A 57,671-nucleotide genomic window follows, 5' to 3' on the forward strand; every position below is an offset into this window, starting at 1 on the left:
AAAATGGCAGGGGTAGCTGGATTCGAACCAACGGATGCCGATATCAAAAACCGGTGCCTTACCACTTGGCGATACCCCTATCAGGTAACGTGGAAATGTCTTATTGGTGATTTATTCAAGCTGTTGACCAAGTAAGCTTTACATGGTGCATTTGCAAGAACATCATCAATGTTCATATCACTCGTTACTTCAGTAAAAACACAAGCACCTGTACCTGTAAGTTTTGCAACACCGAACTGGTCGAGATATTGCATCGCTTCATCTACTTCTGGATATAAACTTCTTGCCAAAGGCTCAAAATTATTTCCAAAATCAGATGGCTTTAACTGATAGGCGCAAAATTTAGAGCTCTTCGTGTTTCTTGTCAATGTTTTTTGTGAAAAAAGCAATTGAGTGCTGATAAAACAATCAGGTTTTAACACAATGTATTGTTTTTGATCTAAGTCTATGAATGTTAAGTGCTCACCTATGCCTTCAGCCCATGCATTGCGACCATGGACAAAGATGGGAACGTCTGCGCCTAACTGAACACCCAAGTCGGCTAATTGCTCAGTATTTAGCCCGCACTGCCACAGTTGATTGACTACGATTAATGTCGTTGCAGCATCCGATGAACCGCCACCTAAGCCTGCACCCATCGGAATAATTTTTTCAAGACGAATGGATAAACCGGTAGCTGTTTGTGCATACGGCTTAAGTATCTGCGTTGCTCTATAAATCAAATTTTGACTCAAATCGACACTATTTAAGCCTTCAATATGAATCTCTTGATCCGTTCGAGGCTCAAATTCCAACCAATCACATAGATCGATCAACTGGAAAATACTTTGCAGTTCATGGTAGCCGTTTTCACGACGACCCGTAATGTGTAAAAACAAATTCAGTTTTGAAGGGGCAGGGACACGGATCATAACGAGACAAACTAGCGGTTTTGAATGACCATTGTAATACGGTTTTCGGCACCATTTTCAAGTGCTTGTTTTAAAATCAGCCGATTTGGCATATGGGCTTGCTCGTTATAGCTCAGCTCAACGCTCCAACCATCTTCAATGATCTGTACTGCGCGTTTGGCACTGTCACGTTGGATTTGTGCTTGAACTGTTGCGGGTTTGGCTTGAACCCAATTGACTAAATGGGTGATGGGCGCCTGCCAACCAGTTGCTGTTTTTAAAAGTTCTTCAGGAGTTTCAGCTTGGATGAGGCCAGTTTTAGCACTATTCAGGCTAACTTCACCTGGACGACCAGTAATTTGCGTCTTACCAACGCCTAAAATTCCACTGAGCTCAATATCAAACTCTTGTTGCTGTTGTACCCATGTGAAAAAAGCACTGCCTGTCTGTTCAGGCGTACGCACCCCAATTTTACCTTGTAAGCTAAAGTGTTGATCAGATTCGGTTTGTATGGTGTTTGGGTCAAGCTGTGGTTTGGTAAATTGTTGACAGCCTGTTAGTGCCAAGCTACTTGCAGCAAGTAAGCTTAAGCTCAGATTTGAGAAAATACGCATAAAAACTATGAGCTCTTTTTCAGTTGTTGGGGTAACAATAAAGTATTTAGTTGATCCAATTGAGGATCATTTGGGTGTTTTTGTTTGAGTTGTTGTAACACAGTGGAGAATTTTTGCAGATCACCGAGCATATAGACTGATCGTGCATAACGTACCCCAATATTGACACTACCACTGATGAGATAGGCTTTTTCTAAAACTTCGGCTGACGTGCTAAAGTCATTTTGTAAGTAACAAATAAAGCCTAAGGTATCTAAGATGGAGGCTTGTTCAGGGGCATATTCTAAAGCATGTTCAACAAATCTACGTGCATCATCTAAGCGTCTGTTTTGCAAGGCTAAAGTGTATGCATAAGCATTGAGGTAGGTTGGGCTATTGGGCTCAATACTTAACAGTTGGTTTAGCAACTTTTCAAGTTTGTCTTTATCCGTATGTGGATCCAACATTAGCACTTCAGAATAGATCAGTTCAGGATCATCCGGTAAGTTTTTAATCGCCTCATCTAACAGTCGCATGGCTGCGGCTTTGTTATTCATGCGCTTTAAAATATCGGCTTGTGCCTGATACAAGAAGCTTGCATGTTGTGGGTAGTTCACCCGTTCTTGGGTTAAGAAGCGTAAAGCATCATTGGGTTTGTTTTGCTGAGTATAGATACTGATGAGGCTACGACGCGATACGGTATACAGACTACCATCGACTAGACGGTAGTAGGCCTTGGCTGTTTCAAAATGCTGTTTTCGTTCAGCATTCACTGCTAGATAGTAATAGGCTTCATTTTGATATTCAGCCGAATTACGTAGTTCAACCAGATATTTTTCAGCTTTTTCGTACTTCTTTAAATCAATACTGGTTAACCCCGCAATAAACAAGGCTTCTTCTTGGTTAGGCCATTTTTTAATCAGGCTCTCAAGCTTGGTTAAGGCCTCATTCGACGCATTAATTTTAATCAGATATTTGGCTTCTGCTAAACGGATATCGACATTGTCGCGGTGTTTACGACTCGATTTCGCATACCAATTACGGGTTTCTTCCTCTTGACCGAGTGCGCTGAGTAAGTTGGCTTTCATCAGGATGTAGCCTGTGACTTTTCCGCGCTTTTTTAGGGCTTTATTAATGGTGGTCAGGGCTTGTTCAAGCTGGCCATTTTGAGCCTCTAAACCTGCAATCAATGCCAAAATAGAGGGATTGTTCCGCTCCTTACTCGAACGTAACGCTTGAATGAGAATTTCTTGATCTTCAGGTTCTTCAGGGGCAATTCCCGCAAGGATTTGCTCTAAATCAGCATTGGCATCAATATTGAGAATCTTATCGAGCGTTTCAGCCGCAAGCTCATATTCATGTGCTTTGAGTGCAATATGCGACAAATAAAATAAGGCTGGAACATCGGTGGGCTCTTGCACCACCCAATGCGTTGCAATGTCGAGTGCGGCATGCAAATCATTTTGCTCAAGGGCAATATTTAAAGCGCGTTGTTTAATGGTGGTGGAATTACTTTTAATCGCCAGCACAGTATAGTTGTGCAAGGCAGTCGCACTGTCTTGGTAAGCCAGTGCAAATTCGGCAATCATACTTTGTTGAATTGCATCATAATTAGATAGCGAAAAATCTCCAGCTGCTCTAAGATGAGCACTAGATGCCATGCTACCGACGAGTAAGAATGTGGTAGAATATTGCTTAATTCTCGCGCCGCTCAGTCGGCAATGTGTTTGACGCAATTTTTCTTGATCCAAGTAATGCTTTTTATGACACCGTTATTGCACAATAGCATAAATTTAGCGAAATGATGATCTGATATGTCTTTCTTTGCATTGGGTGTCAACCATCAAACCGCCTCCGTAGAATTGCGTGAGCAAATTGCATTTAACCCTGAAAAGTTAACGCAACTGCTTGAGCAACAAGGCCAAAACCAAGACTTAAATGAAATGGTGGTGGTCTCTACGTGTAACAGAACAGAAGTGTATGCCATGTCTGAAAACTCAGATATGGTATTAAACTGGCTCGCCCAAGCAAATGGCATAGATGTTAAACAATTGTTGAATCATGTATACCGTTATGAAAATGCGCAGGCTGTGACTCACTTAATGCGTGTTGCAAGCGGTTTAGATTCACTCATGCTTGGTGAACCGCAAATTTTGGGGCAGGTTAAATCTGCACTATCTCTAGCGAAGACGGCTCATACTGTTTCTCCTCATTTAAACCGAATTTTTGAATATGCTTTCTATGCGGCGAAACGCGTCCGCTCTGAAACGGCTGTGGGTAGTCATGCTGTATCGATGGGCTACGCGGTGGCTCAGTTGGCATTACAAGTGTTTAGTAAGCCTGAAAAGTTGACAGTCATGGTGGTCGCTGCGGGCGAAATGAATAGCTTAGTGGCGAAGCATTTGGCTGAAATGGGAGTCGCAAAAATCCTCATTTGTAACCGTACACGTGAACGGGCTGAAACTTTGGCTCAAGAAATAGCCCATCGTGTAGATGTTGAAATCATTGAGTTTGATCAGTTGGCCAATAACTTAGCACGTGCAGATGTCATTTCCAGTTGTACCGGTAGTTTACATCAGGTGATTCATTATCCAGATGTCAAAGCTGCTTTAAAAAAGCGTCGTTATCAACAAATGTTGATGGTGGATTTGGCTGTTCCGCGTGATATTGAACCGAAAGTGGAAAGTTTGGATGGCGTCTATTTATATGGCGTAGATGACTTGCAGTCGGTGATTGATGAAAACCTTGCTCAACGTCGTCAGGCGGCGGTTGAAGCTGAGGTCATGGTCAACCAATTAGCAACCGAGTTGGTGACTCAGCAGAAGGTTAATCTTGCGGGTGAAACCATCCATGCTTACCGTCAGCAAGGTGAACAGTTAAGGCAAGAAGAATTAGATCTAGCGTTGGCACGGATTGCGAAAGGGGAACAGGCGGAACGAGTGATGCAAGAGTTTGCACATCGTTTGACGCAGAAGTTGCTACATCCGACCTCGATTATGCTGCGTGAAGCAGCCAAATCTGAAGATCCGAGTCATTTTGAGCAAATGCAAACGTGTTTAAATGAGACTTTTGCTAAACGTCGTAAAACTAAAAAGTAAATCCGAATACAAAAAATGTAATAGGTTTAAGTAATTAGTCTTAAGCCTATTTTTTTGGTCAGTTCAAAGAGTTTATGTTTTAAATTTCGTGTCTCAATTAATGAATTTGGGGCTTTAAGTTTAAGTTTTAAATATTTTTCTTCAAGCGAAAGGGCATATTCACTGGCCAGTTTATCCGCCAGTTCTGGTGTTTTAGTTAGTTCTTCAATATTGGTGCGCTGCATAATATCGGCAATCGCGTTGGCATAACGGCTACACGCACCCAGTACATAATAGGTCGCCAGTTCTTGGTCATCGGGTAAATCATCAAAGATGCCATCTAAGACTTGTAGCACATGCGCTAAAAGTTCATCTTCAGGTAAATAGGCGCGTAGAGTTTCAAAGTGAATATACAAAAACGGATGATGGATCAGAACGGCGAGGGCGAAGTCTTCGTCTTTGGTGCGAATATTAAAAGACAACGAGGCATCGTTGCTGACTTGAGGTGTCCAGCGACGACCAAAACCGAGTTTTTCTTTGAAGGATTGATTTAGCAAATAACGGAAAGAGCCTGTTTTTGGCAATAAGTCCGTCAGTTGGCGTAACTCACTCATGACCTGACTTTTACCTTCAGGACTACTGATGTCATGGTTCTGCGTTAGATGTGCAAAAACAAAGTCTGATAGAAGAGGAGCCTGTTGGAGCAGTTTATTAAAGTTTTCAATACCTTCGCGACGAATCAGTGAGTCAGGGTCATGATCATTTGGTAAAACAAAAAACTTCAGCTCGCGACCATCATTGAGTAAAGGTAACGCAATTTCTAAAGTGCGGCGTGCCGCTTTTTGTCCGGCCACATCACCATCGAAGGCAATGGTAATACGGTTATTTTGTTTAAACAGAATATTTAAGTGTTCGGTGTTACTGGCAGTTCCTAAGGTCGCCACGGCACCTGCAATGCCATACTGCTGTAGCGCAATCACATCCATATAGCCTTCGACCATCAGCCAGTCTTGGGCTTTTTGTTTACGGCCTTCATATAAACCATAAAGCAATTGGTTTTTATGAAATACCTCAGAGTCTGGCGAATTGATGTATTTGGGTTTAATTTCGTCATTTAGAGCACGACCACCGAAGCCCACCACGCGACCTTTGGCATCACGAATCGGAAATATGACACGATCCCGCAGTAAGTCGAAGTCACGACCGTTATCACTAGTACGAATCAGTCCGAGTAGCTTTAAGCCTTCGATATCTTGCGGGAAGGCTTTTTCTAAGTGTTGCCAGTCCTCAGGTGCATAACCTAAACGCCAATATGCAATGGTATCTCGGCTGAGACCACGCTGTTTAAAGTACTGCTGAGCAGCACGACTATGCGGTAGTTGTTGCTCATAGTATTGCGCAATATTTTCTAACAGGTCGTATAAGTTGCCTTCTTGAACGGGGGCAGTGTTGAAGCCCTCGAAAGTATCAAAATCAGTGTAACCTTCTTGATAGTCCATGGACTGAAATTCAGCAAAAGGATCATGCTCAATCTGAAACTCAGGTTGTGCTGGAGCTGGCTCAGTTTTTTTGGCTTCGGCGACATCAACCTGTGGTTTTTGAGCAGGTTTAGCTTCGCGCTTATACACCAGTTTTTTCGAGTCACGGTTATCTTTTGGAAGTTCGATGCCTGTTTGACTCGACAAATCCTTCATCACATCAATAAAGCTACGACTGTCGATGTCCATTAAAAAACGAATGGCATTCCCATTGGCCTGACAACCAAAACAGTGGAAATACTGTTTGTCACGATACACGTGAAAAGATGGTGATTTTTCTTGATGGAACGGACAACAGCCTGAATAGGTACGACCTGACTTTTTAAGTTTCACACGTTGACCAATCAGGTCGACAATGTCGGTCCGATCTAAAATTTGGTCAATGGTGTGTTGAGGAATAGCCATGTCGAATCGTCAGTCGCTGATGTTTTGAACCGTGAAAAGAAGCAGAGATGGAGGTTTTAAAATGCAAAAAACCATCGAATCTAGATTGTTTTGTATACCTTTTAGGCGTTTTGATCAAGCGGAAATCGCACAAAACAAAAGGGCAAGTATGATAACTTGCCCTTTCTAAAATAGCGAATATTTCAGAGGAATTATTCGGTTTCAGTATTGATGTTTTGCTGTGTTTCAGGGCGATCGAGTAAACCGAAACTGATACGGTTGGTAAAGCTGCGCTCTGTTGTTTGTTTGGGTTGCTCGATTTTTTCTTCAGAACTGTTTTGTTCTTCGCGACCAAATACACCTAAAGTCGCACGGTTGACCCAACTTGCTTCTTTACGTGCAGCACGTAAGTTCACTTCACCATTCGATTTCACTAAATTTGGATAATTTAGTTTCAAGACATCGGTATATTGTTGTGCAGTTTGCTTGTCGCCCAATTGGTCATACGAATAAGCAACAGTTGCTAAAGCTTCAGGCACTTGAGGGCTTTGTGGATAATGTTCAATCACCCATTGCGCACGCTCTAGTGCTGCGACCCATGCTTTACGTTTGATATTAAAACGTGCGGCATTCATTTCGCTTTCAGCCAACTCATTGCTGATAAACTTCATGCGTTGTGCGGCATCTACAGCATAAGTGCTTGAAGGGTAACGACGAATAAAATCTACGAAGTTTTGATACGCCACTTTAAGATAGCTCACATCGCGATGTGCTTGCTTTAAAGATGTATAGCGAATCAAACCATCATAGTTTTGTTCCATGTTGGCTACACCACGTACATAGTAGGCATAGTCCACATTTGGATGCTGAGGGTTCAAACGAATGAAACGATCAGCCAGTGCAATCGCACCTTCATAATCTTTTTGCTGAAACTTCACATAGAGCAGCTCTAGTTGAGCTTGTTGTGCATATTCACCTGTAGGGTAATAGGTATCTAATGCTTCTAAGTGTTTTGCAGCGTCGGTATATTGACCACTTTGCAGTGCTTTTTCTGCTTTTTGAATATAAACCTGTTCACTCGATTGTGGACCGGTATCTACCACTTCTTTCTTGGGATTGCTGCTACAGCCTACCATTGCAGATGCAATGCCAATCGTTAGAGCAAGCATTGTCATTTTATAATGTGGTAGCGACATAAAAATTCCTCTGTTAATACGGGCAATGAGCTACAATTGCGCTATTAAATCACTTTTATTTGAATGATCAAATGGCTCAAGCACAATCTTCCGATCCAAATTTCCCTGAAACCGATTTCAATTTACTTGAAGATTCTGAGGATGCAGATAACCATACTTCAAGCTCTACTGCAACACGTTTATCGTTGCAATTTCAATTGGATGAAACTTATCTCGGACAGCGTATAGACCAAGTCGCAGCAACGATTTGGAGCGACTTTTCGCGTGAAAAACTCAAACAGTGGCTAAAAGAAGGCCATTTGTTGGTAAATGGTAACAGTGTCAAACCGAAATATAAATGTGAAGGATTTGAACTGTTAACCCTTGAAGTTGAGTTAGAAGCCCAAACTCGTAGTCTGCCTGAAGATATTCCGCTGGATATTGTGTATGAAGATGACGACATTATTGTCGTTAATAAGCCTGTTGGGATGGTAGTTCACCCAGGTGCGGGCAACTCATCAGGTACTTTAGTGAATGCATTATTGCATCATTATCCAAAATCGGCAGAACTGACTCGTGCGGGTTTGGTGCATCGTATTGATAAAGATACGTCAGGCTTATTGGTTATTGCGAAAAATTTAGAAGCACAATTTTCACTCAGCAAGCAATTGGCGAAAAAAACGGTTTACCGTGTTTATGACCTGATTGTGTATGGCAATGTGATTGCTGGCGGCACGGTGGATGAACCGATTAAACGTCACCCTGTCGATCGTGTCAAAATGGCGGTCTTGCCAGGCGGTAAAGATGCTGTAACACACTACAATGTGAAAGAACGCTTCCAACATTTCACCCGCATCCAAGCTCGTCTTGAAACTGGACGTACGCATCAGATTCGTGTGCATTTTAGTTATATTGGTTTTGGTTTAGTTGGCGATCCTGTGTATATGCCGCGTGTGCGCGTGCCCGCAGGTGCAACAGAACTTTTAGATGAGACTTTACGTGGTTTCAGACGCCAAGCCTTGCATGCAGCAGAGCTCGGTTTGAAACACCCTCGTACAGGTGATGAAATGTTGTTTAAAGCGCCGTGGCCAGCAGACTTGGCGACCTTGGTCGATGTACTCCGTACGGAAAACAAAGCCTACTAAGTTATAGCTGAATCATCATAAGGACAGTATATGCAATTTGTTCAAGGACTTCCGGCAGGTGTTTTTGTGGGGCAAACCCGTGTGCATCATGATCGTGCTTTAGAAACCACTCAAACTGAACTGCAAGGCTTTAATTTGGCTTTGCACGTACAGGATGATGCCGCACGTGTGCAACAGCATCGCATGATCTTGCTCGAAGAGTTTGCGGGCTATGGGGTCGATAAAATCACATGGATGACGCAAACTCACAGCACCATTTGCCGTGTAGTGAATGAGCAAATTGACTTTGATGCTCAAGAAGGGGATGGTTTGGTGACACAGCGCCCGAAGCATGCCCTGATGATGATGACAGCCGATTGTTTGCCAGTGGTTGTAGGCAATGTAGATGGAACTGAAGTGGCCAATTTGCATGCAGGTTGGCGTGGGTTGGCACATGGCATTGTTGAAAATACCATTGCCAGTATGAACACTCAGCCAACATGGGCTTGGTTGGGTGCGGCTATTAGCCAGCCTTGTTTTGAAATTGGGGCGGAAGTAAAAGAAGCTTTTTGTTCAAAGTATGCTGAGCTTGAGTCTGCATTTCAAACAGGTGAGCAAGCTGGAAAATATTATGCTGACTTATATGCGATCGCAAAATTTATTCTAAAACAGCATGGTGTTGAAGTGGTTTCTGGCGGTGATCAGTGTTCATTTAGCCAGTCTGATGAATATTTTTCGTATCGCCGTCATGCCAAAACTGGGCGTATGGCGACCTTTGTGTTTATGCATTAGTTTTGGCTTTTGATGAAGTGTTTGGCTGTTTTAATCCTTGCACTTACTCCCCACTCAGCGAGTGGAAGTGTTAAACTTAACTCAATTCTTTGGTCTTAAAAATTTCCATGTCTGTACCTGATCTTGTTTCTGCTACACCTGTTCATGTGTGTGTGGTTTATCATAGCGCTTATGGTCATACGGCGAAAGTCGCTCAGTATATTGCACAAGGTGCAGAGCAGGCGGGTGCTGATGTGCATTTAATTTCTGTTGCTGCTGTGCAGTGGGATTTGTTAGATCAGGCCGATATTATTGTGATGGGTTGTCCAACCTATATGGGCAGTCTCACAGCAGCACTTAAACAGTTTATGGAAGACTCCTCTAAGCGTTGGTTAGCACGGGCTTGGCAAGGGAAACTGGCTGCAGGTTTCACCAATGGCGGTGGCTTAAGTGGCGATAAACTGGCGGTATTACAACAGATTAATTTATTTGCTATGCAGCATGGTATGTTGTGGGCGGGTTTACCGTTTATGCCGACAGGACGTAGCCAACACGATATTAATCGGATGTCGAGCTTTTTAGGTTTGATGACTCAGTCAGACAACGCCAGTATTGAAATAACCCCACCCGAAGGTGACTTGGAAACTGCTCGAAAGTTCGGAAAATATTTGGTCGAGCTAAAAGCTGATTATTAATAAAAAACCTCCCATTGGGAGGTTTTTTATTATTTATGCATAATGCGGGCTTTATCACGTTGCCAGTCACGGTCTTTTTCCGTGGCACGTTTGTCATGTAGCTGTTTGCCTTTTACTAAAGCGATTTCTAATTTGGCACGTGGTCCTTTCCAATACGCAACAAGCGGAACGCATGAATAACCTTTTTGATTCACTGCGCCGAGTAGCTTATCAAGTTCACGACGGTTCAACAGTAACTTACGGGTACGGGTCGCTTCAGGAACAATGTGCGTTGATGCACTGAGTAAAGGCTGAATTTGAGCACCGAACAGGAAAGCTTCACCATTTTTAAAGGTGATATAACTCTCAGACAGCGTCATACGACCTGCACGTAATGATTTCACTTCCCAGCCTTGCAGTGACAGGCCAGCTTCAAATTTTTCTTCAATAAAATAGTCGTGACGTGCACGTTTATTCTGTGCAATCGTCCCGCTGGTATTTTTTTTAACTACAGTTGCTTTCGCCATAATCAATTACTTCCAACAATGTACCTATTGTGCCTTAAAGCAGGGTTAAGGTGAAGTTTTTTCAAATTTATGGAGTTTCTTCACCTATAAAACAAGTTTTTGCTAAAATATGGCTCTACAAAATCAACAGAGTAAAAATGGATGTCTAAAACTCGCGTCATTTACCCGGGGACTTTTGATCCAATTACCAATGGTCATATTGATTTGGTCACACGTGCATCACGTATGTTTGATGAAGTGGTGGTAGCCATTGCCATTGGTCATCATAAAAACCCTCTCTTTAGTTTAGAAGAGCGTGTGAGCTTGGCCAAAGCATCATTAAGCCATCTTGATAATGTTGAGTTTGTAGGTTTTGATGGTTTGTTGGTAAATTTCTTCCGTGAACAGAAGGCAACGGCTGTACTGCGAGGATTGCGTGCAGTGTCTGACTTTGAATACGAGTTCCAGTTAGCCAATATGAACCGTCAACTTGATTCACACTTTGAGGCAGTATTTTTAACGCCGTCAGAGCAGTATTCATTTATTTCATCGACGTTGATTCGTGAAATAGCACGTTTAAAAGGTGATGTGACCAAGTTTGTACCGCAAGCTGTAGTCGCTGCTTTTGAACGTAAACATCAACAAGGTTGGTAATGTGTCTTTATATATAACCGATGAATGCATCAATTGTGATGTTTGTGAACCTGTGTGCCCCAATGAAGCCATTTTCATGGGGGAATTGATTTATGAAATCAATCCAGACTTATGCACAGAGTGTATCGGACATTATGATAAACCCCAGTGTCAATTGTTCTGTCCAGTGGACTGTATTCCGTTGGATCCTAATCATGCGGAAACTGAGGATGAGCTCATGGATAAATATAAAAAGCTGATTGCTCAAAAAAGCGCAAGCAATTAAGTCTAAGATTTGATACTATGCGCCTCGAAGTGAGCCAGACGATCGCTGCTGTGGAGATCTCCGTGATTGAAGCAGGGGAGGAAAGTCCGGGCTTCATAGGGCAAGGTGCCAGGTAACGCCTGGGCGGCGTGAGCCGACGGAAAGTGCAGCAGAGAGTAGACCGCCTTCATTATGGTTTCGAGCAATCGAAATCGGAGGTAAGGGTGAAAGGGTGCGGTAAGAGCGCACCGCATGGCTGGTAACAGTTCATGGCATGGTAAACCCCACCGGAAGCAAGACCAAATAGGGATCCTTTAGGCATGGCCCATGCTGGATCCGGGTAGGTCGCTTGAGCGTATGAGTGATTGTACGCCTAGAGGAATGATCGTTCTCGACAGAACCCGGCTTATCGGCTCACTTCAACAAATTTTGATCAATTAAGCGCGCAAGGTACTTGACGTACTAGTGAGAAAACCACATAATGCGCGCACAGTTTAAGGCTATGTAGCTCAGTTGGTTAGAGCACCGCACTCATAATGCGGGGGTCACAAGTTCAAGTCTCGTCATAGCCACCATTTTTATAGACCACGTTCCAAAACGTGGTCTTTTTTTGTCCTTATTTTGGGGTTAATACCCACCTCCAATTTGCGTTTGTTGTTGTGAAGAAACTTCCTGAGCAGTAATTTCCTGTTGATCATCTGTTTCAATTAAATAGGTGGAAGAACGTTTTTTTGAAATTAACCCAAATTGATAGCGAGCGGTGAGTTGAACATAATTTTCTAGATATTTTGCACGGTGACGTGGTTCTAATTTGAAAATATATTCTGCAAATTCTTCAGCATAACTTGGATTATTGAGTAAATTAGGATCGGTAATCGTGGCTAAATAATAATGTTGAGTTGGATTTATACCTTCCTCATTTTTAGGAAGGATGAGATAACCATAATCAAATTGGCTTAATTCCTTAAATTTTAGATTTTGTAAAGAAATAGGAATATAGTCTTGGTCACTTGTAATACTGTTCCAAACTTGTAACCCTGAAAAAATGAAAACTAAAATAGTTGCGATGTAAAAATGTACATTCCATGTTGTAGAAATAGTCTTAGGTTCAACCCCATTTTTTATGACAATTGTGTGGGCTAGATAGTCGTGAATAGAGCGGCGATTTTTCCGATTAAAAATATATAAATAAAGTGTAGAAATCAGTAAGCTGCCTAAGAGTATCGTAAAGATGCTATTCAATACTGGGTGAAAAAGTAGCGTAAAAGACATTAAGCAGAAAGGGGCATATAAAATTGCTGAGCGTAAAAATGAGGCGGATAGGCTGAGATACTGCTGATCTAGTTTGACGACTTTAATGGATTGAAGAATTTTGCCGATTGTTTGTCCATTATTGTTAACGCTGTTGCAATAAGTAAAGTATAGAATAACGAAAAGATAACCAATTAATGTTATGAGTATAGGGTATTCATAAGGAAATTTACCTAATAGGCTAGAGATAATGTTACAGAAAGCACCGATCAGCAAAGCATCAATGATAAATGCGAAGCTCCTACGCCAAAAGCCTGCAATATAAGGTTGTGTATCAGGTGATACATCATTTTCAATTGTATTATCCAAAATAATGACTCATGCTGTTATAAAATTATTGGTTTTGATGTTAAAAGTAATCAGTGATTAAAAAGTTTTAATCACTTTATTAAATAGTGAGCTGTTTTACAGAATTGTAGAGATGAAATCAATAATTCGAAGAGATTCTTTTTGTTTACATTGAGTTGATACTTCTGCGATTTTAATCCTTGGAAGCTATTTTGGATCTGTATATAGGCAGTACATTGTTCTGCAAAAATTTATTTTTTAGCCTGTAATTTTATTCTTTGTTCAGTTTAGCTGTGTGTAATGCATAACTTTAGCATTACAATTTCAAATTGTTCAGATGGTAATTTTTTGAACATGATGTAAGTGTTGTTGGATCTTGTTGAGCTGTGCCATGCATCGTTTTTGTTGCATGTTCTATAAGTGTTGATAGGTGATTCATTTGGCAACATCTATGTGAGCGTTATTATAATTGACCAAGACTGGACTCACGAGGTGGCATGCACTTAGTATTGTTATGAGTGTAGCAATAAGCAAGGATTTGATCTGAGTAAGGATAATTTTCTTTATGTATTTAGCTATTGTGCCCTATGTTTTTTTACTAAATATGTATTAATTTTAAACATTTAATTATCAATTGTTTAAATGCTGATCATTGGGGTGAGGTGGGGCTTGACGGGTGTTTAATATGTATAGATAATGCCCCCACAGTTTACGGCTATGTAGCTCAGTTGGTTAGAGCACCGCACTCATAATGCGGGGGTCACAAGTTCAAGTCTCGTCATAGCCACCATTTTAAAAGACCAAGCTCTCAGCTTGGTCTCTTTTTTTGTGCGTAAAAAATAGATTTGAATATGTCGAGATAAAAAAGCCCAAACAGATGTTTGGGCTTTTTTATTGGAACTGCTGTCCCGTCCTGAAATAAGTTTACACCTTTAAGAGGCTTATTTTATGGAACATGAACGAGAACAAAGAGTTAAACGTACACAAGGTGATTATAGCTTTGCCTTTAAAATGATGGTTGTACATGAAGTAGAAAAAGGGCAAATTACTTATAAACAAGCTCAGGCAAAATATGGTATTCAAGGAAGATCAACTGTGCTGGTATGGTTACGCAAGCACGGACAACAGGACTGGACTTCGAATATGCCGCCTTCTTCTAAACGCCAATTAACACCCCAACAACGAATCCGCCAATTAGAAAAGCAGTTAGCCGCAGAAAAGCTTAAAACTGAATTTATTCAGGATGTGATTTATCACATTGATAAAGAATGTGGGACTGATCTTGGAAAAAAGTATACCGAGCACGTTTCAAAGATTGGCAAAGCCAAAGAGGACTAAGCGTTTCACGTTATTGTCAGTGGTTGGGAATCACCCGACAAGCTTATTATCAAGCAGAAAAACGTGCTCAAATGACTGCACAAGCAACTGAACAAATACTTGAGTTGGTTATGGAATATCGTTGTCTCATGCCAAGTATCGGAACACGTAAGTTGTATTGGCTTATTAAAGGCAAATTGTTGCAGCGTGGTTTAAAGTGTGGACGGGATCAGTTATTTAAAATATTGAAAGAGCATAATTTATTGATTCGCCCCAAGCGTCGCTATACAAAAACTACGGATAGCAAGCATTGGATGAAGAAGCATCCAAATTTATTAAAGGATTATTCAGCAGTGCAAGCCAACGAAGTCTTTGTTAGTGATATTACTTATGTTGAGAGTGCTGAAGGCGTACATTATTTATCATTGGTGACAGATGCTTATACCCGTCAGATTAAAGGTTATAAGTTATCGAATGATATGCGTGCGGAGAATGTTATGCAGGCTCTACATATGGCGATGCAGCATGTGACGGATCGAGCGACTAGGATGATTCATCATTCAGACAGAGGCTCTCAGTATTGCTCTGAGCTATATCAATCGGCATTGCACCATTATGGGATATGTCCTTCCATGACAGATGGATACCTTGCGAAACAGTGTTTCTCATATCAAAATGCATTAGCAGAGCGGATTAATGGAATATTAAAGCAGGAGTTTTTAACTACACGATGTCAAACCATGAAGGAGTTAGATCACTTAATTACGGAATCTATCATGATTTATAATTACTATAGACCACATTTAAGTTTAAATATGAACACCCCGAATCAGATGTATGAGCAAACTAAAACCGAGCTAATTGCTTAACTCGGTTTGAAGTGGAATACTGTCAATCTATTTCAGGACAAGACATGCTGCTTATATGCCAGCTTTCCAGCCATTCATGATTGGGTAGCGACGTTCACGGCTAAATGCACGTGAGCTGATACGCGGACCAATTGCACCTTGGCGACGTTTGTATTCATTGAAATCAACCAAACGAATTACTTTTGCAACCACTTCAGCATCAAAGCCTTTGCCAATGATGTCATCTTGGCTCATATCTTCTTCGATATAGGCATACAAAATGGCATCCAGTACATCATATGGCGGTAAAGAGTCTTGGTCTTTTTGATCTGGACGTAGCTCTGCTGAAGGTGGGCGAGTAATCACACGCTCAGGAATCACTGGCTTGTCTGAAATGCTGTTACGGTATTTCGCAAGTTCAAACACAATGGTTTTATACACATCTTTCAGTACTGCAAAACCACCCACCATGTCACCATAGAGCGTGCAGTAGCCCACCGCCAATTCTGATTTATTGCCTGTAGAGAGGACTAAATTACCAAATTTGTTGGATAAACCCATCAGCAGTGTACCGCGGGCACGTGCTTGTAAGTTTTCTTCAGTTGCATCCGCAGGGCTGTTGCCAAAGAACGGATAAAGCGTTTGCATAAAGCTGTTCACAATCGGGTTGATTTCAGCAATCCCAAAAGTCACCCCCATACTCTTCGCTTGTTCAGCAGCATCTTCTACACTGATTTGAGCGGTATAGGTATATGGCATCATTACGGCTTGGACTTTGTCGGCGCCAATGGCATCAGCTGCAATTGCAAGAGTTAGAGCTGAGTCGATCCCGCCTGATAAACCCAAAATTACTCCAGGGAAACCTGAGCGCTGTACATAGTCACGAGTCGCCATCACTAAGCTTTGATAAATCTCTGCCATAGTGTCTAAAGCAGGCGGCAGCGCATTGGCCTTAAAGGCTTGTTGTTCTGCTTCGTATTCAGCGAAATACAGAGACTCTTTAAAGCTTTCTGCTTGAAGTACAATCGAACCATTTTTGGCAATCACGAAGCTTGTACCATCAAAGATCAGGTCGTCTTGACCGCCGACTTGGTTGGCATAAACCAAGTTGAGGTTCATTTGTTTTGCCAATGCAGACATGGTTTCAACACGGTGCTGCGGCTTACCGACTTCATATGGTGAAGCATTTAAGACCAAAGCCGTTTCTACATTGAGCTGTGCCAGTTGTTGTACTGTTGAAAGTGACCAAACATCTTCACAAATCAACACACCAAACTTATGCCCCAGATATTCAAAAACAAGGTGTTGATGCCCTTCGGTGAAGTAGCGCTTTTCATCAAACACGCTATAGTTTGGCAAGTTTTGTTTGTTATACACACCCAAAACTTGTCCATCTTTCATGACCGCAGCGGCGTTGTAGCGTTGACTGTCTTCAGTTTGATTGACAAAACCAAAGACCATCACAATGTCTTTTACTGTTTTAAGTTGTTCAAAAACTTGTTGCGTGCGTTTGGTTAGGCTAGGACGTAGAAGTAAATCTTCTGCTGGGTAACCAATGCTCGAAAGTTCTGGAAAAATAATTAAATCAGCATTTTGTTTTTTTGCTTCATTGGCCTGCTCCAACATTTTTTGGGCATTTGCTTCAAGGTTGCCAATGTGCGGAGAGAACTGTGCAAGTGCAATTTTAAAACTTTTCATTTCCAACTAAATCCTATACCTATAGGGATATACACGACGATTGAGTTTGTTATAGCTATAAGTTCTACGTGGTGTAAGTGACGATAAACAAATAGAAGTATTAATCAATAATAAGTGCGAATACTATATACGAAATGCGATTTTTTTTAAGGGATATTCTAAAAAAAATCCGTAAATGTCCTTAAAAAGAACAAATTATTCTAATGTCTTTATGGAGTGTGATTGTGTGGTTTCAAGCGCTTTTACAAAAAATACAGCAAAAGTTTGAACTTAAAAATCGGCCCTTGACTGAAGCGGAGAAAAAGCTCGCCAGCAGTATTTTTGGGAACAGTCTGAACATGGATTCGGTTCGAATTATCGCGCATCGGGCAGTGCTGCCTCATTATGCGATTAGCCCGAATGGACATGTCTATTTTAATATCAAAGACTGGTGCGAAAATTTTGCCGATCAATCCATTCATCAACAAGCTTGGTTGATTCATGAATTAACGCATGTTTGGCAAATTCAGCAGGGACTCGCTGTAGTCCGTAAGGCATTTTTTAACCGTCAATATCGTTATGCATTAAAACAAGGCAAGCAGTTTTTAAGCTATGGCATTGAACAGCAGGCGCAAATGGTGCAAGACTATTTTCTCAAAAAACACTATGGCGAAGAGTGCTCAGCCTATGAACAGTGTATTCCCTTTGTGGCACACAAAGCCTCGTTCTGACCCCGATAGATAAATCTGTGGAGTGATTGTTAGACAATAGATTTTAAAGTCATAAATTGCAAATCATTTGAAGAAAAATGCCAGTGGCATAGGGGAAGCCGACTCTTATTTTGAATGAAAAGCACAGGTAAAAATCGTGAGATTGAGCCTGAAAAATGAGCTAAAAATAAGAAGGAATGTCCTATGCGTATCGCTCTTCCATTAAAAGGCAAAGCCAGCCAAATTTTTGCAGGACCCGTATTCGATGCTGAAAAACAGTCTGCGATTATTCCGATTCGGCATATGAAATTTGACTTTGAGGCTGAGAAAATTGATCCCAAATTTTACTTAAATGCGGAGCTAGCCAGTGCTTACTTTGCATCACTCTCGATCTTTCTGACCTATGGTGAAGACTTGGTGATTGATACCGCCCGTTATCACCGTGATTTCCTCACAGACCCTGTATTAAAACAACGTGTGACTTCTTTAATTGGACAGGAGGCATTGCATTCAAAGCTACATGAAGAATTGAACGATACCTTTAAACAGATTGATTTACCCGTTGGCATTTTTCGCTATTTAGCTGAAATCGTTTTTGATTACGGTTTTAACCGCTTACCGCAGCCGATGAAATTGTCTTTAATGGCAGGCATTGAACATTTTACTGCAGTGCTGTCTGAATACATGATGAACCATGAAGAGATTTTCTTTGATTCTCAAGATGAAAAGCAACGGGCGATTTGGATGTGGCACATGCTAGAGGAATCTGAGCATAAAGATATTGCATATGATGTGTTTCAATCACTTTCCAATAATTATGCCTTACGTATTGCGGGTTTTTTCCCAGCTCTTATCACCATTTTACTGCTGATTTCCGTGGCATCGGTTTTTGTCCCGTTTTATCGCAAACCGTCTAATTTGGTGAGCCTTAGTTACTGGAAGGATGTACCGCGGAGTTTCAGTCTCTTGTTTGGATTAAAACGAGGTGTTTATGGCAGTAGTTGGAAGCATATTTTTGACTATTTGCGTCCAAGCTTTCAACCGAATGATTATGACACCTCTGCATTTTTAGATTATTACAAAGAGCGTTTACTACATCCTGAAACAGGAGTATTAACCCCCTATTTCACCAAAGAATTTACTCCAGTACTTAAATCATAAAAAGGAGGTTATGACATGGGGCTGTTGAGTAAAAAAAATAAACCAAGTCAAAAGGCCTACGCAGTTGTAACGGGTGCAGGCAGTGGAATTGGCCGTAGCTTTGCACTGGAACTGGCAAAGCGCGGTGGTGATGTCATCTGTGCAGATATTGATTTAAGCTCGGCACAGGAGACGGTAGATTTGATTCAGTCGATGACATCTTCGTCAGCCTATGCGGTGCATTGTGATGTTGGATTAAAAGAATCTGTACACGCTTTGGCGGAGCAAGCGGAACAGCTTTTGGGACATCCTGTTACCTTGCTTATCAATAATGCGGGAGTTGGTCTAGGTGGTAAGTTTGATGAGGTATCGCTGGAGGATTGGCAGTGGTGTATGCATGTCAACCTGTGGGGGGTAATTCATGGTTGCCATTACTTTGTACCCCAATTTAAACAGCAAGGTTTTGGTGCCATTATCAATGTAGCATCGGCAGCGGGCTATACCGCCGCTCCTGAAATGACAGCGTACAACGTGACCAAGTCTAGTGTTTTGGCTCTATCAGAAACCTTAGCTTCAGAGCTTCATGCCTATAACATTGCAGTCAATGTGCTGTGTCCGACCTTGGTACCGACCAATATTATGAAGAATGGACGCTTGCCAAGTCGCTATTCTGGACTGGCTGACAAACTGCTGATGAACCATGCGTTTACCACCAGTGATGCTGTGGTTAAAAAAACATTAAATCGCTTAGACGCAGGTAAGCTTTATACCATTCCACAACTTGATGCCAAATTGTTCTGGTGGATGAAGCGCGCATCACCAAGCTTATACGTCAAGCTTTTAGGTTTGGGTTATCCACTGTTTAATCAAATCACAAAATAAGAATAGAGAAAAATGAATATGGAAACGCAATTAGAGATCGAGCAAGCAGATGTGCAAGCGCCGTCTGATCAAATGCGAGATCAAACTACCACGTCAAAAAGTACGGAAGCTCAACCTAAGCAGACCCGTAAAAAGGCTGTGCTTCGTGCTAAAGCTGTACATACTTACGATACCATTGTTGTAGGGGCTGGGATTTCGGGCATTGCTGCGGCTTATAAAATGAAACAAGTCGGCTATCAGGACTATCTGGTTTTAGAAAAGGCAGAGAGAGTTGGTGGTACGTGGCGTGATAATAATTACCCCGGCTGTGGCTGTGATGTACCTTCGGCATTGTATTCATTTTCCTTTGCACCTAGTCATCAATGGAGCCATTTATTTGCGAAACAACCTGAAATTTTAAGTTACTTGGAACAGGTGGTTGAGCAGTTTGAGCTGCAAGACAAAATCCGCTTTCAGCATGAGTTGCTCGGTGCCAAGTGGAATGATGAGGCGAATATTTGGCAACTCGAAACTTCTCAAGGGGCATATCAAGCACGAACCGTGATCTTTAGCACAGGGCCGATTACAGAACCGTCCTTACCTAAAATTAAAGGGATAGAGGGGTTTAAAGGAGAAATGTTCCATTCAGCCCGTTGGAAACATGATTATGACTTAACGGGAAAGCGGGTTGCAGTGATTGGAACAGGCGCATCTGCCATTCAGTTTATTCCACAAATTCAGCCGTTAGTGAAAGAGTTGATCGTATTTCAGCGGACTGCGCCGTGGGTTTTGCCCAAAGCGGATATGCAGCTCAATGCTACAGTAAAGTCGCTGGTGGCCAAATTCCCGATGATTCAGCAAGGCTGGAGGAACAGTATTTCCAGTATTTTAAATGGGATCAACTTTGGGCTTCGTCACCCGTCACTGCTTGAACCAGTCAATATTTTAAGCCGTCAATTATTAAAATTACAAATACAGGATGACTCCTTACGTAAAGCCGTAACACCTAATTTTTCGATCGGCTGTAAGCGGCTTTTGTTTGCCAATAACTATTATCCTGCACTGCAACAAGACAATGTCACGTTGTTGCCCCAAGGTTTGGTCGAGATTGATGGGCAGAGTATCATTGCGGCAAATGGGGAACGATTTGAGGTTGATGTCATTGTTTGGGGAACTGGTTTTGAAGTGGCACATCCTCCAATTGGCCAACGCGTATGGAATGCTCAAGGTGAGCGATTGGCCGACCTTTGGAAGGATAGTTCGCCAGAAGCGTACTTAGGTACAAGTTTGGAAAATGTGCCGAATGCGTTTTTGGTATTGGGGCCAAATATCTTGGTCTATGACTCTTTTATTGGGATTGCTGAAGCTCAGATTCAGTACATTGTAGATGGTCTACTAAAAATGAAGCAGCAAGGCTTTAAACGTATGATGGTGAAGCGAGATGTTCTACGGTATCACAATGCCAAGGTGCAAACGCATTTGAAAACCACCGTATTTAACCGAGGTGGCTGTTCAAGCTATTATTTAGATCGAAATGGGCGTAACTTCGCAGCTTGGCCGTGGTCCTTGGCCGAGTTAAAGCAACGTTTATCTGCGCTTGAGCTAAAACACTACGATGTTGTTGAAGCTTAAAGTAGCCACATTAAGTATTAAAAAGTCTGAGTTTGTTCAGGCCTATTAATACTTTAAGAGCATCATTCATGAATGGTTGGTTTAGAGTGCAACATATAAAAAAACCACCCATGCGGGTGGTTTTTTGTCTATCAACGCAGACCGAATTAACGGTTGATGTCGCGTTGAACTTCGCCAGTGTAAAGCTGACGAGGACGACCGATCTTGTACGGACCGCTGTGCATTTCTAACCAGTGGCTGATCCAACCAACAGTACGTGCAAGCGCGAAGATCACTGTAAACATTTCTGTCGGGATACCAATCGCTTTAAGGATGATACCTGAGTAGAAGTCTACGTTCGGGTATAAGTTACGTTTGATGAAGTATTCATCAGAAAGCGCGATACGTTCAAGTTCCATAGCAAGAGCAAGCTGTGGATCGTTGATGCCAAGCGCACCAAGAACTTCGTCGCAAGTTTCTTTCATTACTTTCGCACGTGGATCGAAGTTTTTGTACACACGGTGACCGAAGCCCATGAGTTTAACTTCTTTGGTTTTCACTTTTTCCATGAAGTCAGCAACGTTCTCTACAGTGCCGATTTCATCAAGCATCTTAAGAACAGCTTCATTCGCGCCGCCGTGAGCAGGGCCCCAAAGTGCAGAGATACCCGCAGCGATACATGCATATGGGTTCGCGCCAGTAGAACCAGCTAAACGTACTGTAGACGTAGAAGCATTTTGTTCATGGTCAGCGTGAAGCGTGAAGATACGGTCCATTGCTTTAGCAAGGATCGGATCTACTTTGTAATCACGGTCTGCTGGAGTAGCAAACATCATGTACAAGAAGTTTTCAGCGTAGCTTAAGTCGTTACGTGGGTAAACGAATGGTTGACCTACAGTGTACTTGTAGCTCCACGCAGCCAAAGTAGGTACTTTAGCAATTAAGCGGATCGCTGTAATTTCACGGTGATCAACATTTTCGATGTCTAAGTTGTTGTGATAGAACGCAGAAAGCGCACCAACTACACCAACCATGATCGCCATAGGGTGAGCATCGCGACGGAAACCATTGAAGAAGCGGCTAACTTGATCGTGAACCATAGTGTGGTTACGAACTTTAGCATCAAATACTTCTTTTTGTTCAGCTGTTGGAAGCTCGCCATTGAGAAGTAAGTAGCAAGTTTCTAAGTAGTCAGCTTTAGTTGCTAACTGGTCGATTGGGTAGCCACGGTGTAAAAGCACACCTTTGTTACCGTCGATGAAAGTGATTTTAGACTCGCATGCAGCAGTAGCCATAAAACCAGGATCAAAAGTGAAGTGACCTGCGGCCAATACATCCTTAACGTCGATTACATCTGGGCCCAATGTGCCGCTGTAAATTGGTAATTCAATTTCTTTGCCATCAAGCTGTAAAACGGCTTTTTTGCCAGTTGCTTCAGACATTCAATAGATCTCCTGTCCTGGTGAATGATTTATCTGACTCGAAATACTCATCTTTTAATGCACGAATCAGACGGATTAAAAATTTGCTCTAAGAGTAGAGAGTGCTGAAATTTTGTCAATTATACTTATGGATAAAATGATGACTTCCGAAGTTATAGTTAAGATTTAATCCATTAAAATTTGCATAAAATCACAGCACCGACACACTATAATAAGTTAATTCAAGGAGCAAGTGCATAAATAAAAAATGTTGCTGGCGCAATTGTAAGCAGTTTTATATTGAAAAAAGCGCTTGAAAAGAAACAGAATTCAAGTCGTCATATATTTACATTTATTATGATTCTCGTAACTTACGCATCATTTTAAAAAGAAAATGCTGCTTTCGTAGTCATTGTTAAAAACAATAAGTGACTCAAAAAAAATGATTTAATTGTATAAAAAATAGCTTATTTGGTATTTCGAAAACGATATATAAGTCACTTTTTTTATTTATACGGATGTGAAAAAATTGTTTTAATTAAAATTTATTACGAGATATTTCAATCTTGTAGGGGGATTAATCTATTGCACCAACATCATGCATATTTATGCCACTATATTAAAATAAAATAATGAACATTTTATATATAAATAAAAAATGATTAAAATAAAGCAGTGAAATTAGTCAGTTTTAAAAACAAGACTTTTTTGTGCATCTTTAGTCTAAAGTCGAATTTTCCTGTTTTTGTATAAATTTTAGCGCTTGAATTTGGTGTTTATTTTATAAAAACCAACCATATAGCTGAGATTTGAAGCTAAAGTGTTGTAGCGTAAGGTATTTATCTATGTGTTAATGATTCTTATTTAAAGAATTTTTATGCAAAAAGGCCAAGGGCATTGTTTGTATTTTGATAGTTCACGTCTTATAATTCAGTGTCGTTTTAAGTTCAAACGCTATTTAATTTAGAGTTTTAAAGTAGCTGCTGAACAATGCCAGCTTTCCTTCGAATTAATTCCAACAAACTCCGGATGGAGTTTTTACTTACAGGATGCCCGCTGTGAAAAGCAACAGACCTGTCAATTTGTCCATGGGTCAAGTTTTAGAAGTAAACTTAAAATCCCCTGTGGCTATTGCATCAATCTTACACCGTCTATCAGGTGTCATCGTATTTTTACTCGTACCGGTACTTCTATGGATCTTAGACAAGTCATTGTCTTCGCCTGAAGGATTTGCTCAAGTTCAGGCTATTTTTAATAGCTTCATTGTGCGTTTTGTCGTATGGGTATTTGTAGCCGGCTTAATTTTCCACTTTATTGCGGGAGTTAAGCACTTACTTGCAGATATCGGTATTGCTGAAGAACTGCAAAGTGGTCGTATCGCAGCTACTATTTCATTGATCTTGTCTGCAATCGGTATCGTTGCGGCATTTGTATGGATTGTTATCTAATGAAAAGTGCTACTGGTTTAACGGGTTCAGGTTCTCGCGATTGGTTTATCCAACGTGTAAGTGCTGTCGTATTAGCGGTTTATACAGTTGTTGTTTTAGGTTGGATCCTATGCAATGGCGGTTTTAGCTATGAACAGTGGTACGGCTTTATGATGACAGCTCCAATGAAGATTTTATCTTTATTGGCCGTCTTATCTCTTGTTGCACATGCTTGGATTGGTATGTGGCAGGTATTCACGGATTATGTGACTACTCGTCAAATGGGTCCTTCAGCTTCAGGTTTACGCCTTGTACTGACTTCAGCAGTAATTATTGCTGTATTTGCATATGCGATCTGGGCAATCCAGATTTTTTGGGCGAATTGATAGGAATAGATCATGGGCGCTATAACCCCTAAAGAAGATTACACAAATATTCCACACGAAACTTTCGATGCTGTCATCGTTGGTGGTGGTGGTTCAGGTATGCGCGCGTCTTACCAACTTGCTCAAGCTGGTTTGAAAGTTGCTGTTTTAACTAAAGTATTCCCAACTCGTTCGCACACAGTTGCAGCGCAGGGTGGTATTGGTGCATCTCTTGGTAACATGCAAGAAGATAACTGGCACTACCACTTCTACGACACTGTTAAAGGTTCTGACTGGTTAGGTGACCAAGACGCGATCGAATTTATGACGCGTGAAGCGCCACAAGTGGTTTATGAGTTAGAACACTTAGGTATGCCATTTGACCGTAACGCAGACGGTACGATTTACCAACGTCCATTCGGTGGTCACTCTGCAAACTACGGTGAAAAAGCGGTTCCTCGTGCATGTGCTGCTGCTGACCGTACAGGTCACGCACTTCTTCACACGCTTTATCAAAGCAACGTGAAAATGGGTACACAATTCTTTGTTGAGTGGATCGCGCTTGACCTGATTCGTAACGAAGCGGGTGATGTTCTTGGTGTAACAGCAATTGATCAAGAAACGGGTAAAATTGCAGTATTCCAAGCCAAAGCGACATTGTTTGCTACAGGCGGTGCGGGTCGTGTTTACCGTGCATCAACCAATGCTTATATCAACACTGGTGACGGCCTTGGTATGGCTGCGCGTGCAGGTATTCCATTGCAAGATATGGAATTCTGGCAGTTCCACCCAACGGGTGTTGCTGGCGCAGGTGTATTGTTAACTGAAGGTTGTCGTGGTGAAGGTGCAATCCTTCGTAACGATGCAGGTGAGCCGTTCATGGAACGCTATGCACCTACTTTAAAAGACTTGGCGCCACGTGACTTCGTATCACGTTCTATGGACCAAGAAATTAAAGAAGGTCGTGGTTGTGGTCCGAAGAAAGACTACATCTTGCTTGATATGACGCACTTGGGTGCTGAAACGATCATGAAGCGTCTTCCATCTGTATTTGAGATTGGTAAGAAATTCGCGAACGTTGACATCACCAAAGAGCCAATTCCAGTTGTACCAACAATTCACTACCAAATGGGTGGTATTCCAACGAATATCCACGGTCAAGTGGTTGTGCCTGAAGGTTCTGAAACTGAAGCATTTGCAGCACATTACGACAAAGATAGCGATATCTATTCGACTAATGCGGGCGACCGTAACTTTACGAAACCTGTTAAAGGCTTCTATGCAATTGGTGAATGTTCTTGCGTGTCTGTACATGGTGCAAACCGTTTAGGTACGAACTCATTACTTGACTTGGTTGTATTTGGTAAAGCTGCGGGTGAGCACATCATTGACTACGTGACTAAACATCACGGTGATGAATACCAACCGCTTCCTACGACTGTACTTGAGCAAACTGTTGCACGTATCCGTAAATTGGATGACTCATCTACAGGTGAAAATGCTCAAGAGGTTGCAGATGCAATCCGTGACATCGTTCAAGACCATGCTGGTGTATTCCGTACAACGGCACTTCTTGAAGAAGGTGTGAAGCAGATTCTTGCGATTGAACCACGTGTACGTAACATTCACTTGAAAGACAAATCTAAAGTATTTAACACTGCGCGTGTAGAAGCTTTAGAAGTTGAAAACTTGTATGAAGTGGCTAAAGCGACATTGATTTCAGCAGCAGCTCGTAAAGAGTGCCGTGGTGCGCATACGGTTGTAGACTTTGAAGAGTCGCCAGATCACCCAGCTTACCCATATGGTCGTCGTGATGATGAGTGGATGAAGCACACATTATGGTTCTCTAGCGATAACCGTCTTGAGTACAAGCCAGTGCGTTACAAGCCATTGTCAGTTGCTGCAATTCCACCTAAACCACGTACATTCTAATTGGGAGAAGTAAGATGAGTAGAGGTACTCGTACATTTAATATCTACCGCTACGATCCTGATAAGGATGCAGCGCCGTACATGCAAACTTTCAAGTTAGAATTGACTGATAAGCATCGTATGTTGCTTGATGCGCTTCTTGTATTGAAAGTACAGGATGAATCATTAACATTCCGTCGCTCATGCCGTGAAGGTATTTGTGGTTCGGATGGTGTAAACATCAATGGTAAAAATGGTTTAGCGTGTCTTTGGAACCTAAACGACTTACCAGAAGTGATTACAGTTCGTCCTTTACCTGGTTTGCCTGTGGTTAAAGATTTAGTTGTGGATATGAATCAGTTCTACGATCAGTACAACAAAATTCATCCATTCTTGATCAACAACCAACCTGCGCCACCAAAAGAGCGTTTACAGTCTCCTGAAGAGCGTGAACACTTAGATGGTTTATATGAATGTATTCTTTGTGCATGTTGTTCAACTTCATGCCCATCATTCTGGTGGAACCCAGACAAGTTCTTGGGTCCTTCAGCGTTGTTGAATGCATACCGTTTTATCATCGACTCTCGTGATACAGCAACTCAAGAGCGTTTGGCTCGTCTAGACGACCCATTCTCGCTATTCCGTTGTAAAGGCATCATGAACTGTGTATCAGTGTGTCCTAAAGGTTTGAACCCAACTAAAGCAATCGGTCACATCCGTAACATGCTTTTAGATGCTGCGGGTTAATCTGTAGGCTGATTTATCAGTTAGAAAAAGCACACCGTTGGGGTGTGCTTTTTTATTTTATAGCGAGATTTTTGCTGTAAAAAATAAAGTTGAGTGAAAGCGTGAGGTTGGCACTATTTTTGTTTGTGATAGGTGGCTTTTGTGGAAATTGCACCAGATTGGTGAAAAGCGCGGTGATTTAAAACAAATGTCATAAATAAGTGCAAGTATGAGTCTGCAAAAAAAGTTATGAAGATGTTAATATGGATGTTGTTGATGGGGAGGGCATATTGAAAGATGATGCTCTCTTTTCGTATGTGTTTTTTGGAGTAGACTTTGGTCTACGTTGAAACTCGGTTTTATTTAAAGCACCATATATTAGATGAAATTTTGATATGTGTATTTCGCCAATTTATGAAAGGTATGTGTCAAAAAAATCAATTGAAATATGGGGAGTATGTTAAAATTTTTGCATATTTATATTTAAAAAATGCGCGCTAAATATGTACATTAATTCAACATTTAAGCTGCATTAGAGCGAGTATAAATGAAGAGTTAGTCGCTTTAGAAAAAATAATGCAATGCCTTATTTTTTCTAAGTCGATTTGCAAAAAATTGCTCGGTTTTGGCCGAGTATGAATGAGTGATGATGCCGCTGAGGGCGTTATGATTCATTGTCACATTGGGTAATTCTAATGTAGTGATAACGCCTCATGGCATCCGCCTTATGGGGACTAATGTCATGTTACCAATTTGACATTACTAATCATGGGTTCGCTTAAAAAGCATCCTGAAATGTTTTTGCAATAGGAAATGGGTCCACAAATGCAAGAAGTTGCTGACGCATTGCGTCTTGACACTGAACTTTCCGCTGATAGTGCAGCGTATATTGAAGAACTTTATGAGCAGTACTTGGCTGCACCAGACTCAGTAGAAGCTGACTGGCGTGCATACTTCGATAAATACCCGAAAGGTGATCAACCACACAGCAATGTACGTGAGCAATTCTTATTACTAGGTCGTAATTCAAGTCGTGTTCAAGCAGTGGTACAAAGTTCTGTTAGTACAGAACATGAACGTCGTCAAATTGGCGTACTACAACTGATTGCAGCGTACCGTAACCGCGGTCACCAAAAAGCGAAGCTTGATCCTTTAGGTTTGGCAAAACGTGAAATCGTGCCAGATCTTGACCTTGCTGCACATGGCTTAACCCAATCTGATTTTGACACTGTATTCAATACAGGTAATCTTTTGATTGGTAAAGACGAAGCAACTCTAGGTGAAATGGTTCAAGCCATGGAAGCAACGTACTGTGCTTCAATTGGTGCAGAATACATGCACATTGTTGATACCAAAGAAAAACGTTGGATTCAACAACGCCTTGAAGGTGCACGTGGTCAATTCAACTTCACTGCAGAACAGAAAAAACACGTATTAGAGCGTTTAACTGCGGCTGAAGGCCTAGAAAAATTCCTAGGTAATAAATACGTTGGTGCAAAACGTTTCGGCGTGGAAGGTGGTGAATCTTTCATTCCAATGGTTGATGCTTTAATTCAGCGTGCAGGTTCTGTAGGTTGTAAAGAAGTGGTCATTGGTATGCCACACCGTGGTCGTTTGAACCTTCTTGTAAACATCATGGGTAAAAACCCAGCAGACCTATTTGGTGAGTTCGAAGGTAAGAGCTTACATAAAAAAGGTTCTGGTGACGTTAAGTACCACCAAGGTTTCTCTTCAAACGTAATGACTCAAGGTGGCGAAGTTCACTTGGCATTGGCGTTTAACCCGTCTCACTTAGAAATCGTCGGCCCTGTGGTTGAAGGTTCAGTACGTGCACGTCAAGTGCGTCGTAAAGACATTGGTGGTGATGACGTATTGCCAGTCATTGTTCACGGTGATGCTGCATTTGCAGGTCAAGGTGTTAACCAAGAAACCTTCCAAATGTCACAAACACGTGGCTATACAGTGGGTGGTACGGTTCACATTGTGGTGAATAACCAAGTTGGTTTCACAACATCTGATCCACGTGATGCGCGTTCTACAGAATACTGTACGGACATCGCGAAAATGATCCAAGCACCGATTTTCCATGTGAACGGTGATGATCCTGAATCAGTATTGTTTGTTGCGCAATTGGCACATGACTTCCGTCATACTTTCCGTAAAGACGTTGTCATTGACATGTTCTGTTACCGTCGTCGTGGTCACAACGAAGCGGACGAGCCAGCTGCAACTCAGCCAATGATGTATCAAGTCATCAGTAAGAAAACGACAACGCGTGCGTTGTATGCAGACCAATTGGTTCAAGAAAGCGTATTAGACCGTGCTAAAGCAGATCAAATGGTTGAAGACTACCGTGCTGATTTAGAAGCAGGTAAGCACGTTGCAAATGCATTGGTACTTGAACCAAATACAAAAATGTTTGTAGATTGGGCACCGTACTTAGGACATGACTATACAGACGTATGGGATACAACATGTTCTGAAGATCGCTTAAAAGAGCTTGGTCGAAAAATGCGCGAGCTTCCTGAAGGCTTCGTGATGCAGCGTCAAGTTGCAAAAGTGATTGATGATCGCTTAAAAATGCAAACTGGCGAAATGCCATTGAACTGGGGTGCTGCGGAAACTTTGGCTTATGCATCTATTTTAGATGATGGCTATTTGGTTCGTTTGACAGGTGAAGACGTTGGTCGTGGTACCTTCTCACACCGTCATGCAAAACTGCATAACCAAGTGGATGGTTCAACCTATATTCCGCTTTGCCATATCAAAGAAAATCAACCACGTACTGCTATTTATGACTCATTATTGTCTGAAATGGCGGTGTTAGGTTTTGAGTATGGTTATGCAACGACTCTGCCTAAGAGCTTGGTGATTTGGGAAGCACAATTTGGTGACTTCGCAAACTGTGCACAGGTGGTGATCGATCAGTTCATCGCATCAGGTGAAACCAAGTGGGAGCGTGTGTGTGGTTTAACCTTACTTCTTCCTCACGGTTTTGAAGGTCAAGGTCCAGAGCACTCATCTGCACGTTTAGAGCGTTTCTTACAGCTATGTGCTGAAGACAACATGCAAGTGATGACACCAACTACGCCTGCACAGATTTTCCATGCTTTACGTCGTCAAGCGATTCGCCCAATTCGTAAGCCAATGATCATCATGTCGCCGAAGTCTTTACTTCGTCACAAGCTTGCAACGTCTACTTTAAGTGAACTTGCAAACGGTACATTCCAAACTGTGATTGATGAAATCGATAACATCAACAAAGCAGACGTAACCCGTTTAGTGCTTTGTGGTGGTAAGGTTTACTACGACTTGCTTGAGAAACGTCGTGAGCAAGAGTTGAATAACACTGCAATCGTTCGTATTGAACAATTGTATCCATACCCTGAACAACGTATTGCTGAAGTTCTTGCTCAATATCCAAATGTGAAAGACATCGTTTGGACGCAAGAAGAGCCGAAGAACCAAGGTGCTTGGTTATTTATTGCTCCTCGTCTATATGATGATGTAATGAAGTCGGCTAAACCAGTACGTATCAGTTATGCAGGTCGTGAAGCTTCTGCTGCACCGGCTTGTGGTTCACCATATTTGCATGCAAAACAACAAGCTCAGCTCGTAAATGACGCTTTAGCGATCGTAGCTGAATAACAGGAGATTCTTAGTAATGGCAACCGAAATTAAAGCACCGGTATTCCCTGAGTCAGTTGCGGATGGAACAATCGCAACTTGGCACAAACAACCAGGTGAAGCAGTATCACGTGATGAAGTGATCTGTGATATTGAAACAGATAAAGTTGTTTTAGAAGTTGTTGCTCCTGCTGACGGTACAATTGCATCGATCATTAAAGGTGAAGGTGACACTGTTCTTTCAAATGAAGTGATTGCACAGTTTGAAGAAGGTGCTGTATCTGGCGCTGCGCAAACTGAAGCAGTTCAGTCTGAAGCGAAAGTAGAACAAGCGGTTGTTCAAACTGAAGCGGGTGCTGCACCAGTCGTTGAACGTGCTCAAGTTGCTGATCAAGCGCCTGCTGTACGTAAGGCATTGACTGAGTCTGGTATTCCAGCTGCTGATGTTGCGGGTACAGGTCGTGGTGGTCGCATCACAAAAGAAGATGTAGCAAATCACCAAACTAAACCAGCAGCTCCAGCTGCAGCACCATTAAGTGTTGCTGTGGGTGAGCGTGTTGAAAAGCGTGTTCCTATGACACGTCTTCGTAAGCGTGTTGCTGAGCGTCTACTTGCTGCAACGCAAGAAACTGCAATGTTGACAACGTTTAACGAAGTGAACATGAAGCCAATCATGGAAATGCGTGCTCAATACAAAGACGCATTTGAGAAGCGTCACGGTGCGCGTCTTGGCTTTATGTCTTTCTTTGTTAAAGCGGCAACTGAAGCGCTTAAACGCTACCCAGCAGTTAATGCTTCAATTGACGGTGATGACATTGTTTACCACGGTTACTATGACATCGGTGTAGCAGTATCTTCTGAGCGTGGTCTAGTTGTACCTGTACTTCGTGATACAGATCGCATGAACTATGCTGAAGTTGAAAATGGTATCCGTGACTTTGCTTACAAAGCACGTGATGGCAAATTGGGCATCGAAGACATGACTGGCGGTACATTCACCATTACTAACGGTGGTACTTTCGGTTCATTGTTATCGACTCCGATCTTGAATACACCACAAACTGCGATTTTGGGTATGCATAAAATCCAAGAGCGTCCAATGGCTGTAAACGGTCAAGTAGAAATCTTACCGATGATGTATTTAGCGCTTTCTTATGACCACCGTCTAATCGATGGTAAAGAAGCAGTTGGTTTCTTGGTAACAATCAAAGAATTGTTAGAAGAACCAGCTAAATTGATCCTTGACCTTTAATTCTAAAGAATAAAACATGGGCTTAGAGCGATCCTCTAAGCCCATTTTTGGAGATAAAAATGTCTCAACAATTTGATCTTGTTGTAATTGGCGGTGGCCCAGGTGGCTATGAAGCAGCGATTCGTGCAGCGCAATTAGGTTTTAAAGTTGCTTGTATCGAAAAACGTATTCACAAAGGCAAGCCATCTTTAGGTGGTACTTGCTTAAACGTCGGTTGTATCCCATCAAAAGCATTACTTGATTCTTCTCATCACTATGAAGACACACTTCATGGCTTAGATGTTCACGGTATCTCAGTTGAAAATGTACAACTTGACTTAGCTAAACTTTTAGCACGTAAAGACAAAGTTGTAGATAACTTGACCAGTGGTGTTGCTCAATTACTGAAAGGTAATGGTATCGAATGGTTACAAGGTACTGGTAAATTACTTGCTGGTAAAAAAGTTGAATTCACACCATTAGATGGTGGTGATGTTCAAGTTTTAGAGCCAAAATTTGTGATTCTTGCTACAGGTTCAGTACCTGTAAACATTCCAGTAGCTAAAGTTGATGAAGACCTAATTGTAGATTCAACGGGTGCATTAGAATTTCAAGAAATACCAAAACGTCTTGGTGTGATTGGTGCAGGTGTCATCGGTCTTGAACTTGGTTCAGTATGGCGTCGTCTAGGTTCAGAAGTTGTTGTATTTGAAGCATTAGATACATTCTTACCAATGGCTGACAAAGCTTTGGCGAAAGATTATCAAAAGCTTTTGACTAAACAAGGTCTAGATATTCGCATCGGTGCTAAAGTTTCTGGTACTGAAATTAATGGTCGCGAAGTGACTGTTCAGTATAACCAAGCTGGTGAAGACAAAACTGAGACTTTCGATAAGTTGATCGTTTGTGTAGGTCGTAAGGCTTATGCAGAAGGTCTATTGGCTGAAGATTCAGGCATTAAATTGACTGAACGTGGTTTGGTTGAAGTGAACGATTGGTGTGCGACTTCTGTTGATGGCGTATATGCAATTGGTGACTTAGTCCGTGGCCCAATGCTTGCGCATAAAGCAATGGAAGAAGGTGTTATGGCTGTTGAGCGTATGCATGGTCATGCAGCTCAAATCAACTATGACACGATTATTTCAGTGATTTATACTCACCCTGAAGCTGCATGGGTTGGCTTGACTGAAGAGCAAGCCAAAGAAAAAGGTCACGAAGTTAAAACAGGTCAATTCCCGTTTGCTGTGAATGGCCGTGCTTTGGCTGCAAATGAATCTGCTGGTTTCGTGAAGTTTGTTGCAGATGCAAAAACTGATCGTCTATTGGGTATGCACATTATTGGCCCAGGCGCTTCTGATATCGTTCACCAAGGTATGATTGCACTTGAGTTCGTATCTTCTGTTGAAGATCTACAGTTGATGACTTTTGGTCACCCAACTTATTCAGAAGTTGTGCATGAAGCAGCATTGTCTGTAGATGGTCGTGCAATTCACGCAATTCAGCGTAAACGCAAATAAGACAACGAAAAGAGCGACTACGGTCGCTCTTTTTTGTTTCAGGTGTTGTCTTCTCATGAAGAATCATCTAAAAATAAAGACAAGAAGTTTTTAAAATCCAAAATGGTTACTGTGATAGTAAACAGTTTTGGTGCAACAAAAAGTAAATAAGCAGTAATAAAAAGGTTAGTCGATGAATTTACATGAATATCAAGCTAAAGCGCTATTAAAAAAATATGGTATGCCTGTCCAAGAGGGCGTACTTGCTACCACTCCAGAAGAAGCAGTAAAAGCCTTTGAACAAATAGGCGGAAAATTTGCTGTAATGAAAGCCCAAGTGCATGCGGGTGGTCGTGGTAAGGCGGGTGGCGTAAAAGTTGTAAAGTCAGCAACGGAAGCTGCTGAATATGCAAAAAGTATCATCGGGACCAACCTTGTTACCTATCAAACCGATAGTCATGGCCAACCTGTAAATAGCATACTTGTCGCGGAAGATGTTTATCCTGTAGAGCGTGAACTGTATTTAGGTGCAGTGGTTGACCGCTCAAGCCGTCGTGTGACCTTTATGGCTTCGACCGAAGGTGGCGTTGAAATTGAAAAGGTTGCTGAAGAAACCCCTGAAAAAATTATCAAAGTTGAAGTCGATCCTTTGGTTGGCTTATTGCCATTTCAAGCACGCGAAGTTGCATTTAAGTTGAACCTTAAAGATGGTCAAGTGAATCAATTTGTGAAAGTGATGTCTGCTGCGTATCAAGCATTCATCGAGAATGACTTTGCTTTATTTGAGATTAACCCACTATCTGTGCGTGAAAATGGTGACATCCTATGTGTCGATGCTAAAGTGGGGATTGACTCAAATGCGCTGTACCGTTTACCAGAAATTGCTGCGCTGCGCGATAAGTCACAGGAAAATGAACGTGAGTTAAAAGCGTCTGAATTTGACCTCAACTACGTCGCGCTTGAAGGCAACATTGGCTGTATGGTTAATGGTGCAGGCCTTGCGATGGCAACCATGGATATTATTAAACTCTATGGTGGCCAACCTGCAAACTTCCTTGATGTGGGCGGTGGTGCAACCAAAGACCGTGTGATTGAAGCGTTTAAAATTATTCTGGCAGATACCTCTGTACAAGGGGTATTGATTAATATCTTCGGTGGAATTGTACGTTGTGACATGATTGCTGAAGCAATTATTGCAGCGGTTCAAGAAGTAAATGTGACCGTACCTGTGGTTGTTCGTTTAGAAGGGAACAATGCTGAATTGGGTGCCAAATTGCTTGATGAATCAGGTTTAAAACTTATTTCTGCAAATGGCTTGTCGGATGCCGCAGAAAAAATTGTTGCTGCAGTAAAAGCGTAAGGAGTATCAATATGAGCGTATTAATTAATAAAGACACCAAAGTATTGGTACAAGGTTTTACTGGTAAAAACGGCACATTCCACTCAGCACAAGCACTAGATTATGGAACTAAAGTCGTGGGTGGGGTAACTCCTGGAAAAGGTGGCACAACCCATTTAGATTTACCTGTATTTAACACGATGAAAGATGCAGTTGCAGGTATAGGCGCAGATGCGACGGTGATTTATGTGCCAGCTCCGTTTGTATTAGATTCAATTATTGAAGCCGTAGATTCAGGTGTTGGACTGATTGTGGTCATCACCGAAGGCGTGCCAACTTTAGATATGCTCAAAGCTAAGCGTTATCTAGAAACTAACGGCAATGGTACCCGTCTAATTGGCCCAAACTGTCCGGGTATTATTACTCCTGGTGAATGTAAGATCGGGATTATGCCGGGTCATATTCACCAACCAGGTAAAATTGGTATTATCTCGCGTTCAGGCACGTTGACTTATGAGGCGGTTGCTCAAACGACGAAACTGGGCTTAGGACAATCAACGTGTATTGGTATTGGTGGTGATCCAATTCCAGGGATGAACCAAATTGATTGTTTGAAACTGTTCCAAGAAGATCCGCAAACTGAAGCGATTATCATGATTGGTGAGATTGGTGGTACGGCTGAAGAAGAGGCGGCTGAATATATTCAATCGCATGTGACTAAACCAGTTGTGGGTTATATTGCAGGTGTAACAGCACCGAAAGGCAAGCGTATGGGGCATGCGGGAGCGATTATTTCTGGTGGTAAAGGTACTGCGGAAGAAAAGTTTGCAGCATTTGAAAAGGCGGGGATGGCGTACACGCGTAGCCCAGCAGAACTCGGTTCAACGATGTTCCAACTTTTAAAGGACAAAGGTTTAGTTTAAGCTTTTATATTTTAAAGGAAAAAGCCGTAGGTCTTAATTGCACATGCGGCTTTTTTGTGGGGAGTATTTTGGTTTGCTCTAAGACAAAAAATAATATGAGGGTTTAGAGTAACTTAATCCCAGTTGAAAATTATATTCAGCCGCATTGAAAAAGCCATACTGAGCAAAAGATAAAATGGTGAAATTAGAGCAAGATTTGCTATGTACCTACCAATCTGAGTATCGATAAATATTTAGTGAGCAATGTTTCTATAGAAGACTATGCTATATTCATAATTAAAATAATTCTTTTGAAGACATAGTATTGCAGATGTTGAAGCCGATTCATTTATTATTTTTCCGCTGCTTATTCTTATTCGGATTGGCGATGAATAGCGCTTATGCTGAAAATGAAGATGTCTATTTGGCGGAGTCTTTGAGTGATGATATTTTCCACTATTATCAGCAGTTAGCTGCACAACATGATGAAGCGGAAAACGATTATACATTGATCAATAATGATTTTTATGAGAATGAATATATTCGCGTATTTAACTACTCGGCCTATAACTCGGATAGTTTAAGCCATAAATTGGGGACAGGGGAGTTTCATAGTTCAGACTTGGATGCACTCAGCATTTCATTTGGGTATGGTATTGAAATTAAAATCAACAAACGAAATAAAGTTGGATATGAGTATCTTTCAAATTTTCCTTATGATCGTGGGCAATTGATCCGTTTCTTTTGGGTGCGTTTGCACTAAATGGATTAACTCAATTTATTTATAAAAACGTTGTAGTTATACATCGTTTAGAATATTTTCACTCAATTGTAGCGTTTAGGATGTTTACATTACTTCTTTGCATTTTCTGATGGTCGACGAATCGTTTACCAAGCTAAACTAACTTAAATTTTTATAATAGATGATAGGCTTACTATGCTGAGTGAATTAGAGGGTCTATCGTTTAAAAAGCTTAAATGTGTATTTTGTAGAAAGTTGAATATTAAAGCAGATGATAAAAACGCGACAGATCGTCGCGTTTTTTGATTGTAAGTCTAACTACTATTGAGCTTTGCTTTGCGGTTTTAAGCTTTGGGTTAAACCATTGATGTCGCCGCCTTGAATCCCCAGTTCATTCATCAAGCTATCGATTAGTGGTGCTTGGGTACGATAGCGTAGCGCACTATTCACCACTTGATCAGACAAAGCAACTTGTGAAGATTCCGTACCATCACCTCCAGTTGTAGCTGAACCGACATTGCCTAAACCATTAACCTGTAGAATTTTGATGTCATCAATGTTTTCCATCGGTTTAACACTTTCACGAATGATCTCAGGTAAGTATTTTAACAATGCTAGGCGAATTTGCATTTCGACTTGCTCTGGAGATAAGACGTTGTTGGCTTCATTGACAGCACGTGTACCATCTGCGTCGACTTGGTATTGTTTTTCCATTGCTTGAGCCAAAAGTATTTTGGCATCTGCTTCACCTTTAGCTTTTAAGCGAGCTTGTTCAGCTTGAGCTTCCGCAGCAATACGAACGGCTTCGGCATCATCGGCAGCAGCTTGTTTGCCTGCTTCAGCTGCAACCGTAATCGCAATAGCATCTTTTTCAGCAGCTTGCTTCGCCGCAACCAACTCAACTGCTTTTTGACGCTCAGCACGCTGGGTTTCACGTACGGTAATCACTTCTTCTTCAGCTTTAACGGCTTCAGCACGGGCACGGTCAGCAGAAGCTTTGGCTTCAGACTCTTCACGCGACTTTTCAGCAATCGCAATGGCACGTGATTGTTCTGCCAGTTCGATGGTTTTCTTTTGCTCAACCTGCGCTTGTTCAATAATTTGTGATTTTTGAATATTTTGGCTTTCTACATCACGTGCTGCACCAATACGCTTTAACTCGACTTCACGCTCAGCTGCAATACGTGCTTCTTCTGCTTCACGTTTTTTCTCAGCTTCTTGTGAGGCAATTTCAGCCAATTGTTCTGCACGGCGAATTGCAATTTCACGCTCTTGCTGTAGTTTGGCGTATTCTTCTTCACGAATGATTTGTAGGCGAGCTTGTTCTGCTTCTAAGTTTTTGGTCTTAATGGCAAGGTCAGCGTCTTGCTCGATGTGATTACGTTTACGACGACGGTCTTCAATCGTTTCAGTCAGCTTAGTTAAACCTTCGGCATCGAATGCATTTTGAGGGTTAAAGTATTTGAAACCTGTTTGGTCTAAACCTGTTAAAGATACAGTTTCAAGTTCTAGACCATTTTTATGTAAGTCTTCGGACACCACTTGTTGTACTTTTTGCACGAAGTCCACGCGTTTTTCATGCAACTCTTCCATCGCCATTTCAGCAGCGACTGCACGCAAGGAATCGACAAATTTACCTTCCACAAGGTTCTTCAACTCATTTGGAGACATGGTTTTTTGTCCCAAAGTCTGCGCGGCCACTGCAATTGATTCAGCCAAAGGCTTTACACGCACATAGAACTCCGCCATGACATCGACACGCATACGGTCACGGGTAATGAGCGCTTGGTCATCAGCACGGCGAACCTCTAAACGTAGCGTGTTCATGTTGACAGGGATAATTTCATGTAATACAGGCAGTACAATTGCACCGCCACCTAAAATAACTTTTTCGCCGCCAAAACCTGTACGTACGAAAGAGATTTCTTTGCTGGAACGGCGGTACAGACGGGCAATAATAATGCCGATAATAACCAGAGCTGCAAAGATAATCCCTGCAAGAATAAGAATGTTATAGAAATTGTTGCTGAGCATAAGGGTCCCGATTTTATTTAAAGTTATAAGTACAAAATGAAAGAATTAAAGTGAAATGGCTTTAAAGCCAATCTTGGTTTTTTGAGTCAAAATGACTTCTTGACCTTGAGAAAAATGAAGATCTGTTTCAGGTTCAACCAGTACATAATGCGTTTGCCCGAACTGATCTTGAACTCGTGCTTGAGCCGGTGAGTTGACTTTAGCCTCACCTAAAATAATCAGTGCTGTTCGTCCAATCAGTTCTTCACTGTAAATTGCTGTGGTTTCATCTTGTGGCAAAATTTTAGCAATCAGCATGGCGCTGTAACGAATCATAGGCATCGAAAGTATGAGGCAAAGTGGTGCTATGATCCATGCACTCCAATAGCTTCCCGTCCAAGTTTGAAGAATGGACTGTAGAATAAAGCCACTTAAGCTATACAGGGTGAGGAAGATAATCAGCCAAACCAAGAGAGGGACACGGCCGATAAACAACCAATCCAGCAGGGCATTGAGCCAACCTTGATCGGCATCTAGTGCAATGTCGACGTCTTTAGTGCTGCCTAGGTCATCAGGTAGAAATTGGTCAAGTAGGCCTTGTGAGCCGCCGCCTAAAACCAATAGAATCAATTCGAGTAGTCCCAACAAAAACATGAGACTAAGACAAATACTAAAAATTAAATTGGATGGGTGAGTAAATAATTCCCACATTCTAAAGGTTCTCTATTTTTATGCTGTTATCAGTTAAGTGTAAATTTTTAAAAAGAATTGTATTGAAATTGGGCTTTAGCATAGCATTCAAAAAACAGAATGTCTAAGTTTGTTGGCACGTAACGAGAAAGCGATTTAATTGTAATTTGACAAATTTTAGGCAAAAAAATACGCAATGATTGGGGTATTCATTGCGTAGAACTACGAATCTGTTGTTACACAGTTTCGGTAAAAAGGAGAAACGTTATATCTCAGGGTTAATCTAAGCTATGGACTCATCATAAGGGCTGTGCATTCTTATTTCATGAGTATTCACGTTAATTACTGTAAATTTAGGTTAACAAACGACACTAAATGTCAGTTTTTGAGATGCATGTGGCTTATTTTTGTTTGTTTAGTGATCAAAAAAGCCTTTCTCAGTGAGAAAGGCTTAAATATGCGCTTTAGTTTAAGCTGGGTTTAGAAATGAAACACCCCTAAACCCGATTTAACTTCATCTAGAGTCTGTTGAGTGATGTCACGACATTTGTCTGTACCAGTCTTCAAAATATCCATGATGTAATCAGGATCTTTCGCAAGTTCCATACGACGTTCACGAATTGGCGTGATCAGCTCTTTCAATACGCCTTCAAGACGCTTTTTCACCGTACCATCGCCCAAACCGCCACGGCGGTAATGTGCTTTCAGTTCTTCAACTTCTTCTTTGTTTGGATCAAACGCATCTAAATACGTAAATACGATATTACCTTCAACCTGACCTGGATCTTCAACACGCAGGTGGTTCGGGTCGGTATACATCGCATTAACAGCTTTTTTAATGTCTTTATCTGTTGCATCCAGCACAATAGTATTGCCTAAAGATTTCGACATTTTGGCTTTACCATCAAAGCCAGGTAAACGGCTCATATTGGAAAGCAGAGCCTTACACTCAGGCAGTAATTCCTGACCAATCTGACGGTTTAAGCGGCGTACGATTTCATTGGTCTGTTCGATCATTGGAATCTGGTCTTCACCCACAGGCACAACCGTTGCTTTAAATGCGGTGATATCTGCTGCTTGTGCAACTGGGTAGCATAAGAAACCAGCTGGAATATCTCGTTCGAAACCACGCATCTGAATTTCAGACTTGATGGTTGGGTTACGTTCTAAACGAGACACGGTCACAAAGTTGAGATACAACATGGTGAGTTCATTTAGCGCTGGTAAGCTCGACTGCACGCAAATGGTGGTTTTGGTTGGGTCGATCCCGACTGCTAAGTAATCTGTGGCAACTTCAAGAATATTGCGGCGAACTTTTTCAAAGTTATCTGCATTGTCAGTAAAGGCTTGTGCATCGGCCAATAATAAATGCTGATGGTGTGAATCCTGCAAACCCACACGTGAACGTAAAGATCCGACAAAGTGCCCTAAATGAAGTTGTCCCGTTGGACGGTCGCCTGTCAAAATAACAGGACGGTTGTCTTGATTACTCATTATCTATTTCCAAAGTCGTCGTAGCGACATGCTATTTTCAAAGAATGCAGACATTGTACGGCATAATCTTTTTCAATGTCAGTCTTAAAAAAACTGCAGTGAAAAAATTATAAAATCAGTTAAATTTCAAAAAACAAATATTCAAAAGCTTAGATCACAGATTAAAATGTCAGAATTCTCAAGATGGATAAAAATAAATGGCGAGTAGCTTATTAATATTACTAGATGATATTGCCACGATACTAGATGACGTTGCGGTCATGAGCAAAATGGCGGCAAAAAAAACGGCGGGTGTTTTGGGCGATGATTTAGCACTCAATGCACAACAGGTCAGTGGGGTTCGTACTGACCGTGAGCTGCCTGTGGTTTGGGCTGTGGCAAAAGGCTCTTTTGTTAATAAATTGATTTTAGTCCCTGCGGCGCTGTTGATTAGTGTGGTTGCACCATGGCTGATCACGCCACTGTTAATGATTGGTGGTTTATTTCTATGTTATGAAGGGGTAGAAAAAGTCCTGCATAGTTTGCATCACAAAAAAGCCAAAACCGAAGAGGAAGCCAGCCAAGAATTAACTGCGATTGAAACGGATATGGCGACTTTTGAAAAAGATAAGGTCAAAGGGGCGATTCGTACCGACTTTATTTTGTCGGCAGAAATTGTAGTGATTTCACTGGGGACTGTGGCTGCTGCAACTTTTTCAACCAAAGTCATGGTGTTGTCTGTAATTGCCATTTTAATGACCGTCGGTGTGTATGGTTTTGTGGCGATGATTGTCAAAATTGATGATTTAGGACTGTATCTAACTCAGCAAGCTTCTTCATTTAAGCAAACTATTGGCCGTGGTTTATTGGCTTTTGCACCAAAACTGATGAAGACCTTAACCATCGTGGGCACTATCGCGATGTTTTTAGTGGGTGGTGGCATTATTTCCCACGGCGTGCCTTTATTGCATCATTTCACTGAAGGTTCAGTGGATTATGCTGAACATATTCCAACTGTGGGAAGCATTGTGGGAGCATTAACCCCAACACTGATTAACTTAGTGATTGGTTTTGTGGCTGGTTTGATTGTATTGGCTATTGTGAGCTTGATTAAAAAAGTTTGGCCGAGTTCAAAAAAGGCATAAACTGGATCGGGTCAGCATAAATTAGAAGAAGGAAGAGTGCTATGCGTTGGAAGGGACGTCGTGTCAGTAGCAATGTCGAGGATCGTCGCGGTGGTGGCGGTGTAAAGGCGGGTGGCATCAGTATTTTAGGGCTGATCGTGGCCTTTGTGGCATGGAAGTTTCTAGGTGTCGATCCGCAGCAAGCCTACCAAGCCACTAAACAAGTGACCGCACAAACTGGAGCGGCAGAAACTCAAGGTTTGGATAACCCAACGCCTGATCAGCAGGAAGCGATGGACTTTGTCGGTACGGTACTGGCCGACACTGAAGACACATGGAGTCAAATTTTCCAACAGCAATTGGGACAACAATATGTTCCACCGAAGTTGGTGATGTTTTCAGGGGTGATCAATTCGGGTTGTGGTACTGCTCAGTCTGCAATGGGGCCGTTTTACTGTCCAGCAGATCAGAAGGTGTATATCGACACCGCTTTCTTTAAAGACATGCGGACTCAAATGGGTATTGGCGGTGAGCAAAACCAAACGGAGTTGGCGCGCCAAGATCAAGCGGGTGACTTTGCTCAGGCTTATGTGGTGGCACATGAGGTTGGACATCATATTCAAACCATTTTAGGGATTTCTGAACAAGTACAAAAGGCTCGTGCACAGGGCTCAAAAGCGCAAGGAAATGCTTTATCGGTACGTCAAGAGTTACAAGCTGACTGTTTAGCGGGGGTATGGGCGCATCATAACAATCAACGGACCCAGTTCTTAGAGCAAGGCGATGTTGAAGAAGCGATGGATGCGGCACATAAGATTGGTGATGATTACCTACAAAAGCGGGCAACAGGGCAAGTGGTCCCTGATAGCTTTACCCATGGAACCAGTCAACAGCGTATGACTTGGTTTGGCACGGGCTTTAAGTCGGGGCAAGTTGAAAGTTGCGATACCTTTAATCAAGCCATTTAAGCTATAAAAAAAGAGGCGATTGATCGCCTCTTTTTTTTAACCAATGCATTCTAGCGGTTTAAGAACTGCTTAAAGTTTCGAGCAATACGGACACTCACATATAAAGCAATACAGGCAAATAACAACACCCCAAACACCACATATTTTAAGTTGCTCATATCCGCACGGTAAAACTGCTGAATTTGCTCAGGCGTATAACGCAATGTTTTAACATCTTGTGTCCGTGTATCGAGATAACTCACTTGCTGAATGTAGTTAAATTGCCCTGCTTTGAGTAGTTCAATTGACTGAATTTGGCGGGTATGTTGTTCGTTGTAGTCATCTACACAAATGTCGGTTAAATAGTGATCACAGCTGAGTTTGGCGATATAACCCTGATTGGCCACATGCAAATAAATATGATCATCGGGTGCTTTATTGTTTGAAAGTAGAACCAGTGTTTGATCGGGACGAGAGTTCATTTTAAAACTTTGAGCTGCGGCAAAAGTTTGCTCGGCTTGTAAAATTTCTTTGGTTTTTGCAAAGCAGGTCAGAAACAACGCAAAGGTGGTTAGGAAAATAATCAGTGCGAAGAACATCCGAAAGATGGTTTTAAAAGTGAATTGCATAGGAGATCAAACTTGGCCAAAGGGAAAGTTCACGCATAAAAAACATGCATATGCGCTATGTTAATTCATCATCAGGAGAAATGTTAAAAAAATTATTTTTTTCGGGCGTTGATGTGAAAAATGATTAAAATATTTCGAGCATCAATGTGTATGAAGTGAATTTTTATTCCATAGATAAGCACTGAAAGCCGCCATCTCCCCAACCGCCCAATTTGGAAGTTCAATGGGAAATTATTTTTTTCTACAAGTTTTTACCGTTATTTTTGCATTATCCATTGCAACGACTATTTTCAATAAACGTATTTTAGGTTTTCCCCAAGCCATTGGTGTCCCCATCGTTTCCGCCATTTTTGTCTTTATTTTACAGTGGGGCGCGAGCCTGCTGAGTGGTAATCAGTTTATTACCATCAATATTCATAACATTGAAGAAGCGGTTCGTCACATTGATTTTTATGACTTTTTAATCAATGGCGTGATTTGCTTCATTTTGACCTCTTCGGCACTGAAGTTCAAAGTCTCAGATTTACGTAGTTATTGGAAGCCGATCAGTATTTTAGCCAGTATTGCGTTGGTACTGTGCGCCGTATTTTTTGGTGTGGTGCTCTATGGTTATCAGTTCATTATTGGGCAGCATGTCGATTTATTGGTGCTTTTGCTGTTGGGGGCTGCATTGGGTGCAACGGACCCGATTGGGATCAAAGGCGTGCTTAGTTCGGTACGTGCACCACATCATTTAATGGTCAAGCTTGAGGGCGAATCACTGTTTAATGATGCCATGTGTATTGCCTTGTTTATGACGCTTTTAAACGTCTTACAAGGTGAAAACTTTACCGTCATGGGCGTGTTGCAGACCTTACTCTACGAAATTTTTGTCGCAGTTATTATTGGTTGGGCCTTTGGTTTAGGGATCTTGCGACTGCTGCGTGGTAAGCACGAAATGGAGTCTCTCATTTTGACCACAGCACTCTTGGCCTGTGGTTCGTACTTGGTTGCACTGTTTGCCCATGCTTCAGCACCGATTGCTTGCGTCATCGGTGGTTTGATTGTGGGGAACAAATGGAAAGAAATTTTACAAGAGCGCGAAATACGGGAAGTGAACCATTTTTGGCATACAGTTGAAGGGATTATTAACTCGTTCTTATTCACCTTAATTGGCTTGGAACTGTTTATTTTAGATCTCAGCTTTAGTTTGATTTTTGGCGGCATCGTCGCTTTTATTATTCTGCATGCTTCACGTTTTGCAGCGAACTATTTATCTTTTGCCTTTTTTCCCTCTTTCCGTAAGAAAAGTTATAACGGAAGTTTGGCGATTTTGTCGTGGGGTGGAGTGCGTGGAGGTATCTCCTTAGCACTGATCTTAGCGGTAGCCAACGTGCCAGAGTTAAGTGAATACAGCAGTATTTTGATTGGTTATACTTTTATCGCCGTGTTGCTTTCAGGCATGGTCTGTGGTCTAGGATTGCCTGCTGTAATGAATGCGTTTTACTACAACCCGAATGAAGAAAAGACAGGTTTTAAAGGTTGGTATCAACGTCTGTGTAATAAAATGAACCGTAAAGGCTTCAAGTACATTATTGGTGAAGATGCACAGGGCTATGAAACCATTATTGTCTATCAACCTGAAGCATTGATTGATGTTAAAGCGGATGACGGCATTGCCGCGGTGCATAACCCTGAGCGAGTTCAGGAAGTGAAACGGCTGGAAAGTCCTGATAATTTTTAGTGATTTGCTCAATCAAGAAGCCCCTGTATTGGGGCTTTTTAGAATGAATGAGCTGGTTTATTTGAATCAAATAATGATGTCATTATGGAATACTTAGAATAGGGCACATTTGAAATGGCAGAATCGATAGTCAAAGAACTAGCCCCGATGATTTTTCAGGTGATCGCTCAGATTCCTTATGGGCGGGTAGCCAGTTATGGACAAATTGCACGTTTAGCAGGCATTCCCAAACATTCGCGTTTAGTGGGCTATGTACTAAAACATATGGATGTAGACAGTAGTTTGCCTTGGTATCGGGTAATCAACTCACAAGGGAAAATTAGCCTAAGTAGACTGAATGATCAGGGACAGAACATTCAAGTACAGTTACTTCTGGCGGAAGGTATTTTAGTGATTGGGGACAAAGTGAAAATGAAAGAGTTTCAGTGGGATATTTAAAATAGAAATGCTCTACCTCCGTAGAAGTAGAGCACTCGATGTATTACTGACGAACAACTAAAACAGGAATGTGCGCTTCACCTAAAACACTTTGTGCAACACTACCTAGGAATAAACGTTTTAAACCTGTGCGGCCATGAGAGCCAATGACAATCAGGTCTGCTTTAGATGTTTCTGCTTCTTTGATAATTTCACGGTGCACCACCTGACCTTCAAGTAGTTTTGCTTCAACTGGAATGCCCAGATCGCTAAATTTAGCCGCTGCTTCCTCAAGTGTTTTCAAAACTGAAGTACGCGCACGTTCAATTAAGTCATTGGTTTGAGTTGCAGAAATGTATTCGGCAGCAATGTAAGGGTCAAGTGCAAGTACTTGAACAACTGTAATTTTTCCGCCAAATGCTTTAGCAAGTTCAGCCGCTTGCGCAACTGCTGCATATGATGTTTCTGAACCGTCTACAGGGACTAAAATGTTTTGGTATGCCATGGTTGTTTCTCCTTATTATCAACTGATTATATGTGCAGATTTCTGTTCTAATGTATCACGGATTAAATACAGCTTATACCTTGATATTAGCTGTGTTTTTTAAAGAATAAAACCTAGTAAATTCATATGGATATTTGCATATGAAATGCTAATTTCTCACTTCTAAATTAGCACAAAAGCGTGTGAATAATAATCAATTTAACACTAAAGTTGAATGTAAATGTAGCGTTTAAGAAACATAGGCTTTGTCTAAAAAATAGCTTATATTTATGAATGGCTTACTACTTTATGAATACGATGACAGATACGAATCAACTGAATTGGCAACGAACAAATTTAGAGAATATAGAAACAGCTTGGGAAGGTGACCTTTGGGATCGTAAGCGTTTGGGTATTCAACGGCTTTGTTGCACAAAGTTTTGAAATGCAAAGCGCCCCGAATTGAGCCAAATTTAAGGCGTAACTTGGGTAAGTGGTCGACCTAATTCCGTAAATCTGTTAAGGACTGCTACACGTGCATGGATCTCATTGACTTGGCTACCAAAACTCCTTGCGCTGAGTTTATCTCCTAATAATTTAATGCAGTGCATCTTAGTTTCAACCAAACTTCGCCGATGATAGCCTGACCATTTTTTCCATAGTGTCCTGCCTAAACGTTTAATTGTTCGAAGTAATTCATTTCGCTCTAGCGAGCTACTCTTTGTATCTTTCCATGGTTTCGCATTTTTTCTAGGTGGAATCACCGCATGCGCTTGCCGATCTGCAATGACCTGACGGCATTGCTTGGTGTCATAAGCTCCATCGGTATAAACAGAGTCAATCCGCTCATCTTGTGGAATCTGATTAAGTAAATCACCAAGCACCTGTGAATCACTGACATTATTGGTTGTAAGCTGAACTGCTCGTATTTGTAGGGTTTTAGCATCTATACCAATATGAAGTTTACGCCATTGGCGACGATATTCAGGTCCATGTTTCTTGCGTTTCCATTCGCCCTCACCTAGAAACTTCATGCCTGTAGAGTCCATGAGTAGATGCAGCCCATCGCTACTTTTTTGGTAGCTGATTAAAATATCAATATGCTTTTGTCTTCTACAAAGCGTGGTGTAATCTGGAGCTATCCAATTTAATCCGCAAAGTTTAATCAGACTTTGCACAAAGCCAGTGATCATACGTAAAGACAGACGGAATAAGGATTTAATCATTAAGCAGCATTGGATGACTGCGTCGGAGTAGGTTTGATTTCGCCCTTGTTTACCGATGGACGGAGCATACCATTGCGTAGCAGGATCAAACCAAATGGCAATATTTCCGCGACTCATGAGTGCTCGGTTATATGCGGGCCAATTGGTTGTGCGGTAGATTTTGTGTGTAGGCTTCTTCATTTGAAAATTATATCGCTAAAAAAGCCTTTACAGATAGGTTTGTGCAACAAAGCCATGCTAATTTAAGAAATACTCATAATGATGATTTTATATACTTAGTTGATCAAAACTACTCTTTAAAGCTGAGTGTACTTTTAGAGTATATTTCTGACTTGAAAGAAATAGAAATTGAGAATCAAAAAAATAATTCATATAATTATAAATTACTGTTTTCTAAGGTAATGAATAAATATGCATTGATGCATGAAGAAAATATGGAAGCTCATATTTTTGAACAACAATTTATTAAGTACTTGAGTTCAAGTTTATAAATAATTGAGCTAATGTTTCAACATCACTCGTCTGTAACTGCTCACGCATCTTTAAAAACAGCTTTTCATCTAAGTCATAGAGCTTCAGTGCAAGCAGTTTTTCTATATCTGCTTCGAGAAAGCGATATTTAATAATTTGGGCAGGTACACCACCCACAACTGCATATGGTGGAACATCTTTGGTCACGACAGCACCTGTTGCGACCACTGCGCCTTCACCGAGTGTTACACCCTGCATAATCATGGCACGAGAGCCAATCCAGCAACCATCGCCAATGATGGTATCACCTGCTGGAACAAAACTACGCGTATCAAAGGGAAAGGCCGAAATCCAGTCAGTACGATGTAGTTGGTTACCACCCATCATAATGACGCATTCTGCGCCAAAACAAACGAAGTTACCGATATAGAGCTGATCAATCGGTTTATCTACGGTCGAGGGCTTATCATGTAAATAACGCACAACACAACGTTCAAAACCTTGATCCCAATACGCTGAATAGTAAGAGTAATTCCCTTTAATGTGAATATTCGGATTCTTCACCGTTTTAGAGATGAACTCAAACTCACACCAGTGTTTGACAGGGGAATTGATCAAAGGTTTAGACATAGAATGATAATATTGCAGGGTGTAAAGAATTATAACAAATAAAAGTCTTGCTTAGAAAAAGAGAGAGGGAAATGGATTCCTTAAATTTATCTCATTCTTGTAATAAAATTTCCCACGTCCATAAAGAGAGGGCAAAGGAGAGGTATTTGGGAAAATATAAAAACAAAAAACCCCTCAATCGAGGGGTTTCTACAGCTGTAAATATCAAAGAAACTTAGATATATGCAACTTTCACAATTTCGTATTCAACTTCACCCTGAGGAGTTTGAATTTTTACTTCATCGCCTTCGCTTTTGCCCAAAAGGCCACGCGCGATAGGAGAGTTCACTGAAATTTTATTGATTTTAAAATCAGCTTCGTCATCACCCACGATCATATAGGTCTTTTGTTCTTCGGTATCTAAGTTTTCGATAGTGACTGTCACCCCAAAAACCACGCGACCGTTCTGTTCAAGTTCTTTTACATCGATAACTTGAGCCGCACCCAATTTACCTTCGATGTCTTGAACACGACCTTCACAGAAACCTTGTTGCTCACGTGCAGCATGGTATTCCGCATTTTCTTTTAAATCCCCGTGCTCACGTGCTTCAGCAATTGCCGCAATAATACGTGGACGTTCAATACTTTTTAATTGATGTAATTCTTTCTCTAAGGCTAATTTGCCTTGGGGAGTCATAGGATAACGTTGCATTGTTGTCCCTCAAGTCTGTGAGTGTAAAAAATATAGGTTTATAAATGAAAAAAGCCCGCCACCGAGAGGTGACGGGACTTCTCGGTAAACGAATTAACCTACAGTTTGTAAATCTTGCAAACGGTATACATCCATTGGCAATTGAATCGCAAAAGCTTGGCATACAGCATCAGCACCGTTCAAGGTCGTAGTGTTATACACTTTCGCTTGAAGCGCTGAACGACGAATCGAGAACGAATCTTGTTGAGCTTGTTTGCCTTCAGTTGTATTGATAATGAGGTGAACTTCGCCATTTTTCAAGCGGTCCACGATATTAGGACGGCCTTCAGTGACTTTATTTACACGTTCACACTCAATACCTGCAGCTTTAATGAACTCATAAGTACCGCCAGTCGCAAGTACTTTGAAGCCAAAGCCTACCAGTTGCTTCGCAATACCAACAGCACGAGGCTTGTCTGAATCACGCACAGAGATAAATGCATGCTTCACTTCGCCCTCTGTAGGAAGACCCGGTACGCGTTCATTTGAGCCTAACACAGCTTTGTAGAATGCTTCACCAAATGTTTTACCAACACCCATTACTTCGCCTGTAGATTTCATCTCAGGGCCAAGAATAGGGTCAACACCCGGGAACTTGTTGAACGGGAACACCGCTTCTTTTACAGAGAAGTGAGTCGGGATGATTTCTTTAGTAAATCCTTGAGATTCTAAAGACTGGCCCGCCATACAACGCGCAGCAACTTTCGCTAAAGACTCACCAATACATTTAGAAACGAATGGCACAGTACGAGATGCACGTGGGTTCACTTCTAGGATGTAAACGTCTTCGCCTTTCACAGCAAACTGTACGTTCATCAAACCAACAACGCCAAGTTCTTTCGCCATTGCAACAGTTTGACGGCGCATTTCATCTTGGATTTCAACTGATAGCGAGTATGGAGGAATCGAACATGCTGAGTCACCTGAGTGAATCCCTGCTTGTTCAATGTGCTGCATAATACCGCCAATCACAACGTCTTTACCGTCAGATACACAGTCTACGTCAACTTCGATCGCATCATCTAAGAAACGGTCAAGAAGAACTGGCGCTTCATTTGATGCTTGTACCGCATCACGTAAATAGCGCTTAAGTTCGTCGTCGTTGTATACGATTTCCATCGCACGACCACCGAGTACATAAGAAGGACGTACCACAAGTGGGTAGCCTACTTTAGATGCTTCAGCCATACCTTCTTCAGCAGATTTTACAATGCTGTTGTTTGGCTGGCGAAGTTGAAGACGTTGAATCATTTGTTGGAAACGTTCACGGTCTTCTGCACGGTCAATCGCATCTGGTGATGTACCGATAATTGGTGCACCTGCTTCTTCTAAAGCACGAGCCAATTTAAGCGGAGTCTGACCACCATACTGAACGATAATGCCTTTTGGCTTTTCAGTACGAACGATTTCAAGTACATCTTCCAAAGTGATTGGTTCGAAGTACAAGCGATCTGAAGTGTCGTAATCTGTTGAAACTGTTTCAGGGTTACAGTTCACCATGATGGTCTCGTAGCCATCTTCACGCATTGCAAGCGCCGCGTGTACACAGCAGTAATCGAATTCGATACCTTGACCAATACGGTTAGGACCACCACCGATCACCATGATCTTATCTTTATCAGATGGGTTTGATTCACACTCATCATCGTAAGTTGAGTACATGTATGCAGTGTCAGATTCGAATTCTGCTGCACAGGTATCCACACGTTTGTAAACTGGAGTCACGCCCAAGTTCCAACGGTGCTTACGGAATTGTTTTTGTGAAATACCCATCAAGTTCGCGATGCGAAGGTCAGATAAACCTTTACGTTTGAACGAACGAATGTTGTCTGCGTTTAAGTCACCAAAACCTAAAGTTTTGATTTCATTTTCAGTTTTGATGATGTCTTCGATTTGGATTAAGAACCATTTATCGATTTTCGTCGCTTGGAACACGTCTTCTAAGGTGAAACCATGACGGAATGCATCAGCCACATACCAAATACGCTCTGGACCTGGAACTTTAAGTTCAACCAAGATCTTTTCTTTCGCGCCTTCAGTACCTACAGCGATTTTTTCATCAAAACCACACGCACCCACTTCAAGCCCACGAAGCGCTTTGTTTACAGACTCTTGGAAGTTACGACCAATTGCCATTACTTCACCCACAGATTTCATCTGTGTGGTCAGTGTTGCGTCTGCTTGTGGGAATTTTTCGAAGTTGAAACGTGGAATTTTTGTTACCACGTAGTCAATTGCAGGTTCGAACGAAGCAGGAGTCGTTCCGCCTGTGATGTCATTTTTTAATTCATCAAGGGTATAACCAACAGCCAATTTCGCTGCAATTTTTGCAATCGGGAAACCAGTTGCTTTCGATGCAAGGGCAGATGAACGCGATACACGCGGGTTCATCTCGATGATCACCATACGGCCAGTATCTGGACAGATACCGAACTGAACGTTAGAACCACCTGTTTCCACACCAATTTCACGAAGAACTGCTAAAGATGCATTACGCATCAATTGATATTCTTTGTCTGTCAATGTTTGCGCAGGCGCAACAGTGATTGAGTCACCTGTGTGCACGCCCATTGGGTCAAAGTTTTCGATCGCACAAACGATAATACAGTTGTCGTTTTTGTCACGAACAACTTCCATCTCGTATTCTTTCCAGCCAATTAAAGATTCATCAATCAATAATTGTTTGGTTGGAGAAAGATCGAAACCGCGTTCACAGATTTCAAGGAATTCTTCTTTGTTATAAGCGATACCGCCACCTGAACCACCCATCGTGAATGACGGACGGATAATGACAGGGAAGCCGAAGCGTGCTTGAATTTCTAGAGCTTCTTCCATGTTTTCAGCAATCGCAGCTTTTGGACATTCAAGACCAATTTTACGCATTGCTTCATCAAACAGTTTACGGTCTTCCGCTTTTTCAATCGCTTCTTTGGTCGCACCGATTAATTCAACATTGTATTTTTCTAAAATACCGTTGGCATCCAGTGCCAGCGCACAGTTCAATGCTGTTTGACCACCCATTGTTGGAAGAACAGCATCTGGACGCTCTTTTTCAATGATTTGTGCAACGGTTTGCCAAGTGATTGGCTCGATATACGTTGCGTCTGCCATTGTAGGGTCGGTCATAATGGTGGCTGGGTTAGAGTTCACCAAAATAACACGGTAGCCTTCTTCACGAAGAGCTTTACACGCTTGCGCACCTGAGTAGTCAAACTCACATGCCTGTCCGATGACAATCGGACCTGCACCAATAATTAAGATACTTTTAATGTCTGTACGTTTAGCCATGATCGCTTCCTTAATTACTTCTTAGATGCTTCGATAAGTTCGATGAAATGATCGAACAATGGTGCGCAGTCATGCGGACCAGGGCTTGCTTCAGGGTGACCTTGGAAGCTGAACGCTGGTTTGTCTGTACGATGAATCCCTTGAAGAGTTTGATCGAACAAAGACTTGTGCGTAGCTTTCAAGTTTGCAGGAAGAGTTTCTGCATCCACTGCGAAGCCGTGGTTTTGAGAAGTAATCATCACTGTGCCTGTTTCCATGTTTTGAACAGGGTGGTTAGCACCGTGGTGGCCATGCGGCATTTTCACCGTTTTTGCACCTGAGGCAAGTGCAAGAATTTGGTGACCCAAGCAAATACCAAAGACAGGTAGGTTGCGAGCGTCTTCTACAATTGTTTTTACAGCTTCAATTGCATAGTCACATGCAGCTGGATCGCCAGGGCCGTTCGATAAGAACACGCCATCCGGATTCAATGCTAGCACGTCAGCAGCAGGAGTTTGTGCAGGCACGACAGTGAGTTTACAACCGCGGTCTGCAAGCATACGTAAGATGTTGGTTTTGACACCGTAGTCGTATGCAACAACATGGAATTTAAGTTCAGGTTGTGTGAAGCCTTTGCCTAATACCCAAGAACCTTCTGTCCATTCGAAACCAGTTGGGTCACAGCATTCTTTCGCTAGGTCTAAACCATTTAAACCACCGAATGCGCGTGCTTTTTCTAAAGCCTGCTCTTCAGTAATATTTTCACCAGCAAGGATGCAACCATTTTGCGCACCTTTGTCACGCAAAATACGGGTTAATTTACGCGTATCAATATCTGCAATTGCGACAACATTATGTTCTTTTAAGTATTCGCCTAAAGATTGCGTTGATCGGAAGTTGCTATGCAATAAAGGTAGGTCACGAATAATTAATCCGTTGGCCCACACTTTATGAATTCGACCTGACTCAGCGTCTTCATCATTACAACCTGTGTTACCGATATGAGGGTAAGTTAAAGTCACAAGTTGCTGTGCATAACTCGGGTCAGTCAAAATTTCTTGATAGCCAGTCATGGCAGTGTTGAAAACGACTTCACCAGTCGTACTACCCGATGCACCAATAGACGTTCCTTTAAAGATCGTACCATCGGCAAGGGCTAAAATTGCTGGGGTGCTCAAACCAAAGCTCCTGAAATTTAGGCTGTAAAAAAGCGAGTAGACGAAAAAAAAGGAAGGCTATCTAAAAACCTACCCTCCCTATGTCTGCTCGCTTGAACTTAACATGGCACTATACGCAACTTCACTAACAAAGTCCATGCCAATAAGATGGAATTAACAAGATAAAGTGCTTTTATTTTGTAGCGGATGCTGTTTCTAAGTTTTGTAAAGAAAAATGTAACAACAAATAATTGTCTAACAAATCAAAATCTAAATTTTATCGAATCACGCTAAGCTGTCGCTGTGTATATAACAACAGGAATAACATCATGACTGAACAAGACAAAGTGACCAAACCAAAGCCAGCGTTGAAAGAAGTTGTTGTAGAAAGCACTGAAAAGCTTGAGCAAGTGGCGAAAGAAGCAACAGAGCAGGTCACTGAAGCGGTAGTTGAAAGCAAAGAAAAGCTTGAAGCTGAAGCGAAGCAGTTAAATGCCAGTGTGCAAGAGCAACTCCGCCAGTTTAAACAAGATCTTTTACTGCGCTTAGAAACCATTAAAGGGCAGTTATCGAACTCTCAAAAAGACTTAACTGAACTAAAAGAGTTTGTTAAAACTGAGTTTACGGCTGTTTTAGATGACTTGACCAAACTAGGTAAAGAGTTAAAAGGTGATGTCAGCGAAATTTCAGTAAAACATAAAGATCAGTTGACTGAAACGTTTAAACGTTCAAAAGAACACACCTTAGATGCGTGGAATAAAGTTTCAAACAAATAATCTAGCTGTACGAGGCTCAAGATTAAGTGCATAAAAAAGTGAGGTCATAGCCTCACTTTTTTATTGATCTGGATTAAAACTGATGCAACCAATCACGTTTATTGTGAAAGTCAGCTTGTTGACCACTATGCTGCATCGCATAGAACTGTTGACCTTGTGATGTATTCAACACAGCTGATAGACCTAGATATAGGTCAGCCCATTTGAGTTTGTGTTGCAGCATAAATTCAGTCAGATCAATGCTGACATTTAAACCATAGTGGGTGCGCTTCAATTGATTGAGTTCAATATCATAAGCGACCTGTGGCGGCATATCTTCAGGATAACGATATTCCTCAAACTGATAGGCCTGCCAAGCTTGCGAAGGGGAGAGATTGATCTCGCGATAATAATCTTCGCCTTTTACCCCGATAAAGACTTCAAAACAGGTGTTTTCCCATAAAAAGTCTTGACGAGGATTTGCATTCACGACTTCGGGCCAGTGCATGTACAAATTGGGATCGCGTAACCAAAAGCCGATATTGAGAGCATATGGGCTTTGTTGTTCAATCGCACCAACAAGCGAAATAGCTTGAAAGCGACGATCAAATGCACTGAGTTCGTAACTTGCCATAAAAAACTACAATTATTTTGCTGCGTGAGCGAAACGAACTAAATTAGACAATTTGGCATTTTGTTTCGCCGCTTTTTTGTAAAGCAACGCAATCTTACCAATGGTCTGTACAATTTCTGCACCTGTAGTTGAGGCAATTTCTGCAATGATTGCAGCGCGCTCTTCACGGTCTTCACCCGCGACTTTGACTTTAATCAATTCGTGGTCGTTTAAAGCACGTAAAATTTCTTCAACGACATTTTCAGTCAGACCTGAACCGCCAAGCATTACCACTGGGTTTAAAGCATGACCGATTTGACGCAAACGCTTGCGTTCCTGAATGGATAAAGTCGCCATAAAGATAACCTAATTTTAAAAACGGCTTAGTATAACAAACTGCGAAATTAAACGCTTTATATTCTGTGGAAATAATCGATTTAGATAATAGAAAAAAACAACTAAAACCCAAGATTTGGATACAGATGTATACTGCAAGCCTAGAGAATTTAACGTACAATTAAGTTTAAGAAATTTTAATGTTTTAGAGAGATATGGCAACACGCATTACCAACCAAAAGTTATCCAAAAGTAGCCGTGCGTGGATGAGAGAGCACCTTGATGATCATTTTGTGAAAAAAGCGCAAAAAGAAGGTTATCGAGCACGTGCAGCTTATAAATTACTTGAAATTCAAGAAAAATATAACATCATTCGTCCAGGCATGACCGTGGTTGACTTGGGTGCTGCACCTGGAAGTTGGTCACAAATTGCAGGAAAGCTGGTCGGTGATCGAGGATTAGTGGTTGCATCTGACATTTTGGAAATGGACGCACTTCCAGATGTGACCTTCTTGCAAGGTGACTTCCGTGAGCAAGAAGTATTCGATAAATTGTTAAATATTTTAGATGGACGTAAAGTAGACGTTGTAATTTCAGATATGGCCCCCAATACTTCAGGTAACAAGGCTGTAGATCAACCTCGCCAGATTTACCTCTGTGAATTGGCCATCGATTTTGCTACGAAAGTGCTCGGTCCAAATGGTCAATTTGTTGTAAAGGTATTCCAAGGTACAGGCTTTGACGAGTTCCGTAAGCAAGTAGTCGACAACTTTGATGTGTTAAAGACAGTAAAACCTGCTGCATCACGTGCCCGATCTAAGGAAGTATTCTTAGTTGGGCAAGGCCGTAAGAAGGCTTTCAAATAAAGTTTACTTGCCAAGTCGTTAAAAATTGTGCATTTTGTACCTTTTTATTATTTTGCGAAGCTGATCTTCAGCAGAAACTTTAAGGTCACCCGATAGGGCATGATCAAATTAGATTGATATGGGAATAAAGCTTTGAGCGATCTCTTCAAGAATGCCATATTGTGGCTAGTGATACTGGGCGTACTGATCCTTATTTTCAGTAATGTCAGTAGCAATGAAAAGCCGACAGCGATGAATTATTCAGAGTTTGTTGCTGCGGTGAATGCTGGTCAAATTAAGCAAGTGACAATTGATGGCGAACGAATTCATGGCCAAAAATCAAACGGTTCAGAGTTTGAAAGTATTCGTCCTGCGGTTCAAGACCCAGAGCTTATGCCTAATCTGATTAAAAATAACGTTGTCGTTGAAGGTACTGCACCTGCGCGCCAAGGTTTATTGATGCAACTTTTGATCGCAAGCTTCCCTGTACTTTTAATCATTTTGTTATTCATGTTCTTTATGCGCAACATGGGTGGCGGAGCAGGTGGTAAAAACGGTCCAATGAGTTTTGGTAAGTCAAAAGCAAAAATGTTGGCAGAAGACCAAATTAAAGTGACTTTTACCGACGTCGCTGGCTGTGATGAAGCAAAGCAAGAAGTTGTAGAAATTGTTGATTTCTTAAAAGATCCTTCAAAATTTAAACGCTTAGGTGCAACGATTCCTAAAGGCGTGTTAATGGTGGGTCCACCGGGTACAGGTAAAACTTTACTTGCAAAAGCAATTGCAGGCGAAGCGAAAGTACCATTCTTTAGTATTTCTGGTTCTGACTTTGTTGAAATGTTCGTGGGTGTGGGTGCGTCTCGTGTTCGCGACATGTTTGAACAAGCGAAACGTCATGCGCCATGTATCATCTTTATTGATGAGATTGATGCTGTGGGTCGTCATCGTGGTTCAGGTACAGGTGGTGGTCACGATGAGCGTGAGCAAACCTTGAACCAAATGTTGGTGGAAATGGATGGCTTTGAAGGTAATGAAGGTATTATCGTCATTGCTGCGACAAACCGTGCCGATGTACTGGATAAAGCTTTACTCCGTCCGGGTCGTTTTGACCGCCAAGTAATGGTTGGCTTACCAGACATTAAAGGTCGTGAGCAAATCTTAAATGTTCACATGAAGAAATTGCCTTCAGTGACTGGTGTCGATGTACAAGTGCTTGCACGTGGTACGCCAGGCTTCTCGGGTGCACAATTGGCGAACCTTGTGAACGAAGCTGCACTCTTTGCTGCGCGTCGTAACAAGAACACTGTCGATATGCATGATTTTGAAGATGCAAAAGACAAGTTGTACATGGGCCCTGAACGTAAGTCGATGGTGATTCGTGAAGAAGAACGTCGTGCAACTGCGTACCATGAAGCTGGTCATGCGATTGTGGCTGAAATTCTGCCGGGTACAGACCCTGTACATAAAGTGACTATTATGCCGCGTGGTTGGGCGTTGGGTGTAACTTGGCAGTTGCCTGAACATGACCAAACCAGCCACTATAAAGACAAAATGTTGAATGA

The 57,671-nt window shown here is 41.7% G+C and carries 50 protein-coding genes, 3 tRNA genes, 1 other RNA gene and 1 pseudogene (1 of these 55 running past the window's edge); 33 read left to right on the forward strand and 22 right to left on the reverse strand.

Features of this window, described 5'->3' with window-relative positions:
- Positions 1 to 4: 4 nt before the first annotated feature.
- From F986_RS12220 to F986_RS12235, 4 genes are all read right to left on the reverse strand, one after another.
- Positions 5 to 79, reverse strand: a tRNA-Gln gene (locus F986_RS12220).
- Between the two features lies 1 nt (position 80).
- Positions 81 to 911: a 4-(cytidine 5'-diphospho)-2-C-methyl-D-erythritol kinase gene (ispE, locus tag F986_RS12225; protein ID WP_004695515.1), complete on the reverse strand. Its 831-nt coding sequence runs from the start codon at positions 909 to 911 to the stop codon at positions 81 to 83.
- 11 nt (positions 912 to 922) lie between these two features.
- Positions 923 to 1,504 carry a lipoprotein insertase outer membrane protein LolB gene (gene lolB / locus F986_RS12230; protein WP_004695517.1) on the reverse strand — a complete coding sequence of 194 codons (582 nt, stop codon included), beginning with the start codon at positions 1,502 to 1,504 and terminating at the stop codon, positions 923 to 925.
- 5 nt (positions 1,505 to 1,509) lie between these two features.
- Positions 1,510 to 3,219, reverse strand: coding sequence for a tetratricopeptide repeat protein (locus F986_RS12235; RefSeq protein WP_004695519.1), 1,710 nt, complete (start codon positions 3,217 to 3,219; stop codon positions 1,510 to 1,512).
- Between the two features lie 78 nt (positions 3,220 to 3,297).
- Between F986_RS12235 and hemA the strand changes: the two genes are divergently transcribed.
- Positions 3,298 to 4,581 carry a glutamyl-tRNA reductase gene (hemA, locus tag F986_RS12240; RefSeq protein ID WP_004695521.1) on the forward strand — a complete coding sequence of 428 codons (1,284 nt, stop codon included), beginning with the start codon at positions 3,298 to 3,300 and terminating at the stop codon, positions 4,579 to 4,581.
- Positions 4,582 to 4,607: 26 nt separating this feature from the next.
- Here hemA and F986_RS12245 read toward each other — a convergent pair whose 3' ends face one another.
- On the reverse strand, positions 4,608 to 6,503 hold the full coding sequence (locus F986_RS12245) for a DNA primase (protein ID WP_004695523.1): 1,896 nt from the start codon (positions 6,501 to 6,503) through the stop codon (positions 4,608 to 4,610).
- Between the two features lie 191 nt (positions 6,504 to 6,694).
- Positions 6,695 to 7,678, reverse strand: coding sequence for an outer membrane protein assembly factor BamD (locus tag F986_RS12250; protein ID WP_004695525.1), 984 nt, complete (start codon positions 7,676 to 7,678; stop codon positions 6,695 to 6,697).
- 71 nt (positions 7,679 to 7,749) lie between these two features.
- Between F986_RS12250 and rluD the strand changes: the two genes are divergently transcribed.
- From rluD to F986_RS12265, 3 genes are all read left to right on the forward strand, one after another.
- Complete coding sequence (gene rluD / locus F986_RS12255; RefSeq protein ID WP_004695527.1) at positions 7,750 to 8,802, forward strand: 23S rRNA pseudouridine(1911/1915/1917) synthase RluD; 1,053 nt, start codon at positions 7,750 to 7,752, stop codon at positions 8,800 to 8,802.
- A gap of 30 nt (positions 8,803 to 8,832) precedes the next feature.
- Entirely contained in the window at positions 8,833 to 9,573 is a 741-nt protein-coding gene (gene pgeF, locus F986_RS12260; protein ID WP_004695528.1) for a peptidoglycan editing factor PgeF, read from the forward strand.
- 107 nt (positions 9,574 to 9,680) lie between these two features.
- Positions 9,681 to 10,247: a flavodoxin family protein gene (locus tag F986_RS12265; RefSeq protein ID WP_004695530.1), complete on the forward strand. Its 567-nt coding sequence runs from the start codon at positions 9,681 to 9,683 to the stop codon at positions 10,245 to 10,247.
- Between the two features lie 29 nt (positions 10,248 to 10,276).
- Here F986_RS12265 and smpB read toward each other — a convergent pair whose 3' ends face one another.
- On the reverse strand, positions 10,277 to 10,753 hold the full coding sequence (gene smpB, locus F986_RS12270; RefSeq protein ID WP_004695532.1) for an SsrA-binding protein SmpB: 477 nt from the start codon (positions 10,751 to 10,753) through the stop codon (positions 10,277 to 10,279).
- Positions 10,754 to 10,894: 141 nt separating this feature from the next.
- On the opposite strand from smpB, the gene coaD reads away from it, so the two are divergent.
- The 4 genes from coaD to F986_RS12285 all read left to right on the forward strand — a co-directional run bounded on the left by coaD (position 10,895) and on the right by F986_RS12285 (position 12,205).
- The gene (coaD, locus tag F986_RS12275) at positions 10,895 to 11,386 is read left to right on the forward strand and encodes a pantetheine-phosphate adenylyltransferase (RefSeq protein ID WP_004695534.1); all 492 of its coding nucleotides are present in this window, start codon (positions 10,895 to 10,897) and stop codon (positions 11,384 to 11,386) included.
- Between the two features lies 1 nt (position 11,387).
- Entirely contained in the window at positions 11,388 to 11,651 is a 264-nt protein-coding gene (locus tag F986_RS12280) for a YfhL family 4Fe-4S dicluster ferredoxin (RefSeq protein WP_004695536.1), read from the forward strand.
- 26 nt (positions 11,652 to 11,677) lie between these two features.
- An RNA gene (gene rnpB, locus F986_RS17620) (RNase P RNA component class A) lies at positions 11,678 to 12,055 on the forward strand.
- A gap of 73 nt (positions 12,056 to 12,128) precedes the next feature.
- Positions 12,129 to 12,205: transfer RNA gene (locus F986_RS12285), tRNA-Met, on the forward strand.
- 52 nt (positions 12,206 to 12,257) lie between these two features.
- Here the strand turns inward: F986_RS12285 and F986_RS12290 are convergent.
- Positions 12,258 to 13,250, reverse strand: a complete 993-nt coding sequence (locus tag F986_RS12290) for an RDD family protein (RefSeq protein ID WP_004695538.1) — start codon at positions 13,248 to 13,250, stop codon at positions 12,258 to 12,260.
- Between the two features lie 692 nt (positions 13,251 to 13,942).
- Here F986_RS12290 and F986_RS12295 point away from each other — a divergent pair.
- Positions 13,943 to 14,019 (forward strand) — tRNA-Met (locus F986_RS12295).
- A gap of 158 nt (positions 14,020 to 14,177) precedes the next feature.
- Positions 14,178 to 15,415 (forward strand): IS3 family transposase gene (locus F986_RS17980; protein WP_100222789.1). Its coding sequence is split into 2 segments (ribosomal slippage): positions 14,178 to 14,514 and positions 14,514 to 15,415, totalling 1,239 coding nucleotides; the frame shifts between segments, so codons are not numbered across the junction.
- 51 nt (positions 15,416 to 15,466) lie between these two features.
- Here F986_RS17980 and F986_RS12310 read toward each other — a convergent pair.
- Positions 15,467 to 17,092, reverse strand: coding sequence for an NAD+ synthase (locus F986_RS12310; RefSeq protein WP_004695541.1), 1,626 nt, complete (start codon positions 17,090 to 17,092; stop codon positions 15,467 to 15,469).
- Positions 17,093 to 17,295: 203 nt separating this feature from the next.
- On the opposite strand from F986_RS12310, the gene F986_RS12315 reads away from it, so the two are divergent.
- The 4 genes from F986_RS12315 to F986_RS12330 all read left to right on the forward strand — a co-directional run bounded on the left by F986_RS12315 (position 17,296) and on the right by F986_RS12330 (position 21,414).
- Positions 17,296 to 17,802 (forward strand): hypothetical protein, encoded by a 507-nt coding sequence (locus F986_RS12315; RefSeq protein ID WP_004695543.1) that lies wholly within the window; start codon positions 17,296 to 17,298, stop codon positions 17,800 to 17,802.
- A gap of 183 nt (positions 17,803 to 17,985) precedes the next feature.
- Positions 17,986 to 18,942, forward strand: a complete 957-nt coding sequence (locus F986_RS12320) for a metal-dependent hydrolase (protein ID WP_004695546.1) — start codon at positions 17,986 to 17,988, stop codon at positions 18,940 to 18,942.
- Between the two features lie 15 nt (positions 18,943 to 18,957).
- Complete coding sequence (locus F986_RS12325; RefSeq protein WP_004695547.1) at positions 18,958 to 19,803, forward strand: SDR family NAD(P)-dependent oxidoreductase; 846 nt, start codon at positions 18,958 to 18,960, stop codon at positions 19,801 to 19,803.
- An 18-nt stretch (positions 19,804 to 19,821) separates the two neighbouring features.
- Positions 19,822 to 21,414: a flavin-containing monooxygenase gene (locus F986_RS12330; protein WP_004695550.1), complete on the forward strand. Its 1,593-nt coding sequence runs from the start codon at positions 19,822 to 19,824 to the stop codon at positions 21,412 to 21,414.
- Positions 21,415 to 21,560: 146 nt separating this feature from the next.
- Here the strand turns inward: F986_RS12330 and gltA are convergent, their stop codons facing one another.
- A complete protein-coding gene (gene gltA / locus F986_RS12335) occupies positions 21,561 to 22,835 on the reverse strand; it encodes a citrate synthase (protein WP_004695551.1) in 1,275 nt (424 codons plus the stop codon).
- Positions 22,836 to 23,863: 1,028 nt separating this feature from the next.
- Between gltA and sdhC the strand changes: the two genes are divergently transcribed.
- The 11 genes and pseudogenes from sdhC to F986_RS12385 all read left to right on the forward strand — a co-directional run bounded on the left by sdhC (position 23,864) and on the right by F986_RS12385 (position 36,600).
- Positions 23,864 to 24,262, forward strand: a complete 399-nt coding sequence (gene sdhC / locus F986_RS12340; protein WP_005400408.1) for a succinate dehydrogenase, cytochrome b556 subunit — start codon at positions 23,864 to 23,866, stop codon at positions 24,260 to 24,262.
- Positions 24,262 to 24,627, forward strand: a complete 366-nt coding sequence (sdhD, locus tag F986_RS12345) for a succinate dehydrogenase, hydrophobic membrane anchor protein (RefSeq protein ID WP_004695554.1) — start codon at positions 24,262 to 24,264, stop codon at positions 24,625 to 24,627. The genes sdhC and sdhD overlap by 1 nt, the downstream gene beginning before the upstream one ends.
- Before the next feature lie 12 nt (positions 24,628 to 24,639).
- Complete coding sequence (locus tag F986_RS12350) at positions 24,640 to 26,538, forward strand: FAD-binding protein (RefSeq protein ID WP_004695556.1); 1,899 nt, start codon at positions 24,640 to 24,642, stop codon at positions 26,536 to 26,538.
- Between the two features lie 14 nt (positions 26,539 to 26,552).
- A complete protein-coding gene (locus F986_RS12355) occupies positions 26,553 to 27,263 on the forward strand; it encodes a succinate dehydrogenase iron-sulfur subunit (protein ID WP_004695557.1) in 711 nt (236 codons plus the stop codon).
- Between the two features lie 565 nt (positions 27,264 to 27,828).
- Positions 27,829 to 27,932, forward strand: a pseudogene (locus F986_RS18610) (hypothetical protein); the annotation flags it as partial.
- 135 nt (positions 27,933 to 28,067) lie between these two features.
- Positions 28,068 to 30,890, forward strand: coding sequence for a 2-oxoglutarate dehydrogenase E1 component (locus F986_RS12360; protein WP_004695560.1), 2,823 nt, complete (start codon positions 28,068 to 28,070; stop codon positions 30,888 to 30,890).
- 16 nt (positions 30,891 to 30,906) lie between these two features.
- The gene (gene odhB, locus F986_RS12365; protein WP_004695562.1) at positions 30,907 to 32,121 is read left to right on the forward strand and encodes a 2-oxoglutarate dehydrogenase complex dihydrolipoyllysine-residue succinyltransferase; all 1,215 of its coding nucleotides are present in this window, start codon (positions 30,907 to 30,909) and stop codon (positions 32,119 to 32,121) included.
- A gap of 59 nt (positions 32,122 to 32,180) precedes the next feature.
- Positions 32,181 to 33,617 (forward strand): dihydrolipoyl dehydrogenase, encoded by a 1,437-nt coding sequence (lpdA, locus tag F986_RS12370; protein ID WP_004695563.1) that lies wholly within the window; start codon positions 32,181 to 32,183, stop codon positions 33,615 to 33,617.
- Positions 33,618 to 33,789: 172 nt separating this feature from the next.
- Positions 33,790 to 34,956: an ADP-forming succinate--CoA ligase subunit beta gene (sucC, locus tag F986_RS12375; protein ID WP_004695564.1), complete on the forward strand. Its 1,167-nt coding sequence runs from the start codon at positions 33,790 to 33,792 to the stop codon at positions 34,954 to 34,956.
- 11 nt (positions 34,957 to 34,967) lie between these two features.
- Positions 34,968 to 35,858, forward strand: a complete 891-nt coding sequence (gene sucD, locus F986_RS12380) for a succinate--CoA ligase subunit alpha (RefSeq protein WP_004695566.1) — start codon at positions 34,968 to 34,970, stop codon at positions 35,856 to 35,858.
- A 367-nt stretch (positions 35,859 to 36,225) separates the two neighbouring features.
- Entirely contained in the window at positions 36,226 to 36,600 is a 375-nt protein-coding gene (locus tag F986_RS12385; RefSeq protein WP_004695568.1) for a hypothetical protein, read from the forward strand.
- A 300-nt stretch (positions 36,601 to 36,900) separates the two neighbouring features.
- On the opposite strand, the gene F986_RS12390 is transcribed toward F986_RS12385, so the two are convergent.
- From F986_RS12390 to trpS, 3 genes are all read right to left on the reverse strand, one after another.
- On the reverse strand, positions 36,901 to 38,613 hold the full coding sequence (locus F986_RS12390) for a flotillin family protein (RefSeq protein WP_004695572.1): 1,713 nt from the start codon (positions 38,611 to 38,613) through the stop codon (positions 36,901 to 36,903).
- 45 nt (positions 38,614 to 38,658) lie between these two features.
- Positions 38,659 to 39,303, reverse strand: coding sequence for a YqiJ family protein (locus F986_RS12395; protein ID WP_004695574.1), 645 nt, complete (start codon positions 39,301 to 39,303; stop codon positions 38,659 to 38,661).
- A 459-nt stretch (positions 39,304 to 39,762) separates the two neighbouring features.
- The gene (gene trpS / locus F986_RS12400) at positions 39,763 to 40,776 is read right to left on the reverse strand and encodes a tryptophan--tRNA ligase (RefSeq protein ID WP_004695576.1); all 1,014 of its coding nucleotides are present in this window, start codon (positions 40,774 to 40,776) and stop codon (positions 39,763 to 39,765) included.
- Between the two features lie 197 nt (positions 40,777 to 40,973).
- Here trpS and F986_RS12405 point away from each other — a divergent pair, with 197 nt between their 5' ends.
- Together F986_RS12405 and ypfJ are read left to right on the forward strand one after the other, a co-directional pair.
- Positions 40,974 to 41,900: a DUF808 domain-containing protein gene (locus F986_RS12405; protein WP_004695578.1), complete on the forward strand. Its 927-nt coding sequence runs from the start codon at positions 40,974 to 40,976 to the stop codon at positions 41,898 to 41,900.
- Positions 41,901 to 41,941: 41 nt separating this feature from the next.
- A complete protein-coding gene (gene ypfJ, locus F986_RS12410) occupies positions 41,942 to 42,847 on the forward strand; it encodes a KPN_02809 family neutral zinc metallopeptidase (RefSeq protein ID WP_004695581.1) in 906 nt (301 codons plus the stop codon).
- A 50-nt stretch (positions 42,848 to 42,897) separates the two neighbouring features.
- On the opposite strand, the gene F986_RS12415 is transcribed toward ypfJ, so the two are convergent.
- A complete protein-coding gene (locus F986_RS12415) occupies positions 42,898 to 43,455 on the reverse strand; it encodes a hypothetical protein (protein WP_017397030.1) in 558 nt (185 codons plus the stop codon).
- Positions 43,456 to 43,678: 223 nt separating this feature from the next.
- On the opposite strand from F986_RS12415, the gene F986_RS12420 reads away from it, so the two are divergent.
- Complete coding sequence (locus F986_RS12420; RefSeq protein WP_004695584.1) at positions 43,679 to 45,178, forward strand: cation:proton antiporter; 1,500 nt, start codon at positions 43,679 to 43,681, stop codon at positions 45,176 to 45,178.
- A 114-nt stretch (positions 45,179 to 45,292) separates the two neighbouring features.
- Complete coding sequence (locus tag F986_RS12425; RefSeq protein WP_004695587.1) at positions 45,293 to 45,616, forward strand: MGMT family protein; 324 nt, start codon at positions 45,293 to 45,295, stop codon at positions 45,614 to 45,616.
- A 43-nt stretch (positions 45,617 to 45,659) separates the two neighbouring features.
- Here the strand turns inward: F986_RS12425 and F986_RS12430 are convergent, their stop codons facing one another.
- Both F986_RS12430 and F986_RS12435 read right to left on the reverse strand, forming a co-directional pair.
- A complete protein-coding gene (locus F986_RS12430) occupies positions 45,660 to 46,100 on the reverse strand; it encodes a universal stress protein (RefSeq protein ID WP_004695589.1) in 441 nt (146 codons plus the stop codon).
- A gap of 452 nt (positions 46,101 to 46,552) precedes the next feature.
- Positions 46,553 to 47,485: an IS5 family transposase gene (locus F986_RS12435; RefSeq protein ID WP_035332818.1), complete on the reverse strand. Its 933-nt coding sequence runs from the start codon at positions 47,483 to 47,485 to the stop codon at positions 46,553 to 46,555.
- Positions 47,486 to 47,526: 41 nt separating this feature from the next.
- On the opposite strand from F986_RS12435, the gene F986_RS12440 reads away from it, so the two are divergent.
- Entirely contained in the window at positions 47,527 to 47,796 is a 270-nt protein-coding gene (locus F986_RS12440) for a hypothetical protein (protein WP_004695594.1), read from the forward strand.
- On the opposite strand, the gene F986_RS12445 is transcribed toward F986_RS12440, so the two are convergent.
- From F986_RS12445 to carA, 4 genes are all read right to left on the reverse strand, one after another.
- Positions 47,771 to 48,406, reverse strand: a complete 636-nt coding sequence (locus F986_RS12445; protein ID WP_004695597.1) for a CatB-related O-acetyltransferase — start codon at positions 48,404 to 48,406, stop codon at positions 47,771 to 47,773. The genes F986_RS12440 and F986_RS12445 overlap by 26 nt on opposite strands.
- A gap of 214 nt (positions 48,407 to 48,620) precedes the next feature.
- Positions 48,621 to 49,097 (reverse strand): transcription elongation factor GreA, encoded by a 477-nt coding sequence (greA, locus tag F986_RS12450; protein ID WP_004695598.1) that lies wholly within the window; start codon positions 49,095 to 49,097, stop codon positions 48,621 to 48,623.
- Between the two features lie 93 nt (positions 49,098 to 49,190).
- Positions 49,191 to 52,424, reverse strand: a complete 3,234-nt coding sequence (gene carB / locus F986_RS12455; RefSeq protein WP_004695601.1) for a carbamoyl-phosphate synthase large subunit — start codon at positions 52,422 to 52,424, stop codon at positions 49,191 to 49,193.
- Between the two features lie 14 nt (positions 52,425 to 52,438).
- Positions 52,439 to 53,581: a glutamine-hydrolyzing carbamoyl-phosphate synthase small subunit gene (carA, locus tag F986_RS12460; RefSeq protein WP_004695603.1), complete on the reverse strand. Its 1,143-nt coding sequence runs from the start codon at positions 53,579 to 53,581 to the stop codon at positions 52,439 to 52,441.
- A 308-nt stretch (positions 53,582 to 53,889) separates the two neighbouring features.
- Between carA and F986_RS12465 the strand changes: the two genes are divergently transcribed.
- On the forward strand, positions 53,890 to 54,336 hold the full coding sequence (locus F986_RS12465) for a hypothetical protein (protein WP_004695604.1): 447 nt from the start codon (positions 53,890 to 53,892) through the stop codon (positions 54,334 to 54,336).
- A 73-nt stretch (positions 54,337 to 54,409) separates the two neighbouring features.
- On the opposite strand, the gene F986_RS12470 is transcribed toward F986_RS12465, so the two are convergent.
- Positions 54,410 to 54,949 (reverse strand): DOMON-like domain-containing protein, encoded by a 540-nt coding sequence (locus F986_RS12470; protein WP_004695605.1) that lies wholly within the window; start codon positions 54,947 to 54,949, stop codon positions 54,410 to 54,412.
- Between the two features lie 12 nt (positions 54,950 to 54,961).
- Positions 54,962 to 55,285, reverse strand: a complete 324-nt coding sequence (gene yhbY / locus F986_RS12475; RefSeq protein WP_004695606.1) for a ribosome assembly RNA-binding protein YhbY — start codon at positions 55,283 to 55,285, stop codon at positions 54,962 to 54,964.
- Between the two features lie 194 nt (positions 55,286 to 55,479).
- Here yhbY and rlmE point away from each other — a divergent pair, with 194 nt between their 5' ends.
- Both rlmE and ftsH read left to right on the forward strand, forming a co-directional pair.
- Positions 55,480 to 56,130, forward strand: a complete 651-nt coding sequence (gene rlmE, locus F986_RS12480) for a 23S rRNA (uridine(2552)-2'-O)-methyltransferase RlmE (RefSeq protein ID WP_004695608.1) — start codon at positions 55,480 to 55,482, stop codon at positions 56,128 to 56,130.
- Positions 56,131 to 56,262: 132 nt separating this feature from the next.
- On the forward strand, positions 56,263 to 57,671 hold the 5' portion of the coding sequence (gene ftsH, locus F986_RS12485; RefSeq protein WP_004695609.1) for an ATP-dependent zinc metalloprotease FtsH. 484 nt of this gene lie beyond the right edge of the window; only the first 1,409 of its 1,893 coding nucleotides appear in the window; it begins with the start codon at positions 56,263 to 56,265; the stop codon falls past the right edge of the window.

Source organism: Acinetobacter johnsonii CIP 64.6 (assembly GCF_000368045.1).
Taxonomy (GTDB): Bacteria; Pseudomonadota; Gammaproteobacteria; order Pseudomonadales; family Moraxellaceae; genus Acinetobacter; species Acinetobacter johnsonii.

Bases quoted from the DNA above. Each gene is read 5' to 3' on its own strand.
- smpB (WP_004695532.1), bottom strand. From the start codon at position 10,753: ATGGCGAAAGCAACTGTAGTTAAAAAAAATACCAGCGGGACGATTGCA.
- sucC (WP_004695564.1), top strand. From the start codon at position 33,790: ATGAATTTACATGAATATCAAGCTAAAGCGCTATTAAAAAAATATGGT.
- pgeF (WP_004695528.1), top strand. From the start codon at position 8,833: ATGCAATTTGTTCAAGGACTTCCGGCAGGTGTTTTTGTGGGGCAAACC.
- lpdA (WP_004695563.1), top strand. From the start codon at position 32,181: ATGTCTCAACAATTTGATCTTGTTGTAATTGGCGGTGGCCCAGGTGGC.
- sdhC (WP_005400408.1), top strand. From the start codon at position 23,864: ATGCCCGCTGTGAAAAGCAACAGACCTGTCAATTTGTCCATGGGTCAA.
- F986_RS12405 (WP_004695578.1), top strand. From the start codon at position 40,974: ATGGCGAGTAGCTTATTAATATTACTAGATGATATTGCCACGATACTA.
- F986_RS12360 (WP_004695560.1), top strand. From the start codon at position 28,068: ATGCAAGAAGTTGCTGACGCATTGCGTCTTGACACTGAACTTTCCGCT.
- F986_RS12350 (WP_004695556.1), top strand. From the start codon at position 24,640: ATGGGCGCTATAACCCCTAAAGAAGATTACACAAATATTCCACACGAA.
- greA (WP_004695598.1), bottom strand. From the start codon at position 49,097: ATGCAACGTTATCCTATGACTCCCCAAGGCAAATTAGCCTTAGAGAAA.
- F986_RS12385 (WP_004695568.1), top strand. From the start codon at position 36,226: ATGAATAGCGCTTATGCTGAAAATGAAGATGTCTATTTGGCGGAGTCT.
- F986_RS12470 (WP_004695605.1), bottom strand. From the start codon at position 54,949: ATGGCAAGTTACGAACTCAGTGCATTTGATCGTCGCTTTCAAGCTATT.
- hemA (WP_004695521.1), top strand. From the start codon at position 3,298: ATGTCTTTCTTTGCATTGGGTGTCAACCATCAAACCGCCTCCGTAGAA.
- F986_RS12310 (WP_004695541.1), bottom strand. From the start codon at position 17,092: ATGAAAAGTTTTAAAATTGCACTTGCACAGTTCTCTCCGCACATTGGC.
- F986_RS12245 (WP_004695523.1), bottom strand. From the start codon at position 6,503: ATGGCTATTCCTCAACACACCATTGACCAAATTTTAGATCGGACCGAC.
- F986_RS12420 (WP_004695584.1), top strand. From the start codon at position 43,679: ATGGGAAATTATTTTTTTCTACAAGTTTTTACCGTTATTTTTGCATTA.
- F986_RS12430 (WP_004695589.1), bottom strand. From the start codon at position 46,100: ATGGCATACCAAAACATTTTAGTCCCTGTAGACGGTTCAGAAACATCA.
- F986_RS12390 (WP_004695572.1), bottom strand. From the start codon at position 38,613: ATGCTCAGCAACAATTTCTATAACATTCTTATTCTTGCAGGGATTATC.
- sucD (WP_004695566.1), top strand. From the start codon at position 34,968: ATGAGCGTATTAATTAATAAAGACACCAAAGTATTGGTACAAGGTTTT.
- F986_RS12445 (WP_004695597.1), bottom strand. From the start codon at position 48,406: ATGTCTAAACCTTTGATCAATTCCCCTGTCAAACACTGGTGTGAGTTT.
- coaD (WP_004695534.1), top strand. From the start codon at position 10,895: ATGTCTAAAACTCGCGTCATTTACCCGGGGACTTTTGATCCAATTACC.
- F986_RS12435 (WP_035332818.1), bottom strand. From the start codon at position 47,485: ATGAAGAAGCCTACACACAAAATCTACCGCACAACCAATTGGCCCGCA.
- rlmE (WP_004695608.1), top strand. From the start codon at position 55,480: ATGGCAACACGCATTACCAACCAAAAGTTATCCAAAAGTAGCCGTGCG.
- F986_RS12265 (WP_004695530.1), top strand. From the start codon at position 9,681: ATGTCTGTACCTGATCTTGTTTCTGCTACACCTGTTCATGTGTGTGTG.
- F986_RS12415 (WP_017397030.1), bottom strand. From the start codon at position 43,455: ATGCAATTCACTTTTAAAACCATCTTTCGGATGTTCTTCGCACTGATT.
- F986_RS12330 (WP_004695550.1), top strand. From the start codon at position 19,822: ATGGAAACGCAATTAGAGATCGAGCAAGCAGATGTGCAAGCGCCGTCT.
- sdhD (WP_004695554.1), top strand. From the start codon at position 24,262: ATGAAAAGTGCTACTGGTTTAACGGGTTCAGGTTCTCGCGATTGGTTT.
- F986_RS12320 (WP_004695546.1), top strand. From the start codon at position 17,986: ATGCGTATCGCTCTTCCATTAAAAGGCAAAGCCAGCCAAATTTTTGCA.
- F986_RS12425 (WP_004695587.1), top strand. From the start codon at position 45,293: ATGGCAGAATCGATAGTCAAAGAACTAGCCCCGATGATTTTTCAGGTG.
- F986_RS12355 (WP_004695557.1), top strand. From the start codon at position 26,553: ATGAGTAGAGGTACTCGTACATTTAATATCTACCGCTACGATCCTGAT.
- F986_RS12250 (WP_004695525.1), bottom strand. From the start codon at position 7,678: ATGTCGCTACCACATTATAAAATGACAATGCTTGCTCTAACGATTGGC.
- gltA (WP_004695551.1), bottom strand. From the start codon at position 22,835: ATGTCTGAAGCAACTGGCAAAAAAGCCGTTTTACAGCTTGATGGCAAA.
- yhbY (WP_004695606.1), bottom strand. From the start codon at position 55,285: ATGGCGACTTTATCCATTCAGGAACGCAAGCGTTTGCGTCAAATCGGT.
- F986_RS12465 (WP_004695604.1), top strand. From the start codon at position 53,890: ATGACTGAACAAGACAAAGTGACCAAACCAAAGCCAGCGTTGAAAGAA.
- F986_RS12315 (WP_004695543.1), top strand. From the start codon at position 17,296: ATGTCTTTATGGAGTGTGATTGTGTGGTTTCAAGCGCTTTTACAAAAA.
- carB (WP_004695601.1), bottom strand. From the start codon at position 52,424: ATGGCTAAACGTACAGACATTAAAAGTATCTTAATTATTGGTGCAGGT.
- odhB (WP_004695562.1), top strand. From the start codon at position 30,907: ATGGCAACCGAAATTAAAGCACCGGTATTCCCTGAGTCAGTTGCGGAT.
- trpS (WP_004695576.1), bottom strand. From the start codon at position 40,776: ATGAGTAATCAAGACAACCGTCCTGTTATTTTGACAGGCGACCGTCCA.
- rluD (WP_004695527.1), top strand. From the start codon at position 7,750: ATGGCTCAAGCACAATCTTCCGATCCAAATTTCCCTGAAACCGATTTC.
- ispE (WP_004695515.1), bottom strand. From the start codon at position 911: ATGATCCGTGTCCCTGCCCCTTCAAAACTGAATTTGTTTTTACACATT.
- F986_RS12325 (WP_004695547.1), top strand. From the start codon at position 18,958: ATGGGGCTGTTGAGTAAAAAAAATAAACCAAGTCAAAAGGCCTACGCA.
- lolB (WP_004695517.1), bottom strand. From the start codon at position 1,504: ATGCGTATTTTCTCAAATCTGAGCTTAAGCTTACTTGCTGCAAGTAGC.
- F986_RS12395 (WP_004695574.1), bottom strand. From the start codon at position 39,303: ATGTGGGAATTATTTACTCACCCATCCAATTTAATTTTTAGTATTTGT.
- ypfJ (WP_004695581.1), top strand. From the start codon at position 41,942: ATGCGTTGGAAGGGACGTCGTGTCAGTAGCAATGTCGAGGATCGTCGC.